General features: G+C 41.0%; 55 protein-coding genes, 1 pseudogene and 2 other annotated features. All 56 genes and pseudogenes read right to left on the bottom strand.

The window, feature by feature from the left end:
- Window positions 1-148, bottom strand: a pseudogene (locus ACQKEZ_RS19050) (type I methionyl aminopeptidase); the annotation flags it as partial.
- Window positions 145-798 carry an adenylate kinase gene (locus ACQKEZ_RS19045; protein WP_427303526.1) on the bottom strand — a complete coding sequence of 218 codons (654 nt, stop codon included), beginning with the start codon at window positions 796-798 and terminating at the stop codon, window positions 145-147. The gene ACQKEZ_RS19045 and the pseudogene ACQKEZ_RS19050, both read right to left, overlap by 4 nt.
- Window positions 799-853: 55 nt before the next feature.
- The gene (secY, locus tag ACQKEZ_RS19040; RefSeq protein WP_427303524.1) at window positions 854-2,146 is read right to left on the bottom strand and encodes a preprotein translocase subunit SecY; all 1,293 of its coding nucleotides are present in this window, start codon (window positions 2,144-2,146) and stop codon (window positions 854-856) included.
- Between the two features lies 1 nt (window position 2,147).
- Window positions 2,148-2,588 carry a 50S ribosomal protein L15 gene (rplO, locus tag ACQKEZ_RS19035; RefSeq protein ID WP_427303522.1) on the bottom strand — a complete coding sequence of 147 codons (441 nt, stop codon included), beginning with the start codon at window positions 2,586-2,588 and terminating at the stop codon, window positions 2,148-2,150.
- 30 nt (window positions 2,589-2,618) lie between these two features.
- Window positions 2,619-2,801 carry a 50S ribosomal protein L30 gene (gene rpmD, locus ACQKEZ_RS19030; RefSeq protein WP_327823280.1) on the bottom strand — a complete coding sequence of 61 codons (183 nt, stop codon included), beginning with the start codon at window positions 2,799-2,801 and terminating at the stop codon, window positions 2,619-2,621.
- 13 nt (window positions 2,802-2,814) lie between these two features.
- Window positions 2,815-3,315, bottom strand: coding sequence for a 30S ribosomal protein S5 (gene rpsE, locus ACQKEZ_RS19025; protein ID WP_427303520.1), 501 nt, complete (start codon window positions 3,313-3,315; stop codon window positions 2,815-2,817).
- A gap of 24 nt (window positions 3,316-3,339) precedes the next feature.
- Window positions 3,340-3,702, bottom strand: a complete 363-nt coding sequence (gene rplR / locus ACQKEZ_RS19020) for a 50S ribosomal protein L18 (protein ID WP_427303519.1) — start codon at window positions 3,700-3,702, stop codon at window positions 3,340-3,342.
- A 32-nt stretch (window positions 3,703-3,734) separates the two neighbouring features.
- On the bottom strand, window positions 3,735-4,271 hold the full coding sequence (gene rplF / locus ACQKEZ_RS19015) for a 50S ribosomal protein L6 (protein WP_427303517.1): 537 nt from the start codon (window positions 4,269-4,271) through the stop codon (window positions 3,735-3,737).
- Between the two features lie 31 nt (window positions 4,272-4,302).
- On the bottom strand, window positions 4,303-4,701 hold the full coding sequence (rpsH, locus tag ACQKEZ_RS19010) for a 30S ribosomal protein S8 (RefSeq protein WP_427303516.1): 399 nt from the start codon (window positions 4,699-4,701) through the stop codon (window positions 4,303-4,305).
- Window positions 4,702-4,732: 31 nt separating this feature from the next.
- Window positions 4,733-4,918, bottom strand: a complete 186-nt coding sequence (rpsN, locus tag ACQKEZ_RS19005; RefSeq protein WP_008356542.1) for a 30S ribosomal protein S14 — start codon at window positions 4,916-4,918, stop codon at window positions 4,733-4,735.
- A 22-nt stretch (window positions 4,919-4,940) separates the two neighbouring features.
- A complete protein-coding gene (gene rplE, locus ACQKEZ_RS19000) occupies window positions 4,941-5,480 on the bottom strand; it encodes a 50S ribosomal protein L5 (RefSeq protein ID WP_427303514.1) in 540 nt (179 codons plus the stop codon).
- A 25-nt stretch (window positions 5,481-5,505) separates the two neighbouring features.
- Window positions 5,506-5,817, bottom strand: coding sequence for a 50S ribosomal protein L24 (rplX, locus tag ACQKEZ_RS18995; protein ID WP_427303512.1), 312 nt, complete (start codon window positions 5,815-5,817; stop codon window positions 5,506-5,508).
- A gap of 35 nt (window positions 5,818-5,852) precedes the next feature.
- Window positions 5,853-6,221: a 50S ribosomal protein L14 gene (gene rplN / locus ACQKEZ_RS18990; RefSeq protein ID WP_427303510.1), complete on the bottom strand. Its 369-nt coding sequence runs from the start codon at window positions 6,219-6,221 to the stop codon at window positions 5,853-5,855.
- A 39-nt stretch (window positions 6,222-6,260) separates the two neighbouring features.
- Entirely contained in the window at window positions 6,261-6,524 is a 264-nt protein-coding gene (gene rpsQ, locus ACQKEZ_RS18985) for a 30S ribosomal protein S17 (RefSeq protein WP_427303508.1), read from the bottom strand.
- Window positions 6,525-6,545: 21 nt separating this feature from the next.
- Window positions 6,546-6,746: a 50S ribosomal protein L29 gene (rpmC, locus tag ACQKEZ_RS18980; protein WP_003217155.1), complete on the bottom strand. Its 201-nt coding sequence runs from the start codon at window positions 6,744-6,746 to the stop codon at window positions 6,546-6,548.
- Window positions 6,736-7,170 carry a 50S ribosomal protein L16 gene (gene rplP, locus ACQKEZ_RS18975; protein ID WP_427303507.1) on the bottom strand — a complete coding sequence of 145 codons (435 nt, stop codon included), beginning with the start codon at window positions 7,168-7,170 and terminating at the stop codon, window positions 6,736-6,738. The genes rpmC and rplP overlap by 11 nt, the downstream gene beginning before the upstream one ends.
- A gap of 1 nt (window position 7,171) precedes the next feature.
- Window positions 7,172-7,828 (bottom strand): 30S ribosomal protein S3, encoded by a 657-nt coding sequence (gene rpsC / locus ACQKEZ_RS18970; protein ID WP_427303506.1) that lies wholly within the window; start codon window positions 7,826-7,828, stop codon window positions 7,172-7,174.
- Window positions 7,829-7,831: 3 nt separating this feature from the next.
- Window positions 7,832-8,173, bottom strand: a complete 342-nt coding sequence (gene rplV, locus ACQKEZ_RS18965; protein ID WP_427303504.1) for a 50S ribosomal protein L22 — start codon at window positions 8,171-8,173, stop codon at window positions 7,832-7,834.
- 17 nt (window positions 8,174-8,190) lie between these two features.
- On the bottom strand, window positions 8,191-8,469 hold the full coding sequence (rpsS, locus tag ACQKEZ_RS18960) for a 30S ribosomal protein S19 (protein WP_427303502.1): 279 nt from the start codon (window positions 8,467-8,469) through the stop codon (window positions 8,191-8,193).
- Between the two features lie 57 nt (window positions 8,470-8,526).
- The gene (gene rplB / locus ACQKEZ_RS18955) at window positions 8,527-9,360 is read right to left on the bottom strand and encodes a 50S ribosomal protein L2 (RefSeq protein ID WP_427303500.1); all 834 of its coding nucleotides are present in this window, start codon (window positions 9,358-9,360) and stop codon (window positions 8,527-8,529) included.
- Window positions 9,361-9,388: 28 nt separating this feature from the next.
- Entirely contained in the window at window positions 9,389-9,676 is a 288-nt protein-coding gene (gene rplW / locus ACQKEZ_RS18950; RefSeq protein ID WP_427303498.1) for a 50S ribosomal protein L23, read from the bottom strand.
- Window positions 9,676-10,299: a 50S ribosomal protein L4 gene (rplD, locus tag ACQKEZ_RS18945; protein WP_427303496.1), complete on the bottom strand. Its 624-nt coding sequence runs from the start codon at window positions 10,297-10,299 to the stop codon at window positions 9,676-9,678. Before rplD ends, rplW begins: the two co-directional genes overlap by 1 nt.
- Before the next feature lie 27 nt (window positions 10,300-10,326).
- A complete protein-coding gene (gene rplC, locus ACQKEZ_RS18940) occupies window positions 10,327-10,956 on the bottom strand; it encodes a 50S ribosomal protein L3 (RefSeq protein WP_427303494.1) in 630 nt (209 codons plus the stop codon).
- Window positions 10,957-10,993: 37 nt separating this feature from the next.
- Window positions 10,994-11,302, bottom strand: a complete 309-nt coding sequence (gene rpsJ / locus ACQKEZ_RS18935; protein WP_335350607.1) for a 30S ribosomal protein S10 — start codon at window positions 11,300-11,302, stop codon at window positions 10,994-10,996.
- A 233-nt stretch (window positions 11,303-11,535) separates the two neighbouring features.
- Window positions 11,536-12,480, bottom strand: a complete 945-nt coding sequence (locus ACQKEZ_RS18930) for an alpha/beta fold hydrolase (RefSeq protein WP_427303492.1) — start codon at window positions 12,478-12,480, stop codon at window positions 11,536-11,538.
- Window positions 12,481-12,586: 106 nt separating this feature from the next.
- Window positions 12,587-13,777, bottom strand: a complete 1,191-nt coding sequence (gene tuf / locus ACQKEZ_RS18925; protein WP_427303490.1) for an elongation factor Tu — start codon at window positions 13,775-13,777, stop codon at window positions 12,587-12,589.
- A gap of 118 nt (window positions 13,778-13,895) precedes the next feature.
- Window positions 13,896-15,974, bottom strand: coding sequence for an elongation factor G (gene fusA, locus ACQKEZ_RS18920; protein WP_427303488.1), 2,079 nt, complete (start codon window positions 15,972-15,974; stop codon window positions 13,896-13,898).
- Between the two features lie 53 nt (window positions 15,975-16,027).
- The gene (rpsG, locus tag ACQKEZ_RS18915; protein ID WP_003216884.1) at window positions 16,028-16,498 is read right to left on the bottom strand and encodes a 30S ribosomal protein S7; all 471 of its coding nucleotides are present in this window, start codon (window positions 16,496-16,498) and stop codon (window positions 16,028-16,030) included.
- A gap of 120 nt (window positions 16,499-16,618) precedes the next feature.
- Window positions 16,619-17,038, bottom strand: a complete 420-nt coding sequence (gene rpsL / locus ACQKEZ_RS18910) for a 30S ribosomal protein S12 (RefSeq protein WP_008356518.1) — start codon at window positions 17,036-17,038, stop codon at window positions 16,619-16,621.
- Window positions 17,039-17,151: 113 nt separating this feature from the next.
- A complete protein-coding gene (locus ACQKEZ_RS18905) occupies window positions 17,152-17,400 on the bottom strand; it encodes a 50S ribosomal protein L7ae-like protein (RefSeq protein WP_427303486.1) in 249 nt (82 codons plus the stop codon).
- Between the two features lie 135 nt (window positions 17,401-17,535).
- A complete protein-coding gene (rpoC, locus tag ACQKEZ_RS18900) occupies window positions 17,536-21,135 on the bottom strand; it encodes a DNA-directed RNA polymerase subunit beta' (protein WP_427303484.1) in 3,600 nt (1,199 codons plus the stop codon).
- Between the two features lie 60 nt (window positions 21,136-21,195).
- The gene (gene rpoB, locus ACQKEZ_RS18895) at window positions 21,196-24,777 is read right to left on the bottom strand and encodes a DNA-directed RNA polymerase subunit beta (RefSeq protein WP_427303482.1); all 3,582 of its coding nucleotides are present in this window, start codon (window positions 24,775-24,777) and stop codon (window positions 21,196-21,198) included.
- Between the two features lie 253 nt (window positions 24,778-25,030).
- Window positions 25,031-25,636, bottom strand: coding sequence for a class I SAM-dependent methyltransferase (locus tag ACQKEZ_RS18890; protein WP_427303481.1), 606 nt, complete (start codon window positions 25,634-25,636; stop codon window positions 25,031-25,033).
- A 96-nt stretch (window positions 25,637-25,732) separates the two neighbouring features.
- Entirely contained in the window at window positions 25,733-26,098 is a 366-nt protein-coding gene (gene rplL / locus ACQKEZ_RS18885) for a 50S ribosomal protein L7/L12 (protein ID WP_427303479.1), read from the bottom strand.
- A 41-nt stretch (window positions 26,099-26,139) separates the two neighbouring features.
- Window positions 26,140-26,640: a 50S ribosomal protein L10 gene (gene rplJ / locus ACQKEZ_RS18880; RefSeq protein ID WP_427303477.1), complete on the bottom strand. Its 501-nt coding sequence runs from the start codon at window positions 26,638-26,640 to the stop codon at window positions 26,140-26,142.
- A 69-nt stretch (window positions 26,641-26,709) separates the two neighbouring features.
- Window positions 26,710-26,851: a sequence feature (ribosomal protein L10 leader region), on the bottom strand.
- 49 nt (window positions 26,852-26,900) lie between these two features.
- Window positions 26,901-27,599 carry a 50S ribosomal protein L1 gene (gene rplA, locus ACQKEZ_RS18875; protein WP_427303475.1) on the bottom strand — a complete coding sequence of 233 codons (699 nt, stop codon included), beginning with the start codon at window positions 27,597-27,599 and terminating at the stop codon, window positions 26,901-26,903.
- Window positions 27,600-27,699: 100 nt separating this feature from the next.
- Entirely contained in the window at window positions 27,700-28,125 is a 426-nt protein-coding gene (gene rplK / locus ACQKEZ_RS18870; RefSeq protein WP_003216956.1) for a 50S ribosomal protein L11, read from the bottom strand.
- 173 nt (window positions 28,126-28,298) lie between these two features.
- The gene (gene nusG, locus ACQKEZ_RS18865) at window positions 28,299-28,832 is read right to left on the bottom strand and encodes a transcription termination/antitermination protein NusG (RefSeq protein ID WP_427303535.1); all 534 of its coding nucleotides are present in this window, start codon (window positions 28,830-28,832) and stop codon (window positions 28,299-28,301) included.
- 174 nt (window positions 28,833-29,006) lie between these two features.
- Complete coding sequence (gene secE, locus ACQKEZ_RS18860) at window positions 29,007-29,183, bottom strand: preprotein translocase subunit SecE (RefSeq protein ID WP_427303473.1); 177 nt, start codon at window positions 29,181-29,183, stop codon at window positions 29,007-29,009.
- A 34-nt stretch (window positions 29,184-29,217) separates the two neighbouring features.
- Window positions 29,218-29,367, bottom strand: coding sequence for a 50S ribosomal protein L33 (rpmG, locus tag ACQKEZ_RS18855; protein ID WP_427303471.1), 150 nt, complete (start codon window positions 29,365-29,367; stop codon window positions 29,218-29,220).
- A 75-nt stretch (window positions 29,368-29,442) separates the two neighbouring features.
- Complete coding sequence (gene sigH / locus ACQKEZ_RS18850) at window positions 29,443-30,099, bottom strand: RNA polymerase sporulation sigma factor SigH (RefSeq protein ID WP_427303469.1); 657 nt, start codon at window positions 30,097-30,099, stop codon at window positions 29,443-29,445.
- Window positions 30,100-30,162: 63 nt separating this feature from the next.
- Complete coding sequence (rae1, locus tag ACQKEZ_RS18845) at window positions 30,163-30,675, bottom strand: ribosome-dependent mRNA decay endonuclease Rae1/YacP (protein ID WP_427303467.1); 513 nt, start codon at window positions 30,673-30,675, stop codon at window positions 30,163-30,165.
- Window positions 30,676-30,677: 2 nt separating this feature from the next.
- Window positions 30,678-31,427, bottom strand: coding sequence for a 23S rRNA (guanosine(2251)-2'-O)-methyltransferase RlmB (gene rlmB / locus ACQKEZ_RS18840; RefSeq protein WP_427303465.1), 750 nt, complete (start codon window positions 31,425-31,427; stop codon window positions 30,678-30,680).
- The gene (locus ACQKEZ_RS18835) at window positions 31,411-31,842 is read right to left on the bottom strand and encodes a Mini-ribonuclease 3 (protein WP_427303463.1); all 432 of its coding nucleotides are present in this window, start codon (window positions 31,840-31,842) and stop codon (window positions 31,411-31,413) included. The genes rlmB and ACQKEZ_RS18835 overlap by 17 nt, the downstream gene beginning before the upstream one ends.
- A 2-nt stretch (window positions 31,843-31,844) precedes the next feature.
- A complete protein-coding gene (cysS, locus tag ACQKEZ_RS18830) occupies window positions 31,845-33,245 on the bottom strand; it encodes a cysteine--tRNA ligase (protein ID WP_427303461.1) in 1,401 nt (466 codons plus the stop codon).
- A complete protein-coding gene (cysE, locus tag ACQKEZ_RS18825) occupies window positions 33,242-33,895 on the bottom strand; it encodes a serine O-acetyltransferase (protein ID WP_427303459.1) in 654 nt (217 codons plus the stop codon). Before cysE ends, cysS begins: the two co-directional genes overlap by 4 nt.
- Before the next feature lie 77 nt (window positions 33,896-33,972).
- Window positions 33,973-34,205 (bottom strand) — a binding site (T-box leader).
- Entirely contained in the window at window positions 34,206-35,657 is a 1,452-nt protein-coding gene (gltX, locus tag ACQKEZ_RS18820; protein WP_427303457.1) for a glutamate--tRNA ligase, read from the bottom strand.
- A gap of 94 nt (window positions 35,658-35,751) precedes the next feature.
- Complete coding sequence (gene ispF / locus ACQKEZ_RS18815; protein ID WP_427303533.1) at window positions 35,752-36,228, bottom strand: 2-C-methyl-D-erythritol 2,4-cyclodiphosphate synthase; 477 nt, start codon at window positions 36,226-36,228, stop codon at window positions 35,752-35,754.
- Between the two features lie 3 nt (window positions 36,229-36,231).
- A complete protein-coding gene (gene ispD, locus ACQKEZ_RS18810; RefSeq protein ID WP_427303455.1) occupies window positions 36,232-36,921 on the bottom strand; it encodes a 2-C-methyl-D-erythritol 4-phosphate cytidylyltransferase in 690 nt (229 codons plus the stop codon).
- Between the two features lie 13 nt (window positions 36,922-36,934).
- Complete coding sequence (locus ACQKEZ_RS18805; protein ID WP_427303453.1) at window positions 36,935-38,035, bottom strand: PIN/TRAM domain-containing protein; 1,101 nt, start codon at window positions 38,033-38,035, stop codon at window positions 36,935-36,937.
- A 158-nt stretch (window positions 38,036-38,193) separates the two neighbouring features.
- Window positions 38,194-39,273, bottom strand: a complete 1,080-nt coding sequence (gene disA, locus ACQKEZ_RS18800; protein ID WP_427303452.1) for a DNA integrity scanning diadenylate cyclase DisA — start codon at window positions 39,271-39,273, stop codon at window positions 38,194-38,196.
- Window positions 39,274-39,275: 2 nt separating this feature from the next.
- Window positions 39,276-40,655 carry a DNA repair protein RadA gene (radA, locus tag ACQKEZ_RS18795; RefSeq protein WP_427303450.1) on the bottom strand — a complete coding sequence of 460 codons (1,380 nt, stop codon included), beginning with the start codon at window positions 40,653-40,655 and terminating at the stop codon, window positions 39,276-39,278.
- A 94-nt stretch (window positions 40,656-40,749) separates the two neighbouring features.
- Window positions 40,750-43,185, bottom strand: coding sequence for an ATP-dependent protease ATP-binding subunit ClpC (gene clpC / locus ACQKEZ_RS18790; protein WP_427303448.1), 2,436 nt, complete (start codon window positions 43,183-43,185; stop codon window positions 40,750-40,752).
- Entirely contained in the window at window positions 43,182-44,273 is a 1,092-nt protein-coding gene (locus ACQKEZ_RS18785) for a protein arginine kinase (protein ID WP_427303446.1), read from the bottom strand. Before ACQKEZ_RS18785 ends, clpC begins: the two co-directional genes overlap by 4 nt.
- 4 nt (window positions 44,274-44,277) lie before the next feature.
- Window positions 44,278-44,835, bottom strand: coding sequence for a UvrB/UvrC motif-containing protein (locus ACQKEZ_RS18780; RefSeq protein WP_427303444.1), 558 nt, complete (start codon window positions 44,833-44,835; stop codon window positions 44,278-44,280).
- 14 nt (window positions 44,836-44,849) lie between these two features.
- Entirely contained in the window at window positions 44,850-45,314 is a 465-nt protein-coding gene (locus ACQKEZ_RS18775) for a CtsR family transcriptional regulator (RefSeq protein ID WP_427303442.1), read from the bottom strand.
- Window positions 45,315-45,553: the final 239 nt, after the last annotated feature.

Raw genomic sequence — 45,553 nt, 5'->3', positions numbered from 1 at the left:
AGAATAGCCCTTTTACATTCAGCTTGTTAATAAAATGTTTGAGAATACCTGGTTTTATATGTTTCTTAAGCTCTTGATGAGTCAGAGCGACAATGCGCCCAGCTTCTCTCATAATCTCAAGCTCGCGAGGAGTTTTACAGATGATCATTTATTTAATCCCCCAAGCAGATTTTTGATATAAACGTATACGTCGTTAATGTGTTTTGCACCATCGATGTTCGCTAGATACCCTTTTTCTGAGTAGAAATCAAGTAAAGGTTGTGTCTGCTTTAAGTTTACTTCAAGTCTTGTCGAAACGGTTTCTGCATTATCATCTGCACGTTGATAAAGCTCGCCTCCACACTTGTCACAAACATTCTCTTTCGCAGGTGGATTAAAAACTAAATGATACGTAGCTCCGCAATTTTTGCAAATTCTTCGGCCAGTCAGACGCTCCATCAAAGCATCTTTATCGACTTTAATATTAATGACATAATCAATCGTTCTACCGAGATCTCTTAGAATTGCTTCTAAAGCTTCAGCTTGAGCGACTGTTCGCGGAAATCCGTCCAGAAGAAAACCTTGTTCACAATCATTCTTGCCAAGTCTTTCTCTTACAATACCGATTGTGACCTCATCAGGAACAAGCTCTCCTTTATCGATAAAGGATTTTGCTTCGAGTCCAAGTTGTGTCTTCTCTTTCATAGCAGCGCGGAACATATCTCCTGTTGAGATATGGGGAATCCCATAATCATCAACAATTCGTTCAGCCTGAGTGCCTTTACCAGCACCCGGAAGCCCCATTAAGACTAAGTTCATTTCGGATTTCCCCTTCCTTACGTTAGAGAGGATGGGCAAACGCCCAACTCTCCATTTATTTCATAAATCCACGGTAGTTTCGTTTCACTAATTGGCTTTCTAGCTGCTTCATTGTTTCCAGTGCAACACCGACAACAATTAATAGGCTTGTGCCGCCAATTTGTGCAGCGGAAGGTAATCCAGCGAATTGAATGAAAAAGATAGGAAGTATTGAAATCACGGCTAAGAAAATGGCGCCCACAAACGTGAGTCGATACAAAATGCTCGTAATTCTATCTTGAGTCATTTTCCCTGGACGAACTCCCGGGATATAGCCACCTTGCTTTTGCAGATTTTCAGCCATTTGTTCAGGATTTACTTGCACAAAGGCATAAAAATATGTGAAAGCAACAATCAGTGCTACATAAATCGTCATACCGATTGGCTTTGTATAGTCAAAGTTGTTTGTTATCCAGGTTGTTACATTATTTGTTCCGAAGAACGATGCGACCGTCTGCGGAGTAATAATGAATGAAACGGCAAAGATGACCGGAATCACCCCTGCTGGATTCACTTTCAATGGAAGGTGCGTTGCTTGACTTGCAGCCATTTGTGCACGACCATTTCCTTTTGAGTATTGAATAGCAATTTTTCTAACTGCCTGTTGGATGAAGATAACACCAACGATCACTGCTAGTATCGCAATCACTAAAAGGCCAATTTTAAGGACTTGCATGAACAGCTGTCCATCACTACCTACAAATTGCTGTGCGTACACTTGTTTAATTGTTTGTGGGATACCCGCGATAATACCGGAAAAGATAATAATCGATATACCGTTACCAACGCCGTGAGCAGTAATTTGCTCACCAAGCCACATCAAAAAGGCTGTTCCTGCAGTTAATACGACCGCAATTAAGAGGTACGTCGACACTCCAGGATTTTCAATCAACATGCCCCCTGCCATATTATTAAATCCATATGACATTCCTATAGCCTGAATAAATCCTAGAACAATTGTAAAATACCTAGTGAATTGTGCTAACTTTCGGCGACCAACTTCTCCTTGCTTTGACCACTCAGTAAACTTCGGAACAACATCCATCTGCAACAGCTGGATGATAATCGAAGCGGTGATATACGGCATAATCCCCATTGCAAGAATGGAGAATTGGAAAAGTGCCCCGCCCCCAAATGTATTGAGGATACCGAAAACACTCATTTGATCCTGTGCCTGGAGAACATCAGCGTTCACATTAGGCACAGGAATGAAAGCACCTATACGAAAGACGACTAACATTAGTAGTGTAAATATAATCTTATTCCGTATATCTTTCACGCGCATAAAATTGGAGATTGTCTTAAACAAGTTAGATCACCTCGGCTGTACCGCCAGCAGCTTCAATAGCTTCTTTCGCAGAAGCAGAGAATTTATTGGCTTTTACAGTTAATTTTTTCTCTAATTTACCGTTGCCAAGAATTTTAACTCCTGCTTTTAACTTGCTTAATGTACCAGTCTCTAAAAGAAGTTCAGGAGTGACTTCCGTTCCTTCGTCAAAACTGTTTAATCTCTCTAAGTTGATAACAGCATAATCTTTACGATTAATGTTTGTAAAACCACGTTTTGGAAGGCGTTGGAATAAAGGCATTTGTCCACCTTCGAATCCTGGGCGTACACCGCCGCCAGATCGAGCGTTTTGACCTTTATGACCTTTACCAGAAGTTTTACCGTTACCTGATCCAATACCACGACCAACACGGTTACGTACTTTACGAGAACCTTCTGAAGGTTTCAATTCATGAAGTTTCATTTGGACACCTCCTTATCTAATGAAAATGTATTATTGTTCTTTAACAGAAACTAAATGAGACACTTTGTTAATCATGCCGCGGATCGCTGCGTTGTCTTCATGTACAACTGTTTGGTTTGTTTTCTTTAAACCAAGAGTACGAACAGTGACACGCTGATCTTCAGGACGTCCGATTACACTGCGTTTGAGGGTAATTTCTAATTTATTTGTCATTATTGTTCCCTCCTTATCCTAACAGGTCTTCTACAGATTTTCCACGAAGCTTCGCTACATCTTCAGCGCGTTTAAGTTCACTTAAACCTTGAAGAGTTGCACGAATCATGTTGATCGGTGTATTAGATCCTAGAGACTTAGAAAGGATATCAGCTAGACCAGCAAGCTCAAGTACTGCACGTACTGGGCCTCCAGCGATAACTCCTGTACCTTCTGAAGCAGGTTTCAATAAGACGTTCCCTGCACCGAATCGACCGATGATTTCGTGTGGAATTGTAGTTCCAACCATTGGTACTTCAATTAAATTCTTTTTCGCATCTTCAACAGCTTTACGAATCGCTTCTGGTACTTCTTGCGCTTTACCAGTTCCGAATCCAACTTTGCCGTTTTTGTCACCGACCACAACTAAAGCTGCAAAACGGAAACGACGTCCACCTTTAACAACTTTCGCTACGCGGTTAACCGTAACTAAGCGTTCTTCTAACTCTAATTTGCTTGGCTCAATACGACTCATACGGATATGTCCCTCCTTCTTTTATTAAAATTTCAGTCCAGCCTCACGAGCAGCTTCAGCTAGAGCTTTTACACGTCCATGGTATAAGTATCCTCCGCGATCAAATACAACGTTGGAAACACCTTTTTCAGCAGCACGTTTTGCAACAAGCTCGCCAATTTTAATAGCAGCAGCAGCGTCAGCACTCTTCTCGATATTCAACTCTTTATCAAGAGTAGAAGCACTTGCAAGTGTTACGCCATTTACGTCATCAATTACTTGAGCATAGATATGCTTGTTAGAACGGAAAACGTTAAGACGAGGTCTTTCAGCAGTACCTGAAAGTTTCGCGCGAACACGAGCATGTCTTTTAAGACGAGTAGCATTTTTGCTAGTTTTCGTAATCATCCGGGTCACTCCTTTCTTCACTTTAAGCGATCTTACTTAGCAGATTTTCCTTCTTTACGGCGAACAAATTCACCTTCGTAACGAATCCCTTTACCTTTGTAAGGCTCTGGAGAACGGACAGCGCGGATGTTAGCAGCAATAGCTCCTACACGCTCTTTATCAATACCTTTTACAAGGACTTTCGTTTGAGCAGGAACTTCGATTTCAATTCCAGCTTCAGGAACGATCTCTACTGGGTGAGAGTATCCAACGTTAAGAACAAGTTTGTTTCCAGACTTAGAAGCACGGTAACCGACACCGATTAATTCCAGACCTTTTTCAAAACCTTTAGATACACCTTCAACCATGTTTCCAAGCAAAGTACGAGTTGTACCATGTAATGCACGGTGTTCTTTATGTTCAGACGGACGGCTTACAGTTAAGACGTTGTCCTCAATTTTAATTTCCATATCAGGGTGAAACGTACGAGTTAATTCACCTTTTGGTCCTTTCACTGTTACTGTGTTGTCATTGTTAGTGACAGTAACACCTGAAGGGATCTCAAGTAGTTTCTTACCTACACGAGACATACCAAGCACCTCCATTCATCTTAAACTTTTTTTACCAAACGTAAGCAAGTACTTCTCCACCAGCTTGTTTTGCACGGGCTTCTTTGTCCGTTAAAACACCTTGTGATGTAGAAATAATCGCGATTCCAAGTCCGTTAAGTACACGTGGTACTTCATTTGATTTCGCATATACGCGTAAACCAGGTTTACTGATTCTTTTAAGGCCAGTAATAACGCGCTCGTTGTTTTGACCGTATTTAAGGAACAAACGGATAATTCCTTGTTTGCTGTCTTCGACGAATTCTACGTCACGGATAAAACCTTCACGCTTTAGGATTTCAGCAATTTCTCTTTTGATTTTAGAAGCTGGTACTTCAAGCTTCTCATGACGTACTGTGTTCGCATTACGAATACGAGTCAGCAAATCTGCAATCGGATCTGTCATAACCATTATTTAATAACCTCCTTCCCATTTATGGGGATTACCAGCTGGCTTTTTTAACGCCAGGAATTTGTCCTTTATATGCAAGTTCGCGGAAACAAATACGGCAAAGTTTAAATTTGCGAATAACTGAATGTGGACGACCACAACGTTCGCAGCGAGTGTATTCTTGAACTTTAAACTTTTGTTTGCGTTGTTGCTTCGCAATCATAGACTTTTTAGCCACGATTTCGCCTCCCTTTCATTGATTATTTCTGGAACGGCATACCTACTTGAGTTAATAACTCACGTGCTTCTTCATCCGTATTGGCAGTTGTAACGATAACGATATCCATACCACGGACTTTTGTTACTTTATCGTAATCAATTTCTGGGAAAATTAACTGTTCTTTAATACCTAGTGTGTAGTTTCCACGTCCGTCGAAAGACTTTTTAGAAATACCGCGGAAATCACGTACACGTGGTAGAGAAACAGAAATAAGTTTATCTAGGAAATCATACATGCGCTCTCCGCGAAGTGTTACTTTCGCACCGATCGGCATTCCTTCACGTAGACGGAATCCAGCAATAGACTTCTTCGCACGAGTAACGACAGGTTTTTGACCTGCGATAAACGATAATTCTTCAACAGCTGTATCAATTGCTTTAGCATTTTGAACAGCGTCACCAACACCCATGTTGATCACGATTTTTTCGATTTTAGGCACTTGCATTACTGATGAGTATTCAAACTTAGAAACTAATGCAGGTGTAATTTCTTTTACAAACTTTTCTTTAAGGCGGTTCATGAGAAAGACCTCCCTTCCTTATTTACTATTTATCTAGAACTTGCCCAGATTTTTTTGCTACACGGACTTTCTTTCCGTCCTCAACTTTGTATCCAACACGCGTCACTTCACCCGTTTTAGGATCAAGCGGCATAACATTTGATACGTGGATTGACGCTTCTTGTTCAGAAATTCCGCCTTGAGGGTTAGCTTGGGTTGGTTTAGAGTGTTTTTTCACAAGGTTTACGCCTTCTACTAAAACACGGTCCTTTTTAGGGAAAGCGGCAAGGATGACACCTTGCTTACCTTTATCCTTGCCAGAGATAACTACTACTTTATCGCCCTTTTTAACATGCATTTAATCGCACCTCCTTGAGTCGGGGATTGTATTCATTAAATTACTTCTGGTGCTAGTGAAACAATCTTCATAAAGTTGTTTTCACGAAGTTCACGTGCTACTGGTCCGAAGATACGAGTTCCACGTGGGCTTTTGTCGTCACGAATGATGACACATGCATTCTCATCAAAGCTGATGTAAGATCCGTCATTTCTGCGAGCGCCGCTTTTTGTACGAACGATAACTGCTTTGACAACTTCACCTTTTTTGACAACGCCTCCTGGTGTTGCTTGTTTAACCGTACAAACAATTACATCACCGATGTTAGCCGTCTTACGTCCAGAACCACCAAGAACTTTGATTGTCAACACTTCACGTGCGCCAGAGTTGTCAGCTACTTTTAAACGAGTCTCCTGTTGAATCATTAATGTTACCTCCCTTCGGAAAAAGAAATCCGAACTTTATTAGATAATAACAGCTTCTTCGACAACCTCAACTAGACGAAAGCGTTTAGTCGCAGATAATGGACGAGTTTCCATGATCTTTACGATGTCTCCGATTTTTGCTTGGTTGTTTTCATCATGTGCTTTAAGTTTTTTAGAGTATTTCACACGTTTGCCATAAAGTGAATGCGTTTTGTAAGTTTCAACAACAACAGTGATGGTTTTATCCATTTTGTCAGAAACAACACGACCTTGGTACACTTTACGTTGGTTACGTTCGCTCATGTTTTCGAGGCCTCCCCTCTATTATTTATTAGCAGCGATTTCTCTTTGACGAATCACAGTTTTCATGCGTGCGATAGATTTACGCACTTCACGAATACGAGCAGTATTTTCAAGTTGCCCAGTCGCTAATTGGAAACGAAGATTGAAAAGTTCTTCTTTAAGAGACTTTACTTTTTGTTCAATTTCAGCAGTGGTAAGGTCACGAATTTCATTAGCTTTCATTTGATTCACCACCAATTTCTTCACGTTTTACGAACTTTGTTCTAATTGGTAATTTGTGAGATGCAAGACGAAGAGCTTCACGAGCAACTTCTTCAGACACACCAGAAATCTCAAATAAAACTTTGCCCGGTTTTACAACAGCTACCCATCCTTCTGGAGCACCTTTACCGGAACCCATGCGGACCTCAAGTGGTTTTGCTGTATATGGCTTAGAAGGGAAAATTTTAATCCAAACTTTACCGCCACGTTTCATGTAACGAGTCATTGCAATACGAGCAGCTTCGATTTGACGGTTTGTGATCCATGAAGCTTCAAGAGCTTGGATACCGAACTCACCGAAATGTACTTCAGTGCCACCTTTTGCACGACCACGCATTTTTCCGCGATGTTCTCTGCGATACTTCACGCGTTTTGGCATTAACATATTATTTTCCTCCTTCCACAGATTTCTTCTTAGTCGGAAGGACTTCTCCACGATAGATCCATACTTTTACGCCAAGCTTACCATAAGTAGTGTCAGCTTCAGCAGTAGCATAGTCAATGTCAGCACGAAGTGTGTGCAATGGAACAGTACCTTCACTGTAGTATTCAGAACGAGCAATATCTGCACCGCCAAGACGACCAGAAACCATTGTTTTGATTCCTTGTGCTCCAGCACGCATTGAGCGTTGGATTGTTTGTTTTTGCGCACGACGGAATGAAATACGGTTTTCAAGTTGACGAGCGATATTTTCAGCAACTAGCTGCGCATCAAGATCTGCTCTCTTGATTTCAAGAATGTTGATGTGTACACGTTTGCCAGTAAGGTTGTTAAGAGCTTTACGAAGTGCTTCAACTTCAGATCCGCCTTTACCAATTACCATACCTGGTTTAGCTGTGTGAATTGTGATATTTACACGGTTTGCAGCACGTTCGATTTCTACTTTAGAAACAGAAGCGTCAGACAAACGTTTACTGATGAATTCACGGATTTTTAAGTCTTCATGTAGAAAGTCAGCGTAATCTTTACCAGCGAACCATTTTGATTCCCAATCACGAATAACGCCAATACGAAGACCGACTGGATTTACCTTTTGACCCACGGATTATCCCTCCTTCTTTTCTGATACAACGATTGTAATGTGGCTAGTACGTTTGTTAATTGCGCTCGCACGACCCATAGCACGTGGACGGAATCTCTTAAGTGTTGGACCTTCGTCAACGAAAGCTTGAGAAATCACTAGGTTGTTAGCGTCCAATTCGTAGTTGTGCTCTGCGTTTGCGATAGCAGATTTTAATACTTTTTCGATAATTGGTGAAGCAGCCTTAGGTGTAAGGGTTAAGATAGACACTGCTTCTCCTACTTGCTTACCTCGGATCAGGTCCATTACTAGACGAGCTTTACGAGGAGCAATACGGACTGTTCTTGCAACAGCTTTAGCTTGCATTTAAAAGCCTCCTCTCATTAGCGTCTTGTTTTTTTATCGTCACTAGCATGACCTTTGTAAGTACGAGTTGGTGCGAATTCGCCCAATTTGTGACCTACCATATCTTCAGAGATAAATACAGGTACATGTTTGCGGCCATCATAGACTGCAATTGTGTGACCGATGAATTGTGGGAAAATTGTAGAACGACGAGACCAAGTTTTGATTACTTGCTTTTTGTCAGTTTCGTTCAATTTCTCGACTTTAACCATCAAATGATCATCAACAAATGGTCCTTTTTTTAAGCTGCGAGCCATTGTGGAACCTCCCTTCGTGATTGAACTACGGTCCTAAATGAACCGTAGACAACCCCGTTACTTATTTTTGCGACGGCGAACAATGAACTTATCAGACTTGTTCGTTTTCTTACGAGTCTTGAATCCAAGAGTCGGTTTGCCCCATGGAGACATTGGTGATTTACGTCCGATTGGAGCGCGTCCTTCACCACCACCGTGTGGGTGATCGTTAGGGTTCATTACAGAACCACGAACTGTTGGACGTATACCTTTCCAACGTGAACGACCAGCTTTACCGATGTTAATTAATTCGTGTTGCTCGTTTCCAACTTGACCGATAGACGCACGGCAAGCAGAAAGAATCATACGAACTTCTCCAGAGTTCAAGCGTACAAGAACGTATTTACCTTCTTTACCAAGAACTTGTGCAGAAGTACCAGCAGAACGAACTAATTGTCCACCTTTACCTGGTTTCAATTCAATGTTATGCACAACTGTACCAACTGGGATGTTGATAAGTGGAAGAGCATTACCTGGTTTGATATCAGAATCAGGACCAGAAGTAATTTCTGTACCAACTTGGATTCCTTTCGGAGCAAGAATGTAGCGTTTCTCACCATCTGCATAGTTTACAAGTGCGATGTTAGCTGAACGGTTTGGATCATACTCGATTGTAGCAACGCGTCCAGGTATACCATCTTTATCACGTTTGAAGTCGATAATACGGTATTGACGTTTATGACCGCCACCTTGATGACGAACAGTCAATCTACCTTGGTTGTTACGTCCGCCTTTTTTGTGAAGCGGTGCTAGCAAGGATTTTTCTGGTTTGTCAGTCGTGATCTCAGCAAAATCTGAAGTAGTCATACCACGACGACCATTAGTGGTTGGTTTATACTTTTTAATCGCCATTTTGAATTTCCCTCCTTCTTTTTAAGATTTAAGCTTCAAAAATTTCGATTTCTTTGCTGTCAGCAGTTAATTTAACGATCGCTTTTCTGCGACGGCTAGTTGTACCAGTGTAGCGTCCAACGCGTTTTGATTTACCTTTGTAGTTTTGAACGTTGACTTTTTCAACTTTCACTCCAAAGATCTCTTCAACAGCGTCTTTCACTTCTGTTTTATTAGCTCTGATATCAACTTCGAAAGTATATTTCTTCTCAGTCATTAGATCAGCAGAGCGTTCAGTAATGATAGGGCGCTTTAGAACATCACGAGGATCTTTCATTATGCAAGTCCCTCCTCTACTTTTTCAACCGCTGCTTTAGTGATCAGAAGTTTGTCGTGGTTTACAACGTCAAGCACGTTGATACCCTTCGCTTCAACAACAGTTACTCCAGGGATGTTACGAGCAGATAAAGTAACTGTTTCGTTTGCATCCGCAGTGACAATCAACGCTTTTCTCTCAACAGATAATCCTTTAAGGATACCCGCGAACTCTTTCGTTTTCACTGCATCAAGAGTAAGATCTTCAAGAACGATGATATCGTTGTCGATTACTTTAGAAGACAATACTGACTTGATAGCCAAGCGGCGAACTTTTTTAGGTAATTTATAAGAATAACTACGTGGTGATGGACCGAATACGATACCGCCTCCGCGCCATTGTGGTGAACGGATAGAACCTTGACGAGCACGACCTGTACCCTTCTGTCTCCAAGGCTTACGACCTCCGCCACGTACTTCAGAACGAGTTTTTACTTTGTGAGTTCCTTGACGTAAGGAAGCTCTTTGCATAAGAATAGCATCGAATACCACACTCTCATTTGGCTCAATTCCAAATACAGAAGCGTTTAATTCGATTTCACCGTTAGTAGAACCGTTTTGGTTAAATAATGCTACTTTTGGCATGACTTGTTTCCTCCTTTCCTAAGAGAGTTATTTAGATTTAACTGCACTCTTTACAGTAACTAGAGATTTTTTAGCGCCTGGTACGTTTCCTTTGATCAAAAGAAGGTTGCGTTCTGCATCAACTTTTACGATCTCAAGGTTTTGGACAGTAATTTGCTCTCCGCCCATACGACCTGGAAGAAGTTTACCTTTGAATACACGGTTTGGATCAACAGGTCCCATTGAACCAGGACGACGGTGATAGCGAGAACCGTGAGTCATTGGTCCGCGTGATTGTCCGTGGCGTTTGATAGCACCTTGGAACCCTTTACCTTTTGATGTACCTGTTACATCTACGATATCTCCATTTGCGAAAATATCAACTTTGACTTCCTGACCAACTTCATACGCATCTAACTCCGCACCGCGTAATTCTTTTACGAAGCGCTTAGGAGCAGTTTCCGCTTTAGCTACGTGGCCTTTTTCCGGTTTGTTAGAAAGCTTTTCACGTTTGTCATCAAAACCGATTTGGACTGCTTCATAGCCATCCGTATCAACAGTTTTCTTTTGAAGAACAACGTTTGCAGCAGCCTCAACAACAGTTACAGGGATAAGATCACCGTTTTCTGCGAATACTTGCGTCATACCAATTTTTCTACCTAAGATTCCTTTGGTCATTCGTCACACCTCCTATAATATGTGTTTTCTATTTGAATTAAAGTTTGATTTCGATATCTACACCAGATGGTAAATCTAATCGCATAAGAGCATCAACTGTTTGTGGAGTTGGATTCACGATGTCGATTAGACGTTTGTGAGTACGCATCTCAAATTGCTCACGAGAATCTTTGTACTTATGCACCGCACGAAGAATCGTGTAAATTGATTTCTCAGTTGGAAGCGGAATCGGACCAGATACACTAGCACCTGAACGTTTAGCCGTTTCAACAATCTTTTCAGCAGATTGATCAAGAATTCTGTGATCATATGCTTTTAAACGAATACGAATTTTTTGTTTTGCCATTATTTTCCCTCCTTTTCGCCTACTTACGTTAGACAGTTCTCCGTGAGAAAAACCTGATCACCTTGCCATGGCAAAGCGGCCGGGTGTGTCAGCAACCTCTCACTTCATCGCAGTCAAAGACCAACATGCACTATTGTAACAAATTGATCTGCGTGTTGCAATAATAAATCCAATAAATTTATGATTTGCACACTTTTCATATTATACAGGGGAATTGTCTATAAATCAAGCTTTCACTTAAGATGGTAAGTTGCCGTCTTACGGAGAATGCTCATGTATTTTTGTGGCTCCTCTATGTGTGGAGAATGTGCTGATTTTTCAAATGTGAACCATTCTTTTATAGGAGCTGTCAATTGCTGAAAATATGGTTTTGAAATAGCTTGTGGTGTAATAAGGTCGTGTTTACCAATTAAAAAGTAACACGGTATTAATATAGAAGAAACTCGGTTTTGAATACTTTCTTGCATGAGTTCTTTCCATAACGCACGCTGGCTGAATTTCTGTCCTTTTAAAAATTTTAACTTGTCCTTCCACCCATAATGTGTGCTACATATAAAACCACTAATCAATTGAACAAACGGCTTCCATTTATGAGTAAGCCCTACATTGGCAAATTCCTTGAACATATAGAAAAGTGCATGTGAATACGTGCGTTTCCATGGAGGTGGGGTGAGCATTCGCATACAAGCTGTAAATAGCCTTTTTGTTTTTATCCGATCAAGCAGAAGTTCGTACGATATAACATCCTCTTGTTGCACATTGACAACTTGGCTTATACCATAATAGGCATAGTACAAATCAGGTCTCCTTTTTACGGCTTGAATTCCTAAAAGTGATCCCCAAGAATAGCCTACGAGATACAGCTTCGATTGACCATAAAAAGCGAGTAACTTTTCTGAGAGCTCAATGGTATCCTCAATAAATTGATTGATGTTCATTGATGTAAGAGGAATATCCTCGTGATAAGAAAGTCCAGCACCTCGTTGATCCCAGTTGACCATAGTAAAATATTTGTCCAATTCTTGATGAAACAGATCAATATAGCTGATTTGTGCTGTACCAGGGCCACCGTGCAGAAACAATAGAATTGGCTTTTCGTAATGTGTTTGATTTTTATTGATCATGATCCATTGATCGATCCCACCAATGTTCCACTTTTTAAAGATTGGCTTCTCCATTCGAATGATCCTCTCGGTTCCATATAGATTCTATAGATTATAGTAGCGGTTCTTCTATGAAAAAGCAAAAAGAGACTCCTCATAAAAGGAGTCTCTTTATTATTAATTACTCAACGATAGTTGAAACTACGCCAGATCCTACAGTACGTCCACCCTCACGGATAGAGAAACGAGTACCTTCTTCGATCGCGATAGTAGAGATAAGTTCAACAACCATCTCAGTGTTATCACCAGGCATTACCATTTCAACGCCTTCTGGAAGATGAACGATACCAGTTACGTCAGTTGTACGGAAGTAGAACTGCGGACGGTAGTTAGTGAAGAATGGAGTATGACGTCCACCTTCATCTTTAGAAAGAACATAAACTTCAGCTTTGAATTTGCTGTGTGGAGTAATTGTACCTGGTTTAGCAAGTACTTGACCACGTTGGATGTCTTCACGAGATACACCACGAAGTAGTGCACCAATGTTGTCACCAGCTTCAGCATAGTCAAGAAGTTTACGGAACATTTCAACACCTGTAACAATTGTTTTCTTGTTCTCTTCTTGAAGACCGATAACTTCTACTTCGTCACCGACTTTAACTTGTCCACGCTCAACACGTCCAGTAGCAACTGTTCCACGACCAGTGATTGAGAATACGTCCTCAACTGGCATCATGAATGGTTTCTCAGTGTCACGCTCTGGAGTTGGGATGTATTCATCAACCGCATCCATTAGTTCAAAGATTTTTGCTTCGTAATCAGCATCTCCTTCAAGAGCTTTAAGAGCAGAACCTTTGATAACTGGAACATCGTCACCAGGGAAGTCATAGTCAGAAAGAAGGTCACGAACTTCCATTTCAACAAGTTCAAGTAACTCTTCATCGTCAACCATGTCGCATTTGTTAAGGAATACAACGATGTAAGGTACACCTACGTTACGAGAAAGTAGGATGTGCTCACGTGTTTGTGGCATTGGACCATCAGCAGCAGATACTACTAAGATCGCGCCGTCCATTTGAGCAGCACCAGTGATCATGTTTTTAACGTAGTCTGCGTGTCCTGGGCAGTCTACGTGTGCATAGTGACGAGTATCAGTTTCATACTCGACGTGTGAAGTTGAGATTGTGATTCCACGCTCGCGCTCTTCTGGAGCACCATCGATTTGGTCATATCCCATAGCTGATCCTTTACCAGACTTCTTATGAAGAACTGTTGAGATAGCAGCAGTTAAAGTTGTTTTACCATGGTCAACGTGTCCAATTGTACCAATGTTAGCATGCGATTTGGAACGGTCGAATTTTTCTTTAGCCATTCTAAAAATCCTCCTTAAAGGTTCATTGTATTTGATATAGAGTGATAGAAAGTGAAGAGTTAACTCTCACTTTCTGATCTTCAATAGTAGTTATACTTTAGTTTAAAGGCAAAATCAATTATTCACCTTTATTTTTTTTGATGATTTCTTCACTGATGCTCTTAGGCACTTCTTCGTAGTGATCCATGTACATAGTGAAAGTACCACGTCCTTGTGTGTTAGAACGGAGTGCAGTTGCATATCCGAACATTTCAGAAAGTGGAACCATAGCGCGAACAACTTGAGCGTTACCGCGAGCTTCCATACCTTCTACACGTCCACGACGTGATGTGATATCTCCCATGATGTCTCCCATGTATTCTTCAGGGATAACGACTTCTACCTTCATCATTGGTTCAAGAAGGACTGGGTTACATTTGCTGACAGCATTTTTCAAAGCCATAGATGCAGCAATTTTGAACGCCATTTCGTTAGAGTCAACATCGTGGTAAGATCCATCAAATAGTTTTGCTTTGATGTCGATTAATGGGAATCCAGCTAATACACCATTGTCAAGAGAATCTTCAAGACCTGCTTGAACAGCTGGGATGTATTCACGTGGAACAACCCCACCGACGATTGCATTTTCGAATTCGAAGCCTGCGCCTTCTTCGTTTGGTTCAAACTCGATCCAAACGTGTCCGAACTGACCGCGTCCACCAGACTGACGTACGAATTTACCTTCAACTTTTGCACCAGAACGGAATGTTTCACGGTACGCAACTTGAGGAGCCCCTACGTTAGCTTCAACCTTGAACTCACGTCTCATACGGTCAACAATGATATCAAGGTGAAGTTCACCCATACCAGAAATGATCGTTTGACCAGTTTCAGGGTTTGTTTGTGTACGGAATGTTGGATCCTCTTCAGCTAGTTTAGCTAAAGCGATACCCATTTTATCTTGGTCAGCCTTAGATTTAGGTTCGATTGCAACATCGATAACTGGCTCTGGGAATTCCATAGACTCAAGAATAACGAGGCCCTTCTCGTCACAAAGAGTATCACCAGTTGAAGTATCTTTAAGACCTACAGCGGCAGCGATATCCCCTGCATAAACAGTTGAGATCTCTTCACGGCTGTTAGCGTGCATTTGTAGGATACGTCCAACACGTTCACGCTTGCCTTTAGATGAGTTTCTCACGTATGATCCAGAATCAAGGCTTCCAGAGTATACGCGGAAGAAAGTTAATTTTCCAACATAAGGGTCAGTCATAACTTTAAATGCAAGTGCAGAGAACGGAGCTTCATCAGAAGACTCACGAACTACCTCTTCATTGGTATCAGGAGTGATACCTTTGATTGCAGCAACATCAGTTGGTGCAGGTAGGTAGTCAAGCACAGCATCAAGCACAAGTTGAACACCTTTGTTTTTGAAAGCAGAACCAACAAGAACTGGATAGAATTCAACATTCAAAGTTCCTTTACGGATTCCAGCTTTCAATTCAGGAATTGTGATTTCTTCACCCTCAAGGTATTTTTCCATAAGCCCTTCATCAAGCTCAGCTACAGCTTCAATTAGGCTGTTGCGTAGCTCTTCAGCTTTGTCCTTATACTCAGCAGGGATTTCTTTTGCATCAGAACGAGTTCCAAGGTCATCTTCGTAGAAATATGCTACGTTTTCTACAAGGTCGATGATTCCTTCAAATTGGTCTTCAGCACCGATCGGCAATTGAATTGCGTGAGCGTTTGCTTGAAGACGATCTTTTAGCGTACCTACAGAGTAAAGGAAGTCCGCACCGGTTTTATCCATTTTGTTAACGAATACGATACGAGGTACTCCGTAAGTTGTTGCTTGACGCCAAACTGTTTCAGTTTGTGGCTCTACACCTGATTGTGCATCAAGAACAGCAACAGCACCATCAAGTACACGTAATGAACGTTCAACTTCAACAGTGAAGTCTACGTGTCCAGGTGTATCAATGATGTTTACACGGTAACCTTTCCATTGTGCTGTAGTAGCAGCAGATGTAATTGTGATACCACGTTCTTGCTCCTGTTCCATCCAGTCCATTTGTGAAGCTCCTTCATGAGTTTCACCAATTTTATGGATACGACCAGTGTAGTACAAGATACGTTCAGTCGTTGTCGTCTTACCGGCATCGATGTGAGCCATGATACCAATATTACGAGTTTTGTCTAAGGAGAACTCTCTTGCCATTGGGTAATTTCTCCTTCCTTATTAGGAAATAGTTTTTTAGTTTGGTGTAAATCCTACCAGCGGTAGTGAGCGAATGCTTTGTTCGCTTCTGCCATTTTGTGTGTGTCTTCACGCTTCTTAACAGCAGCACCAGTGTTGTTAGCTGCGTCAAGGATTTCGTTAGCAAGACGCTCTTCCATCGTTTTTTCTCCACGAAGACGAGCATAGTTAACTAACCAACGAAGACCTAAAGTCGTACGACGGTCTGGGCGAACTTCTACAGGTACTTGGTAGTTAGCTCCACCTACACGACGTGCTTTAACTTCTAGTACAGGCATGATGTTTTTCAAGGCTTGTTCGAAAACCTCCATCGCTTCATTACCAGTACGTTCTTTGATGATGTCAAATGACTTGTACAGGATTGTTTGTGACTTCCCTCTTTTTCCGTCGATCATCATTTTGTTGATCAAACGAGATACAAGTTTAGAATTGTAAATTGGATCTGGCAAAACGTCTCTTTTTGCAACAGGACCTTTACGTGGCATCTGAATAGCCTCCCTTCTCTTTTGAAAGGATTTCTATCTGTCTTGATTTCAGTTTCATTGTCAGTGCATTGACTCAACTGATCTCGTAATGACTTCTAAAAACCCTTATGTTTGTTTATATTATTTGCTTTGTTTAGGGCGTTTTGTTCCGTACTTAGAACGTCCTTGCATACGGCCGTCAACTCCGGCAGTATCAAGTGCACCACGAACGATGTGGTAACGTACCCCCGGTAAATCTTTTACACGTCCGCCACGGATTAATACTACACTGTGCTCTTGTAGGTTATGTCCGATACCAGGAATGTAAGCTGTCACTTCAATCAGGTTAGACAAACGTACACGAGCATATTTACGTAGTGCTGAGTTTGGTTTTTTCGGTGTCATCGTGCCGACACGAGTACAAACCCCGCGTTTTTGTGGAGATGTTACGTTAGTGTGCTCTTTTTTGAAACTATTGTATCCTTTGTTAAGTGCAGGAGACTTTGAGTTTTCAACTTTACTCACGCGTCCTTTGCGTACTAGCTGATTAATTGTAGGCATGTTGATATTCCTCCCTTCATTACTTTTTTTATAACCCACATACCCAGGTGGTTCATCAAAAGGCAAAAAACAATGTTTTCGCAATTTTGAGCATGCAAAAACAAATGAGTACGTTATAACATAATGGCAACAGCTGCTGCCCCAACTTCAATTCCGCAGGCCTTGCCGAGCTTTTTCATGGAATCTACCATTAAAATGTCTACACCTTTCTCTTCTGCTAGTTTCATTACACTAGTCGTTAGAGCAGGATCAGCATCTTTTGCTACGACGATTTCCTTTACCGAATCTCGTTTCAGAGCTTTTACTGTTTGCTTCGTACCAATAATAATGGATTGAGCCTGTGATACTTTATCATAAGACATTGAATATCCTCCAAAGTAACAGGTTTTATTTAGAGCACCTTGGTTATATTATCATCATGGCAGAAGGATGTCAATATCGTAAGAGATATTATCTTGACATCCTTCACCATTTTTTGATGTTCTTTTAAAAAAATTCTATTCCACAGGCACCATATCATCAGTCGGTTGAACTTGAGAAATCGGCTTTACTTTGCGGTAATTCGGCATTCCCGTTCCAGCAGGAACAAGTTTACCGATAATGACATTTTCTTTCAAGCCGAGTAATTCATCGCGTTTCCCTTTAATCGCTGCGTCTGTCAAGACACGAGTTGTTTCTTGGAATGATGCAGCTGATAAGAAGGAATCTGTTTCAAGTGATGCTTTTGTGATACCAAGAAGGACTGGACGACCTGTAGCAGGGCGTTTGCCTTCGAACAATACTTTCTTGTTCGCTTCAGTGAATTGATGTACATCAAGAAGCGTACCTGGTAATACATCTGTATCCCCAGCATCAGCGACACGAACTTTGCGAAGCATTTGGCGAACCATAACTTCAACGTGTTTATCACCGATTTCTACACCTTGCATACGATATACTTTTTGTACTTCATGAAGTAGGTATTCTTGAACAGCTGTCATGTCTGTTATTTTGAGTAATTCTTTCGGATCGATAGAACCCTCAGTCAGTACTTCACCGCGTGCAACTTTGTCTCCCACAACCACTTTCAAACGAGAGTTGTAAGGAGCTGTATATGAACGGGTTTCAACCTCGCCTTGAACCACGATTTCCTGTTGTTTATCACGCACTTCGTTGATTTCAGCGACAACACCATCGATTTCAGAAATGGTTGCTTGCCCTTTTGGATTACGCGCTTCAAAAAGCTCTTGGATACGAGGTAAACCTTGAGTGATATCGTCTCCTGCAACCCCACCTGTGTGGAACGTACGCATTGTAAGCTGCGTTCCAGGCTCACCGATAGATTGTGCAGCAATGATTCCAACTGCTTCACCGACTTCAACGTCAGTTCCAGTTGCAAGGTTTCGACCATAGCATCGTTTACATACACCGTGAGGCGTGTTACATGTAAACGCAGAGCGAATCCATACTTCTTCGATGCCAGATTCCACTACTTCAAGTGCCTTATCTTCATCGATTAGTTCATTTTCTTTTACAATCACTTCACCTGTTTTCGGGTGAACAATTGGTTTTCTTGCAAAACGTCCAATAAGACGTTCTTCAAGTTTTTCAATCACTTCATTGCCTTCTTTGATTGATTTTGCCAAGATTCCACGGTCAGTTCCGCAATCTGTTTCACGGATGATAACATCCTGTGCAACATCTACGAGACGACGAGTCAGATAACCTGAGTCAGCTGTTTTAAGGGCTGTATCGGCAAGACCTTTACGCGCTCCGTGAGTGGAGATAAAGTATTCTAATACCGTCAGACCTTCACGGAAACTTGATTTAATCGGAAGTTCAATGATACGACCAGCCGGGTTGGCCATCAGACCACGCATACCCGCAAGCTGAGTGAAGTTAGATGCGTTACCACGCGCTCCTGAGTCACTCATCATGTAAATTGGGTTGACTTCATCAAGGGACTTCATCAGTTTACCTTGGATGACATCTTTAGAAGCACTCCAGATAGAGATAACTCTTTCATAGCGCTCTTCTTCTGTGATGAGACCACGTCTGAATTGCTTCATTACGTTGTCCACTTTCACTTGTGCCTCTTCAAGGATTAGTTGTTTGTCATCTAATACGACGATATCAGATACACCAACGGTAATACCCGCTTTTGTCGAATATTTGAAACCAAGATTTTTCATGCGGTCAAGCATTTTAGACGTCTCAGTAATGTGGAATCTCTTAAAGATTTCCGCAATGATTTTCCCTAAGATGCCTTTCTTAAATGGCGCATTAATCTCTTGTTTCTCAATCGCAGCTTTGACATCATCACCTTTTTCAAGGAAGAAGCGGTCAGGCGTTTTCTCTTCAATATTGCTCTTTGTCGGTTCATTCATATATGGGAATGATTCCGGTAAAATTTCGTTAAAGATCAGCTTACCAACTGTTGTCATCAACAGTTTAGAACGCTGCTCATCAGTGAAAGTGACATTCTTCAATGAGCTGGCAGCAACTGCTACACGCGTATGAAGATGCACATATCCATTTTGGTAAGCAATAAGCGCTTCGCTTGTATCTTTAAAGATCATACCTTCGCCGATTGCACCTTTGCGCTCAAGCGTTAAGTAATAGTTACCAAGAACCATATCCTGAGATGGTGTAACAACTGGTTTACCATCTTTCGGGTTCAAAATGTTTTGCGCAGCAAGCATTAAGATACGTGCTTCAGCTTGTGCTTCAGCAGATAATGGAACGTGAACCGCCATTTGGTCACCATCAAAGTCAGCGTTGTAGGCTGTACATACAAGTGGGTGAAGACGAATTGCGCGTCCTTCCACAAGTGTAGGTTCAAACGCTTGAATGCCAAGTCTGTGAAGTGTCGGTGCACGGTTCAATAGCACAGGGTGCTCGCGAATCACTGATTCTAAGACATCCCATACTTCCGGTTGTACACGTTCAATTTTACGTTTCGCACTCTTAATGTTATGTGCCAAGCCTTTTTCAACGAGTTCTTTCATGACGAACGGCTTGAATAGTTCAAGAGCCATTTCTTTTGGAAGTCCACATTGATACATTTTTAAATGCGGTCCTACGACGATAACGGAACGACCAGAATAGTCAACACGTTTACCGAGTAAGTTTTGGCGGAAACGTCCTTGTTTCCCTTTCAACATGTGAGAAAGAGATTTTAAAGGTCTGTTTCCAGGCCCAGTAACAGGGCGACCTCTACGTCCGTTATCGATCAAGGCATCGACAGCTTCTTGAAGCATACGCTTCTCATTCTGTACGATGATGCTCGGTGCACCAAGATCTAATAGACGCTTCAGACGGTTGTTACGGTTAATGACACGGCGATATAGATCGTTCAAGTCAGATGTCGCAAAGCGTCCACCATCTAGCTGAACCATTGGTCTTAGCTCTGGCGGAATAACCGGAAGAACGTCAAGGATCATCCAAGATGGTTTGTTGCCTGAATTACGGAAAGCTTCAAGCACTTCAAGGCGTTTGATCGCACGAGTACGTCTTTGACCTTGAGCTGTTTTCAGCTCTTCCTTCAGTGCTTCTACCTCTTTTACAAGATCGATATCTTGAAGAAGTTTGTTAATTGCTTCAGCACCCATTGCTGCTTGGAAAGTATTGCCGTACTTATCTAAATATGCACGGTACTCTTTTTCAGAAAGAAGTTGTTTCTTTTCAAGCGGTGTGTTGCCTGGATCTGTCACAACATAAGAAGCAAAGTAAATCACTTCTTCTAAAGCTCGTGGAGACATGTCAAGAACAAGACCCATACGGCTTGGGATACCTTTGAAATACCAAATGTGGGAAACTGGGGCAGCCAGTTCAATATGCCCCATTCTCTCACGTCGGACTTTCGCCCGTGTTACTTCTACACCACAACGGTCACATACAACACCCTTGTAACGAACGCGCTTATATTTACCACAATGACATTCCCAGTCTTTCTGTGGTCCGAAGATACGTTCACAAAAGAGACCATCTTTTTCTGGTTTTAGTGTACGATAGTTAATCGTTTCAGGCTTTTTCACTTCACCAAAAGACCAAGACCGGATTTTATCAGGTGATGCGAGACCGATGTTCATATACTCAAAATTGTTCACATCTAGCAAGGGGCCTACCTCCCTTTTAATCTTCGGGTTATACCCTAGTCACTTGCTCAATCGTTTCTGCTATTCTTTTGTGACAACGTCACGCTCAAGATCAACAGGAGCGAATTCTGCAGCTTCATCGTCATTAGATAACGCTAATCCGTCTGCTTTCTTCGTTTCCTCATCGTCTTCTAAATCTCTCATTTCTATCTCTTCTTCATCACCAGATAGGATTTTCACATCCATACCTAAACTTTGAAGCTCTTTGATTAATACTTTAAATGATTCAGGGACACCAGGTTCAGGAACATTATCCCCTTTAACGATTGCTTCGTATGTTTTCACACGACCAACAACGTCATCTGATTTCACTGTTAAGATTTCTTGAAGTGTGTATGCAGCACCATATGCTTCAAGTGCCCATACCTCCATCTCTCCGAAACGCTGTCCACCAAACTGCGCTTTACCTCCAAGAGGCTGTTGCGTAACAAGTGAGTATGGTCCAGTTGAACGAGCATGAAGCTTATCATCTACCATGTGAGCCAGTTTAATCATGTACATGATTCCGACTGATACACGGTTATCAAATGGTTCACCAGTACGACCATCATAAAGCACTGTCTTCGCATCTCTAGACATGCCTGCTTCTTCAAGCGTTTCCCAAACATCTTCCTCATTCGCACCATCAAATACTGGAGATGCAATGTGAATGCCAAGGTAACGTGCAGCCATACCCATATGAAGCTCAAGTACCTGACCGATGTTCATACGAGAAGGTACTCCTAGTGGGTTTAGCATGATATCAATTGGTGTTCCGTCTGGAAGATACGGCATATCTTCTTCAGGAAGGATCTTAGAGATAACCCCTTTGTTACCATGTCGTCCGGCCATTTTGTCACCTTCAGAAATCTTACGCTTCTGAACGATGTACACACGAACTAGTTGGTTAACACCTGGAGGTAACTCATCCCCATCTTCACGATTAAAGACTTTCACATCATGAATGATACCACCGCCGCCATGAGGAACACGTAGAGATGTATCTCGAACTTCACGTGCTTTCTCACCAAAGATAGCGTGTAATAGACGTTCTTCAGCTGTTAGTTCAGTTACACCTTTTGGCGTCACTTTACCAACGAGAAGGTCACCATCTTTGACTTCAGCACCGATTCGGATAATGCCTCGTTCATCAAGGTTACGTAGTGCATCTTCACCGACGTTAGGAATATCTCGAGTAATTTCTTCTGGTCCGAGTTTTGTATCACGAGCTTCTGATTCATATTCTTCAATATGAATAGAAGTATAGACATCATCTTTTACAAGGCGCTCACTCATAATGATCGCATCCTCGTAGTTATAACCGTCCCAAGTCATGAAGCCGACCATGACGTTACGCCCTAAAGCAAGCTCACCTTTTTCCATTGATGGACCATCTGCAAGAATTTCACCTTTTACTACTTCATCCCCAACACTCACAATCGGGCGTTGGTTGTAGCAAGTCCCTTGGTTAGAACGGACAAACTTCAGCAAGCTGTATTTGTCTAGGTTTCCTTTCACTTGTTGGCCATCAACATCCTCATATCGGCGAACCCAAATGTTCTTCGCTTCAACACGCTCTACCAAACCTGGGTGGCGACAGATAACGGCTGCACCAGAGTCTTTACCTGATACATACTCCATACCTGTACCGACAATTGGCGATTCTGGCTGCATTAAAGGAACAGCCTGACGTTGCATGTTCGCTCCCATTAGTGCACGGTTCGAGTCATCATTTTCTAAGAATGGGATACAAGCTGTCGCTGCTGATACAACTTGCTTCGGTGATACATCCATATAGTCAACGCGGTTTCGAGGTACAACCGTGTTTTCCCCTCTGAAACGAGCGATGATGTTGTCTTCAACAAACGAACCATCTTCAGTTAACAGAACGTTCGCTTGAGCAACTACATAGTTATCCTCTTCATCAGCTGTTAGGTAATCAATTCTCGGTGTAACTTTACCAGTCTCAGGATCAACACGACGGTAAGGTGTCTCAATAAATCCGAAACGATTCACTTTTGCGAAAGATGAAAGAGAGTTGATCAAACCAATGTTTGGTCCCTCTGGTGTTTCAATCGGACACATACGACCATAGTGAGAATAGTGAACGTCACGAACTTCCATTCCTGCACGCTCACGTGTCAGACCACCAGGTCCAAGTGCTGATAGACGACGTTTATGTGTCAATTCAGCAAGCGGGTTTGTTTGGTCCATGAACTGAGATAGCTGAGAGCTACCAAAGAACTCTTTAATAGAAGCGATCACAGGACGGATGTTGATTAACTGCTGAGGTGTAATTGTATTCGTGTCTTGAATAGACATTCTTTCACGAACCACACGCTCCATTCTACTTAGACCAATACGGAATTGGTTTTGCAGAAGCTCACCTACAGAGCGTAAACGACGGTTACCAAGATGATCAATGTCATCCGTGTCTCCTACACCATGTAATAGATTAAAGAAGTAACTGATAGATGCAATGATGTCTGAAGGCGTGATGTTTTTCACAGCTTCTTCAACATACGCATTACCAATCACATTAATCACTTGTTCGCCTTCTTGATCAGTTGGCGCATATATCTTAATGGATTGAAGCTCTACTTCATCTTCTACTACCCCACCGTTCGGATATAGCTTTCTAAATCCGATGCCGTTTTCTAGGTATGGAAGAACTTTATCAAGAACTCTTCTATCTAAAATTTGACCTTTTTCCGCAAGAATTTCACCTGTTTCAGGATCAATTAGCGTTTCAGCCAATTTTTGGTTGAATAGTCGATTCTTAATATGAAGCTTTTTATTAATCTTGTAGCGACCAACGTTTGCCAAATCATATCTTTTAGGATCAAAGAAGCGTGAATCTATCAAGCTTTTTGCATTTTCAACAGTTGGTGGCTCTCCTGGGCGAAGACGCTCGTAGATTTCAAGAAGCGCTTTATCAGCGTTCTCTGTGTTGTCTTTTTCTAGAGTATTGCGTAAGTATTCATTCTCGCCAATGAGATCGAGAATCTCTTGATCAGAGCCGAAGCCGAGAGCACGCAAAAGAACCGTAACCGGCAACTTACGTGTGCGATCGATGCGTACATATACTACATCTTTCGCATCAGTTTCGTATTCTAACCATGCGCCACGGTTTGGAATGACAGTCGCAGTAAAACCTTTTTTACCGTTTTTGTCTACTTTACCACTGAAATATACACTTGGAGAACGCACTAATTGAGAAACGATTACACGTTCCGCACCATTAATGATAAAAGTACCTGTGTCTGTCATAATAGGGAAATCACCCATGAAGACATCTTGGTCTTTTACTTCTCCAGTTTCTTTGTTAATTAAACGTACCTTTACTCTTAGTGGAGCAGAGTAAGTCACGTCACGTTCTTTTGATTCTGCTACAGGATACTTTGGATCCCCTAGGCTGTAATCAATGAATTCAAGAGAAAGGTTACCAGTAAAATCCTCAATTGGGGATATATCTTGAAACATCTCTCTAAGACCCTCATCAAGAAACCACTGATAAGAAGAGGTTTGAATTTCAATGAGATTTGGTAATTCTAACACTTCGCTTATGCGTGCGTAGCTTCTGCGCTGGCGGTGTCGTCCATACTGAACTAGTTGACCTGTCAACTGATTCACCCCTCAAATCATGCGTATTATATGTGTAAAAAGTATTTCATCCTTTTGAATGACAGAAAAGAAACACTTTTACAAGACAAAAGAAAAAAGGGTTTCTAATAAGAAAACCACATCCAAAAACAAATACCGATTTTATTAGCTTTCCCAAGTATGTATAATTTATACAAAATAGTTATTTTTTTATCCTATCAAGCAAAATATACACATTGGCATTTTATAATGTTAACACAGCTCGGAAACTGAGTCAAACTTTTTTAGCTTTGATAATATAGTAGCCCTTTTTTTTCAAGACAACCGATACTTCTTCAAAGAGCTGTTCTAACTTTTCAATCGCAGATGGCCCTCCCTGTTTCTTCTGAATAACCACCCACAATTCACCTTCTGGTAATAAGCGTTCAGCACTTTTTTCAAAGATCGCATGTACAACTTTCTTCCCTGCCCGTATTGGGGGATTGGTCAGTATAGAGGCAAAAGCAGCTGATGAATGAACATTCGTGAACAAATCACTTTGATAAATGCGAACATTGTCAATGTGATTTTTTTCAGCGTTTTCTTTTGAAAGTTCGACTGCTCTTTCGTTCACATCAATCATATGAATGGTTCGACTTGTCATGTCACTTGCTACTGATAAGCCGATCGGTCCATAACCGCAACCGACATCTAAGAGGTCGCCATCCAATTCAGGTTCTTCGAAAGCTTCAATTAAAAGCCTTGAACCAAAGTCGACTTCTTTCTTAGAAAACACTCCACTGTCACTTGCAAAAGTAAAGGTACGGTTTCTCAAAGTGAAGTCCCATGTCTGTTTATCACTTTTCACTGATGGCTTTTCCGAATAATAGTGGTCACTCATGATGAATAGACCTCCTCTGGATTCAATCGTTTCGGGAGATTAGAAAAGAAAAAGCCCGCCAGTAAAAGCGAGCTTTCTCAAGAGATTAGGCGAAGATTACTTAACTTCTACAGAAGCGCCAACTTCTTCAAGCTTAGCTTTAAGTTCTTCAGCTTCTTCTTTAGCAATACCTTCTTTAAGTGGTTTCGGAGTGTTGTCAACAAGTTCTTTAGCTTCTTTCAAGCCAAGACCAGTGATTTCACGAACCGCTTTGATAACTTTGATTTTTTGATCTCCTGCACCAGCAAGAACTAGATCGAATTCAGTTTTCTCTTCAGCAGCGCCACCAGCAGCAGCAGCTACAGCTACAGGAGCAGCAGCAGTTACGCCAAATTCTTCTTCGATTGCTTTTACTAAGTCGTTTAACTCAAGTACAGTTGCTTCTTTAACTGAAGCAATGATTTCTTCGATATTTAAAGCCATTTGTAATTCCTCCATTTTAAGTTTTTTAGATTACGTACGCATTAAGCGCCTTGTTCTTCTTTTTGATCTGCAACTGCTTTAGTAGCAAGAGCAAGATTACGAACTGGAGCTTGAAGAACGCTAAGCAACATAGAAAGCAAGCCTTCGCGAGACGGAAGTTCCGCAAGAGCCTTTACTTCTTCTACAGTCGCTACGTTTCCTTCGATGACACCAGCTTTAATTTCTAAAGCCTCGTGGCTTTTCGCAAATTCGTTGATGATTTTCGCAGGTGCGATAACATCTTCAGAACTGAATGCGATTGCGTTTGGACCAGTTAAGAAGTCGTTCAAACCAGACAATTCAACTTGCTCAACCGCACGACGAGTCAAAGTATTTTTGTAAACTTTGAATTCTACGCCAGCATCACGAAGTTGTTTACGAAGTTCAGTTACTTCAGAAACTGAAAGACCGCGGTAATCAACAATAATTGTTGATTTACTGTCTTTAAATTTAGAAGTAATCTCATCAACGACTACTTTTTTTGTTTCGATTGCGTTGCTCATGGTTACACCTCCTGTAAATTCTTTGTGTAACACTTATACCGATCAGGCCATCACGTTCCAAACGAACGGTTCTCCATATAAAAAGCCCCCATCTAGACATGGAGGCTGTATATACAAGCATACGTTAACGTAAGAGCTGTGACATATACACCTCGGCGGGTTGTTTAAGCCAATAGGCCCCTGCTGTCTACGGTATAAATGGACATTATTCTATTTTACAACATTTTGATAATATCAAAATGCTTGTGATATGTCAAGATTTATTTCGCAGAGAAAGAAGATGGATCCACTTTCACGCCAGGGCCCATTGTAGATGTAACAGAAACGTTTTTCACGTATACACCTTTAGACGCTGCAGGTTTTGCTTTAAGGACTGTTTCATAGATTGTTGCAAAGTTTTCAACAAGCTTTTCGTCCTCGAAAGAAACCTTTCCGATTGGCGCGTGGATGTTACCAGCTTTATCAACGCGGTATTCAACTTTACCAGCTTTGATTTCGTTAATCGCTTTTTCTACTTCGAATGTAACAGTTCCTGTTTTAGGGTTTGGCATAAGACCTTTTGGTCCAAGAACACGACCAATCTTACCAACTTCACCCATCATGTCAGGTGTTGCAACGATTACATCAAAGTCGAACCAACCTTGTTGAATTTTCGTGATGTAATCAGAATCTCCAACGTAGTCTGCTCCAGCAGCTTCTGCTTCTTTTGCTTTTTCGCCTTTAGCGAAAACAAGAACGCGTTGAGTTTTACCTGTTCCATTAGGAAGAACAACTGCACCGCGGATTTGTTGATCGTTTTTACGAGGGTCTACGCCCAAACGAAAAGCAACTTCTACAGTTGCATCAAATTTCGCTGTATTTGTTTTCTTTGTAAGCGCAACAGCTTCAGCTACATCATACGCTTTTGTGCGGTCGATCAGCTTAACAGCTTCTGCATACTTTTTACCTTTTTTAGCCATTATAAAAAATCCTCCTTATGTGGTTTTAGCGGAATAACCTCCCACGAATAAGGGTTGCGAACTTGTCAAAACCAAACTCGCAACCCAACAAGACAAAAAATTAATCTTCGATGACAATACCCATACTGCGTGCAGTACCTTCAACCATGCGCATAGCTGATTCAACGCTTGCTGCGTTTAAATCAGGCATTTTTGTTTCCGCGATTTCGCGTACTTTATCACGCTTTACAGTTGCAACTTTATTACGGTTCGGTTCACCAGAACCAGACTCAATACCAGCTGCTTTTTTAAGTAAAACTGCAGCAGGTGGAGTTTTTGTAATAAATGTAAATGAACGGTCTTCAAAAACCGAAATTTCAACAGGAATGATAAGACCAGCTTGGTCAGCTGTACGAGCATTAAACTCCTTACAGAATCCCATGATATTAACACCGGCTTGACCTAGTGCAGGTCCAACTGGTGGAGCTGGGTTAGCTTTTCCAGCAGGAATTTGCAATTTAACAACTTTTACTACTTTTTTAGCCACGAGACACACCTCCTTAAAGTCCGTGATGTGGTAATAGGGGAATCCCCCTCCCACTCAACAAGCTTTCATTCTTTATATGAATGACGAAATAACTAGCTAGCGATCTTGAGATAACCCAAGACGTACCTTTGCTATATTACCACTTCTATACACTCATTTCAAGCTCTTTTAAATTACAATTTATCGATCTGTGTAAACTCAAGTTCAACAGGTGTTTCTCTACCGAACATATTAACGAACACTTTGACTTTACTTTTATCATAATCAATCTCTTCGATAGATCCTGTGAAGTTTGCAAATGGTCCGTCGATTACTTTCACAGTTTCTTTTAATTCAAAGTCGATTTCTGTCTTACGCTCTTCAAGACCCATTCTCTTCAGGATCATTTCAGCTTCACCTGGCAACAGTGCGGTCGGTTTCGATCCTGATCCTGCTGATCCAACAAACCCAGTGACTCCTGGTGTATTACGAACGACGTACCAAGAGTCATCCGTCATGACAATCTCAACAAGTACATAACCTGGGAATACTTTCTTTTTCACTACTTTTTTCTTACCATTTTTAAAATCAGTTTCTTCTTCTTCTGGTACCACTACGCGGAAAATCTTGTCCTGCATGCCCATTGATTCAACACGTTTTTCCAAGTTAGCTTTTACCTTATTCTCGTAGCCAGAGTACGTATGCACAACATACCAATTCTTTTCCATTGTTTGTTCAGGACTATTTAGTCCTTCCCTCCCCACATCAATTAGTGTCTATTTAACGAATCTCAAGTAACGGTGGATATTTTTTAAAGCAATTGAAAAAACCCGTAAAACGGGTTTTTTGGCAAGTCATATTATGATCTATTATAGCACGTTCAGCAGACCATTATTCAAGTATTAATGAATTAATTCGATTAATTGTGAGATTCCTATATCAAGAAGAGAGAAAAAGATCGCAAAGAAGACAACTGTTAAAATAACTGTCACCGTATAGCGGACCATTTCATTTTTCTTTGGCCAGCTTACCTTTTTCATTTCTTTCCCGACGCTTTTTAAGAAACGGATAATACGCATGTAAAAGACCTCCACAGATTAAAAAACGCAAATCTTACTTAGTTTCTAAATGTGCTTTATGTGAATTGCAAGTCTTGCAGTATTTCTTAACTTCTAATCTTTCAGCTGCTGAAGCAGTACTTTTCATTGTCGTATAGTTACGGCTCCCGCAATCTTTACAGGCTAGTGTGATTTTTTTCCTCATATTAACACCTTTTCCTCGACATCATTTCTTTAGTACCTTATCACAGTGTCGAAAAAGCTGTCAATATAGGTTTCATTAGAGACTGATTTCGCGGAGTTCTAAATATTTTTCCAGTTTTCTCTTTACTCTTTGAAGCGCATTATCAATTGATTTGACATGACGATTCAAGTCTTCTGAAATTTCCTGATACGATCTACCATCAAGATAGAGTACAAGGACCTTTCTTTCCAGCTCACTTAAGAGTTCTCCCATCTTCATTTCGATATCATCGAATTCTTCTTTGCTAATGATTAAATCCTCTGGGTTAAGCGCTTTAGCACCGGAAATCACGTCCAATAACGTTCTATCTGACTCTTCATCGTATATTGGCTTGTCTAATGATACATAGGAATTTAACGGGATATGTTTTTGGCGAGTAGCTGTTTTAATAGCGGTGATAATTTGGCGGGTAATACATAATTCTGCAAAAGCCTTAAACGAAGTAAGCTTGTCCTCTCGAAAATCACGGATCGACTTATAAAGTCCTATCATCCCCTCTTGAACGATATCCTCTCTATCCGCTCCAATCAGAAAATATGACCGTGCTTTTGCTCTTACAAAGTTGCGGTATTTCGTAATTAAATAATCTAGCGCATCACTATCTCCGACATGAACCCTTTCAATGACTTGTTCATCTTCCAACTGGCAAAACTGCTCTCTGATGGGTTTACCCTTGTTGTTATTTAGATTCACTTCGATCCCCCCGACCGCACCTAGATAGAAATATTATACAATAATGGTTGAAATATCGTCAAGTTATTCCAAATTTCCCCGCCGCCATTTTTCAAACGTTTTCAATACATCTTCTGACAATTTTATTTTCGATGATGGTTTGTCAGAAGTGATCTCCTTGATTCTTGTCTCAATCTTTCTTTCGATCACTTCGATCTCTCTCAATAGCTCTCGCGCTGATTTACGAAGGGCACCCTGTCCAAAAATTGCCCATTGTTCCGTATAATCTGATGTCGCTACGTGAATTTGTGTCCGAATGTTGTTTAAGTCTTGGGCCAGTTTCTCTATCCGTTCATCTGCCGTTTCATTCTCTTTTGTGAATATGACTTCAACACGATGGTTTGTCCGCTTCTTTTCTATCCCTTTTACAAGGTGGGCATCGAATACGACGATAACTCGATACCCTGTGTACGCTTGGTATTCTGCTAAATGTTGAATCAGTACATCTCTGGCTTCCTCAAAGCTATTTTCTTTCAAATGCTGTAGGCTTGGCCAAGCACCAATCATGTTGTACCCATCTACTAAGAGGATATCCATTGTTATTCCCCTAGTGGTTGACGTTTCCGATAGACTTCATACATCAACAGACTGGCTGCAACGGATGCATTAAGTGAAGTGACCTTTCCAGCCATTGGTAGTTTAATAAGAAAATCACATTTCTCCTTAATGAGACGACCAATTCCTTTCCCTTCACTACCAATCACAAGTGCCAATGGCATCGCTCCATCAAACTGCCTGTAATCCTGTTTAGCAGCTGCATCAGTACCTGCGATCCAAATTCCTCTTTCCTTCATCTCCTCGAGTGTTCTGGACAAATTCGTCACCTTAGCTACCGGAATATGTTCAATCGCTCCTGTCGACGCCTTAGCGACCGTTGTAGTTAAACCGACCGCTCTTCGTTTTGGAATGACAATACCGTGAGCGCCGACAGCATCTGCCGTTCGCATAATAGAGCCTAGGTTGTGAGGGTCTTCTATTTCATCAAGCACTAAGAAAAAAGGCTGCTCATTCCGCTGTTCAGCTAGTTGATACAAATCCTCCATCTCTGCATATTCGTATGCAGCAACTTGTGCAACAACTCCTTGATGCTGACCAGAAACCATTTGATCAAGCTTTTTTCTCGGAACATACTGGATCGTAATATTTTGTTGTTTGGCGAGTTCAATGACCTGCTGGGCTTGTCCTTTTACAGTGTTTTCTGCCATCCAAAGCTTGTAAAGCTCTCGATCCGATTTTAATGTTTCGATCACTGCATTTTTCCCAATCACATAATCATGTTGCTGACTCATTTTTCTTCCTCCCTGACGTTCCAATTTCTAAAGCCTGCTCTATTAGTTCCTCTAGCCGTTCTTCCTGTTTCTCAACAAACAGATAACCGATCACAGCTTCAAATGCTGTACTATAACGATACATTTGAACGTCTGTGTTTTTAGGCACTGTGCCCGATTTAGCATTTCTTCCTCTTTTCAGCACCGCTTCTTCCGCTTCTGTGAAAAAGGAGCGCTGTTGCAACTCAAATAAAATGGCTGCTTGGGATTTAGCGGATACAATCTTGCTTGCTCGCTTGTGAAGTTCATTTGGTTTGGTAGCCCCCGCTTGCAGGAGGTGATGCCTCACGTATACTTCAAAAATAGCATCACCCATATAAGCAAGTGCAAGACCGTTCAACTGTTTCCCATCTTTCAACTTTTCAAAATTCAACATGCCTATTCTCCTCTTTTCCAACGAGTACCTTGAGGAGTATCCTCTAACACAATATTCATGCTCTTCAACTGATCACGAATTTGATCAGATAGCGCAAAATCACGATTTCTTCTTGCTTCGTTACGTTTCTCTATCAACGCTTCTACTTCTTCATCAAGTGTGTGTTTTTCTTCTAATGAAAAACCTAGTACAGAGGTGATTTCTTTGAATAGCTGAATGAATGCTTGAATGACTTCCTCTGACGTATGATCGTTCTCCATATAATAATTTGCCTGCTTCGCTAATTCAAATAAAACAGAAACGGCATTTGCTGTATTGAAGTCATCGTTCATCTCTGTAATAAAAGCCGCACGTTGCTCTTCAACTTTTGCTAACCATTCTGATGCATCCTCAGTCAAATTTGTACTACTTTCCAAGCGATGATGCAAATTGGCAAAAGCCGTTTTCAGCCTGCTAAAAGCGCTTTTTGTGTTTTCCAACAGATCCATTGAATAATTGATTGGGTGACGATAGTGAACAGATAGAATGAAGAACCTAAGTACATCTGGGTCTTGCTCTTTCACAATGTCATGCACCAATACGAAGTTTCCAAGTGATTTTGACATTTTCTCATTATCAATATTGATATATCCATTATGCATCCAGTATTTCGCGAAAGTTTTTCCTGTTAGTGCCTCAGATTGTGCGATTTCATTTTCATGATGAGGGAAAGTTAAGTCTTGCCCACCCGCATGAATATCAATCGTATCCCCTAAATACTTCTTCACCATAGCTGAGCATTCAATGTGCCAGCCTGGTCGTCCTTGCCCCCAAGGGCTATCCCAAGCAATTTCATTTTCTTTTGCCGCTTTCCATAAAGCAAAGTCTAGTGCATCTTTTTTCTTCTCACCTACACGGATGCGGGCACCTGTTTTTAGTTCATCAATGGACTGGTGGGAAAGCTTCCCGTATCCATCAAATGAGCGAGTGCTGTAGTAGACATCTCCATCAGCTTCATAAGCAAACCCTTTTTCAACCAGCGTTTCAATAAAAGTAATAATGTCATCCATGTTTTCGGTGACACGAGGATGCAAATCAGCTTTTTTGCAGCCGAGTGCTCCCACATCTTTAAAATAAGCTTTTATGAATCGGTCAGCAATGGTTGGGACATCCTCCCCTAATTCATTAGCCGCTTTAATCAGTTTGTCATCTACATCTGTAAAGTTAGATACAAAATGAACATCATATCCGCTATATTCCAAGTATTTACGAACTGTGTCGTATACAATGGCAGGTCTTGCATTTCCAATATGAATATAGTTGTAGACGGTTGGTCCGCACACATACATCTTGACCTTCCCTGGTTCAATTGGAACAAATTCCTCTTTCTGTCGCGTCATTGTATTATAAATTTTGATTGTCATGATTGTTCTTCCTTTCTGCTCAATGAAGCCAGTTCGCTTTTTAGCTTTTCCATTTCTCTTTCCAGTTCTTTAAAACGGTCGGAAACTGGATCTGGCAAATCCTGATGGTTGAGATCACGCTTGATTTTCTTTCCATTTTGAACCACCACTCGCCCAGGTATACCTACAACTGTTGAATGATCTGGAACATCCTTTAATACGACTGAACCCGCTCCAATTTTTGATCCTTTTCCAACAGTGATCGAACCGAGCACCTTGGCACCTGTTGCAATGAGGGCATCATCCAAAATGGTCGGATGTCGTTTCCCTTTCTCTTTCCCTGTTCCCCCTAACGTCACCCCTTGAAAAACGGTGACGTTGTCTCCGATTTCACATGTTTCTCCGATCACGACACCCATTCCATGATCAATGAAGAATCGTCTGCCAATTGTGGCAGCTGGATGAATTTCAATCCCCGTAAAGAACCGACTAAGCTGAGAAATCCCACGCGCGATAAAATACAGTTTGCGTTTGTAAAAAGCATGCGCAATACGGTGAGCCCAAATCGCATGAAGTCCTGAATAGGTCAATACCACTTCAAAATAGCTTCTGGCAGCAGGATCTTGATCAAACACAGTATCAATATCTTCTTTCAGCATCTTGAAAAACACAAGTTACCCCCCGTTCTTCCAATCAATCTCTCAGGCTTGCTCTCTTTTTTTGACAAACAAAAAACGCCTCTGCATCTGACAGAGACGTTTAGAAAACGCGGTTCCACTCTGTTTAGAAAACTTCATACTGCAAGCTTTCTCAACTTCAATCCCATAACGGCGGCGACCGCCCTTGAATACTGACTTACGTGTTCCTCAAGGGTCTTGAGGGTGCATTTCTAAAGCCTGCCCATAAGTCTCTTTCAGCCGATGAAGACTCTTTCTGTGATGGGCGCTTAAACTTTATACTTTTCCCTCGCAACGATTTCACTTATATTTGTGTAATTCGGTTTAGTACCGTTTCTTTTCCTAATAGTTCAATACTTTGTGGAAGCTCTGGTCCATGAGTCTGCCCTGTTACTGCGACACGAATTGGCATAAATAGCTTCTTCCCTTTATGTCCTGTTTCTTTTTGAACAGCTTTAATAGCCGCTTTGATTGCTTCAGGTGTGAACTCTTCAAGTCCTTTAAGCTGATCAGCAAAAGATTTCATGACTTCAGATACTTGTTCTTCTGCAAGAACTTCCTTTGCTTCTTGATTATACTCAATTTGCTCCTTAAAGAACAACTCTGTTAACTCAACAATTTCTGCTCCATAGCTTAATTGCTCTTGATAAAGAGAAATCAACTTCCGAACCCAGCCTTTTTCCTCTTCAGAAAGCTGTTCGCCGACTTTGCCTGCTTTTTGTAGATGCGGCAATGTGAGTGCAATTACTTGATCAAGATCAAGTGCTTTCACATATTGGTTATTCACCCATTTCAGCTTATGCATATCAAATAGCGCTGGTGACTTTGAAAGTCGATTTACATCGAAAATCTCAATGAATTGCTCTTTCGTAAATAACTCATCTTCGCCGACTGGAGACCAACCGAGTAAGCCAATAAAATTAAACAACGCTTCTGGTAAATAACCTAAGTCTTTATATTGCTCAATAAATTGGATGATCGATTCATCACGCTTACTTAATTTCTTGCGGCTTTCGTTTACGATAAGCGTCATATGACCAAAAACAGGAACGTCCCAACCAAAAGCGTTGAACACCATGATTTGCTTTGGTGTGTTAGAAATATGATCCTCTCCGCGAAGAACATGCGTCATTTCCATTAGATGATCATCGACAGCAACTGCAAAGTTGTATGTCGGTATACCGTCTTTTTTCACGATCACAAAGTCACCAATACCATCTGTTTCAAAAGAAATTTCGCCTTTTACGATGTCATCAAATTTGATGATCTCTCCTGCTGGGACGCGGAAGCGAATACTAGGCTCTCTTCCTTCAGCGATGAGTTTGTCCTCTTCTTCTTTTGATAAATGGCTACATTTACCAGAATATCTCGGCATCTCACTACGGGCAATTTGTTCCTCACGCTCTTGCTCTAATTCCTCAGCCGTACAATAACACTTGTAAGCAAGACCTTTTTCTAACAGCTCATCATAATATTTTTTGTAAATATCATTACGTTCTGATTGGCGATAGGGACCATATCCTCCATCTTTGTCGATGCTTTCATCCCAATCAATACCAAGCCATTTTAGATGACGAAGTTGACTTTCCTCTCCACCTTCTACATTTCTCTTTTGATCCGTATCTTCAATTCGAATGACGAACTTACCGCCTTGGCTGCGCGCAAATAAATAATTGAATAGAGCCGTTCTAGCATTCCCAATATGTAAATGACCAGTTGGACTCGGTGCATAACGAACACGCACTTCATTTCCCATGAGTTTAACTTCCTTTCATCTGCATCATGTTGCCTGATACCAATTTTATATAAAGGTATTTTATCATCAAATACCACTTGCTTCAAAATTGATTTTATTTTTTCTGTAGAAGCACAGTTACCTGTGAAGCGATTCCTTCTCCTCTTCCAGTAAACCCAAGTTTTTCAGTTGTCGTTGCTTTGACATTAACTTGTGAGACATCCGCTTCTAAACCTTCTGCTATTCTTTTTCTCATTTGCTCGATGTAAGGTGCCATTTTCGGCTTTTCGGCAATAATGGTGCAATCAATATTTCCCAATGTATAGCCTTTTTCTTTCACAAGTGCCCACACATGCTGTAGCAACTTAAATGAATCTGCATCTTTAAATTCAGGGTCTGTATCTGGAAAGTGACGCCCAATATCTCCTTCTCCAATAGCCCCAAGACACGCATCAGCCACAGTGTGTAACAATACATCCGCATCTGAATGACCAATTAGTCCCTTTTCGTATGGGATGGTAATACCGCCAAGAATGAGCGGTCTTCCTTCTGTTAACTGGTGTACATCAAAACCTTGTCCGATTCTAAACATCATCTAGTTCCCTCTTTCCGCATCCATAATTGCCTTTGCTACTAATAAATCGTCTGGTGTCGTGAGTTTAATATTGGTGTAATCTCCTTGAACAATATAAACACTTTCACCCTGTAATTGCTCAACAAGACTTGCATCGTCTGTTCCAAGAAAACCAGTACGTTCCGCATGTTCATGCGCCTCTTTTAAAATAGAATGACGAAAAGCTTGTGGGGTCTGTACTGCCCACAAGCTCTGACGTTCAATGGTTTGTTCAACTTTACCTTCTTGAACGCGCTTGATTGTGTCTTTCACCGGTACCGCTACCACTGCGGAGCCTTTCTCAATAGCCGCTTTGACGAGATGATCAATCTGCGTATGCTTAATAAAAGGCCTTGCTCCATCATGAACTAGCACGATATTAGCATCTTTTACAGCCTTTAATCCTTCATACACACTTTGCTGGCGTTCTTCACCGCCAGTTACTAATGAAATAGGTGTTTGAAAAGCGTGTACCTTCAGTAGCCGTTCAAAGTCACTACGCTCTTCTTCGTTAATCGCAAGGATCATGCGCTTGCATAGTGAATGGGCGTCAAACACTTTCAGTGTGTGAATGATGACCGGCATTCTTTTTAGTTCGATAAAAAGTTTGTTTCGCCCGGCCTTCATTCGCTTTCCCTGCCCCGCAGCTGGAATGACTACTTCATAATACATGTTCGTTCTCCCTTTAGAGCGCCTTCTCCAGAAGTTTTGGCTTCGCAAAAATCATTCTTCCAGCAGCAGTCTGCAACACGCTTGTCACGAGAACATCAATATCTTTTCCAATATAATTGCGTCCTTCTTCTACGACAATCATCGTACCGTCATCCAAATACGCAACGCCCTGATTATGTTCTTTGCCATCTTTAATGACTTGAACATTCATTTCTTCCCCAGGCAATACAACCGGTTTGACAGCATTGGCTAAATCATTGATGTTTAATACTGCTACTTTTTGAAGTTCGCATACTTTATTTAAGTTAAAATCATTCGTCACAACAACACCAGAAGTCAATTTAGCGAGCTTGACAAGCTTGCTATCAACCTCTTGGATGTCCTCGAAGTCGCCTTCATATATTTCGACTTTAATATCCAATTCTCTTTGAATACGATTTAAAATATCAAGACCTCTGCGGCCTCTGTTTCTCTTTAAAACATCAGATGAGTCTGCAATATGCTGAAGCTCTTCTAACACAAATTGCGGAATCACAATAATTCCTTCTAAAAAGCCCGTCTGACAAATATCTGCAATTCTCCCATCAATAATAACACTTGTGTCTAAAATTTTCAGCTTTTTATCTTCTACTTCAAGCTCATCATCATTTGCGCCTTTTTTCTTGCTAGTTTTACCTGTTCTTGAAAACAGGTTCATCATTTCATCTTTCTTCTTAAACCCTACTTGGAATCCAAGGTATCCTAAAAAGAAAGCCAGGAAAATCGGAATGATCGTTCCGAAAATATGGTATGGGATATTGTTTAGTGGGATCACGTTTACAATAAGATATGCTAGAATAAGTCCAAAAACTAAACCGAAACTTCCTGATATTAGGTCAGGAAGAGGGGCCTTTAACAGAGAATCCTCGATCCATTTTACCCAATTCACAACAAATCCTGTGCACCATCTGCCGATTACAAAAAATAACGCGGCTCCTATGAGTGCTGATGAATAAGCATTTGTAATTAAAGGTATGTCCTTTGCATTTAACAGCAGAAATAATTCTGGAATGATAAAAATCCCCACAACTGCACCAAAAATGATAAAAAACGCCTGAACGATTCTTTTTAACATACCTTCACCTCCTTTATTTTCCATATTACACTCCACCTTAATCTTTCATTCATATTTATGTTTAAGTTTCCCCAACACAAATAGCGGAAAAACAAAAAGCATCATTAATATACCCATATTCAGCCATTTTTAATCGTATAATAGAAAAATTTCTCATGTTATAGCTGACGGTCAATATAATGTTTTTCTTGTAATCTTTTTAATCCTTTTTTTATCTTTTTCGCCCTTACTTCTCCAATTCCTTCTACTTCATCCAAATCTTGTACATCAGCTTCCATAATTCTATCAAGAACACCGAATGTTTCAACGACATTTTCTACAATTGGCATTGGCAATCTCGGAATCTTATGAAGCAAGCGGTAGCCCCTTGTATACACATATTCATCCATATTTGTAGAAGTAGGATATCCAAGTAACTTGTACAGGATCGAATCGTCCAGCAGTTCAAAGCTCGACATATCTTGAAGCTGTTTTAATAATACATACGGATCTTTAATTTTTTCTTTTACATAATCTTTAATAAATAGAGCCGCTTCCTGTTCCATATCTGTAATAAGCTCATTCACTTGCAGGCGGATCAGGTGTCCTTCTGTGCCCAGTTCCTTAATGTACATATTGATTTCATTTTTAATTCTAAGTACCATTTCATAGCGGTGCAGAACAGAAAGCACATCACCAAAGGTCACCAGTTCCTCAAACTCAAGTGCACTTAATGTTGAAATTGCATGATCCAAAATGGTCTTGTATTTCTCAAGGGTCTGAATCGCCTGATTGGCTTTTGTTAAAATAAAGCCGATATCCTTCAATGTATATCGGCGATTCCCTTGATATAAGGTAATTACATTTCTACGTTCAGAAATTGCAATAATTAAACAACCTGTCTGTTTTGCTACTCGTTCAGCAGTACGATGCCGCATCCCAGTTTCCGATGAATGAATGGTTGCATCTGGCATCAGTTGTGTATTCGCATAAAGAATTTTTTGTCCAGAATCACTTAATATAATAGCGCCATCCATTTTTGCCAATTCATATAAATGTGCTGGGGAGAAGGCAGAATTGATGTGAAACCCTCCATCTACCACTTCTTTAACCTTATCGTTATAACCAACGACAATGAGACCCCCAGTATTTGCTCTAAGGACATTTTCGATACCTACTCGAAGAGGTGTCCCTGGTGCAACAAACTGGACAATATCCAGAAGATCTGCTTCTCTCGCTCCTTTTTTTTCTTTTTCCATTTCTATGCTCCCCCTAGTGAAATACGAAGTGCCTCCGCTACATTTTCTACACCTACTAATTCAATCCCTCTTGGCTTTTTCCATCCATCTATATTTGCCTTAGGAATAAACATCCGCTTAAACCCTAATTTCGCTGCTTCCTGCACACGTTGTTCGATTCTTGATACTCTTCTGACTTCGCCTGTTAGTCCTACCTCACCAATAAAACAATCGGCTTGATGTGGCGCTGCATCTTTAAAGCTTGAAGCAATACTTACAGCGACTGCCAGATCAATTGCTGGCTCATCTAACTTTACACCGCCCGCTACTTTTAAATATGCATCCTGGTTTTGTAAAAGTAGACCTACTCGCTTCTCTAATACAGCCATTAACAAAGAAACACGATTATGATCAAGTCCTGTTGCCATACGTCTTGGATTCCCAAAGCTCGTCGGCGAAATTAATGCCTGTATTTCAACTAAAACAGGTCTAGTTCCTTCCATTGAGGCAACAACACACGAACCTGAGACGCCGGCTGATCGCTCTTCTAGGAAAATTTCTGAAGGGTTTAGTACTTCTGTTAAACCTTCTTCTCGCATTTCAAAAATACCTAATTCATTCGTTGAGCCAAAACGGTTCTTCACAGCTCTTAATATTCGAAATGTATGGTGTCGCTCTCCTTCGAAATATAGAACTGTATCTACCATATGCTCTAAGAGACGTGGTCCAGCAATAGACCCTTCCTTGGTTACATGTCCAACGATAAAGATGGGAATGCCGTTAGTCTTGGCAATTTTCATCAATTGTGCCGTACATTCTCTCACCTGCGATACAGACCCAGGTGCTGATGTAATATCGCTTTGATAGACGGTTTGAATGGAATCCACCACAACAAAGGCTGGTTTCATCTCTTGTATAGCAGACGTTATAAATTCCATATCGGTTTCAGCCAATACATGTAAAGACGCACTTTGTATTCCAAGTCTATCTGCCCTAAGCTTCGTCTGTTTAATTGACTCTTCTCCAGATATGTATAAAACGGTCTTATTTTCATCTGAAAGCTGTGCAGATACTTGTAATAAAAGAGTGGATTTACCGATTCCAGGATCTCCGCCAATGAGAACGAGAGAGCCTTTGACTATACCGCTTCCTAATACACGGTTAAATTCTTCTAAATTTGTTTTAATTCGGGGTTCATCTGATGTTTCAATTGCAGATATAGGTGAAGGTTTTTGAACGGTTTGTACAGAATGGTTAAAAGCACTTCTTCGATTTGCCGCCTCTTTTCGAACGACCTCTTCTGTCATACTGTTCCACGTGCCACAGCCTGGACATTTACCCATCCATTTGGCTGATTCATAACCACAAGATTGGCATATAAATTTCGATTTTGTTTTAGCCATAGATTGAAGAATCCAACTCCCTTGCATTTGTCAAAAATAAGTAAAGGGAGGCATACGCGTTTTTCGGTATGCCTCACTCTCACTTCTTAACATATTAATTCGTAGCAGCAGTTGCTTTTACGACAATTTCTCCATTTTCTACATCTAAAACAATATGTTGCCCTTTTTGAATATTGCCTCTCAGTAATTCTTCTGACAGACGATCCTCTACATGCTTTTGAATGGCTCTTCTTAATGGTCGAGCACCATATTCAAGGTCAACGCCTTCGTCCACAATTTTCGCTTTTGTGGCCTCTGTTAATTCAATGGAGAGATCTTGTTCTTTTAATCGTTTTGTTAATTGATCAGACATAAGTGAAACAATCTCTTTAAGATGCTTCTTCTCAAGTGAATGGAAGACGATAATTTCATCAATACGGTTGATGAATTCTGGTCTAAATGCACGCTTCAATTCTCCCATCACTTTCCCTTTCATGTCTTTATAGTTCTGATTTTCGTCTTGCACGTTAAAGCCTACAAATTTATTTCGTTTCAGCTCACTTGCGCCAACATTCGATGTCATAATCAGAATTGTGTTTCTAAAGTCGACTGTACGTCCTTTAGAGTCTGTCAGACGTCCATCTTCGAGTACCTGAAGAAGAATGTTAAACACATCAGGATGTGCTTTTTCAATTTCATCTAAAAGCACCACAGAGTATGGTTTTCTTCTCACCTTCTCTGTCAATTGACCTCCTTCATCATATCCCACATATCCAGGAGGTGATCCAACTAATCTTGAAGTCGAATGTTTCTCCATATACTCTGACATATCAATACGAATCATTGCCTCTTCATCGCCGAAAATTGACTCCGCTAGCGCTCTCGCTAGTTCAGTTTTTCCGACACCCGTAGGGCCTAAGAAAATAAATGAACCAATCGGGCGCTTGGGATCTTTTAAACCTGCTCGTGCACGTCTCACTGCCTTTGCAACAGCGACAACGGCCTCATCCTGTCCAATGACACGAGAGTGAAGCAACTGTTCCATGTTAAGGAGCTTATCAGTTTCAGTTTGCGCAATCTTTGAAACAGGGACTCCAGTCCAGCTGGATACGACCATGGCAATATCATCAACAGATACTTCTGAATTCTCTTGCCCTTGTTTTTCTTTCCATGTTTTCTTTGTGACTTCTACTTTTTCACGCAAACGCTGTTCTGTGTCACGAAGAGAAGCGGCTTTCTCAAACTCCTGACTTTGAACGGCTGCATCCTTTTCTTTTCTTACTTCATCCAGCTTTTGCTCTAATTCTTTTAAGTTTGGTGGTGTTGTAAAAGAACGCAAGCGAACCTTTGAACCCGCCTCATCAATTAGATCAATGGCTTTATCTGGAAGGAAACGGTCAGAAATATAGCGATCAGATAATTTCACTGCAGCTTCAATCGCTTCATCCGTTATGGAAACACGATGATGTGCTTCATAACGGTCTCTTAGACCTCTTAAAATTTGAATGCTCTCGTCAACAGATGGCTGATCCACTTGAATCGGCTGGAAACGACGCTCAAGCGCAGCATCCTTTTCAATATATTTACGATACTCATCTAACGTTGTCGCTCCAATACACTGAAGCTCTCCCCGTGCCAATGATGGCTTCAGGATATTAGAGGCATCAATTGCTCCTTCTGCTCCCCCTGCACCAATTAGAGTATGAAGCTCATCAATGAAAAGAATGATATTGCCTGCTTGACGGATCTCATCCATTACTTTTTTCAAGCGATCCTCAAATTCACCACGATATTTTGTACCAGCAACAACAGTCCCCATGTCAAGTGTCATCACACGCTTGTCACGTAAAATTTCTGGTACTTCATTATGAATAATTTGCTGAGCAAGACCTTCAGCAATTGCTGTTTTACCAACACCCGGTTCACCAATTAAGACAGGATTGTTTTTTGTTCTTCTGCTTAGCACTTCGATAACACGCTGAATTTCTTTACTGCGCCCAATTACAGGGTCTAAGCTATCTTCTTTCGCAATAGCAGTTAAATCACGCGCTAGACTATCTAAAGTAGGTGTGTTGGCATTGCTGTTTGTCCCCGCAGAGGATGAACCCGTTTCGTTGCTTCCGAGAAGCTGTAATACCTGCTGTCTCGCTTTATTTAAGCTAACCCCAAGGTTATTTAACACTCGTGCTGCTACACCTTCACCTTCGCGGATGAGCCCTAAAAGAATATGCTCTGTTCCCACATAGGAATGCCCTAGCTTTCTCGCTTCGTCCATAGAAAGCTCAGTGACCTTTTTTGCTCTCGGTGTATAATGAGGAATCGCTTGAGACACCTCTTGCCCTCTGCCAATCAGGCTTTCGACCTCTTTTTGGATTTTATCTGGAACTAGCCCTAACGCTTCTAACGCTTTTGCTGCAATTCCTTCACCTTCACGTACAAGGCCTAATAAAATATGCTCTGTTCCAATATTTTTATGCCCTAGGCGAATTGCTTCTTCTTGTGCAAGTGCCAATACTTTTTGAGCTCTTTCAGTGAATCTTCCAAACATCATATCGTTTCATCCTCCTGTCTATTCCTATGCATTTCTAAACGCAGCCGTTCTCTAATAATAGCTGCCCGTTTGACATCTCTTTCATTAGGCTGTAAAGCTCCTCCCGAATACTGCTGAAGGAAACCAGGCTGTGTTAAAATCATGAGTTCATTAAGTATATTACTTGAAAGCCCCTTAATGATACCTAAATCGATGCCCAACCTCACATCGGAAAGACATTTTGCTGTTTCCTTGGATTCAATCATGCGACAGTTCGCTAAGATGCCTAAGGAACGATACACTCTGTCTTCAAGTTCAATTTTAGAAGTTTGATATAATGCCTTTCGTGCAGAGCGCTCTTGTTCAATGAGTTGTGCTGCAACACTATTAAGGTCATTAACAATATCCTCTTCTGATTGACCAAGTGTGATTTGGTTTGAGATTTGAAAGATGTTTCCTATTGCTTCGCTACCCTCACCATAAATTCCTCTGACAACAAGACCCAGTTGATTAATAGCGGGAATAATTCGATTAATTTGTCTTGTTAACACGAGTGCTGGTAAATGCATCATGACAGATGCCCTAATTCCTGTTCCCACATTGGTCGGGCAACTTGTTAAGTATCCTCTTTTTTCTGAAAAGGCATAATCCACCTGTTCCTCAATCCAATCATCTACCTGATTGGCAGCTCTTAATGCATTCGCAAGCTGAAATCCTGGAAATAAACATTGAATTCGAATATGGTCTTCTTCATTTAACATGATACTAACCTCTTCATTTTCAGAAAGCAGACAGCCGCCAAAACGGGATTCTGCTAAATTCGGACTAATTAAGTGTTTTTCTACAAGTACCCTTTTCTCTAAAGACTGTGCTTCATTCATACGAATAAGAACGAAATTTCCAATATCTTTTACTTCTTGACTCGCAAACTTTTGCTCAAATTGCTGAAGGACAGCGTCGGCTTCTTCTTGAGAAAATTGAGTCGGGAAACGAACATGCTCTAAATTTCGAGCAAGCCGTATGCGGCTACTTAGAACAATGTCACTTTCAGGCCCTTTTTGCTTCATCCATTGGCTTAATGCGTCTTGAATAAAATGCTGGAGCGACATTCCGTTAATCTCCCTCCCTCTGCTCAGATTGTTCATGCTCTAATGCACGAATTTGGTCTCTTACTTCTGCTGCTTTTTCAAACTCTTCTTGCTCAATCAGCTGTTTTAATTCTTTTTGCATCATTTCAAGTTTTCGGCGAACATGTAGGCTACCAGCAATCCGTTTCGGAATTTTTCCACTGTGAACTGTATTACCGCTGTGAACCTTCCTTAACACAGGATTTAAAAACTGATCGAACGTTCGATAACATTCCGCACAACCAAAACGTCCTGTTTTTCTAAATTGTTGAAACGTCAATTCACACTTCGGACATTGATCAATTTCTCTTGCTTCTTGAAAAATAGTTGATCCTTTTTTCGTGTTATCAGCAAAGCCTGGATCAATATTTAATAACCCTGATAACAAGTTGTGTATTGAGAAACCCTGGTTTCCACTAATAGCATATGAGTCACTATTTTCTTTTGCACATTGTTCACATATGTGCATTTCTTGTTTTTCTCCATTTATGACTTTCGTAAAGTGAAAAGTAGCCGGTCTCTCATTGCATTCTTGACAAATCAATCTTTTCACCCGCTTTATTGTAATTTCAAGGCATTCAGCATCGCTTTCATCATTCGAGCTCTCAGCTCATCACGTTCTGGTAAGTCAATATGCAGAACTGAACGATCCATAACACTTATCATCATCTTTGCTTCTCTTTCAGACAAAATATTATTTTCAACAAGACGCATAATGATATGGTCAGATGCAGCCTGTGGTAAACGGTTATATATTTGAGAAATAATGTTGTTCAATAAATCGACTTCATCATTCATTTTTACTTTAATAATGCGAATATAACCACCGCCACCGCGTTTACTTTCAACGATATAGCCTCTTTCACTTGTAAAACGCGTATTAATGACATAGTTAATTTGTGAAGGTACGCATTGAAATTTATCAGCAATTTCATTGCGTTTAATTTCTAATATTTCTCGACCGTTCTGATCCAAGACTTCCTTCAAATACTGTTCGATGATATCAGAAATATTTTGTGCCACTCAGCCCCCTCCTCCATTGACTTTGACTATATTTGACTTTAATCTTACTATAAAATTTTTCGCTCAACTTTTCAAGATAATCGCTCAACTAAGAATATTATTTCCACATTCGTCACGGGTCAAACCTCAACGATGTTAGAAAAAGGTACACAAAAAAGATCAGTTCCGACTGGAACTGATCTAAACAAGCATGGCGGCGTCCTACTCTCACAGGGGGAGACCCCCAACTACCATCGGCG

This window comes from Bacillus sp. NPDC077027, assembly GCF_050269555.1.
Lineage (GTDB): Bacteria > Bacillota > Bacilli > Bacillales > Bacillaceae > Bacillus.
Note: the sequence above shows the minus strand (reverse complement) of the source record. Positions and strands in the feature narration are given on the sequence as shown.

Bases quoted from the DNA above. Each gene is read 5' to 3' on its own strand.
- gltX (WP_427303457.1), bottom strand. From the start codon at position 35,657: ATGGGAAATGAAGTGCGTGTTCGTTATGCACCGAGTCCAACTGGTCAT.
- radA (WP_427303450.1), bottom strand. From the start codon at position 40,655: ATGGCTAAAACAAAATCGAAATTTATATGCCAATCTTGTGGTTATGAA.
- rplB (WP_427303500.1), bottom strand. From the start codon at position 9,360: ATGGCGATTAAAAAGTATAAACCAACCACTAATGGTCGTCGTGGTATG.
- ispF (WP_427303533.1), bottom strand. From the start codon at position 36,228: ATGTTTAGAATCGGACAAGGTTTTGATGTACACCAGTTAACAGAAGGA.
- ACQKEZ_RS19045 (WP_427303526.1), bottom strand. From the start codon at position 798: ATGAACTTAGTCTTAATGGGGCTTCCGGGTGCTGGTAAAGGCACTCAG.
- tuf (WP_427303490.1), bottom strand. From the start codon at position 13,777: ATGGCTAAAGAAAAATTCGACCGTTCCAAATCGCATGCTAACATTGGT.
- rpsQ (WP_427303508.1), bottom strand. From the start codon at position 6,524: ATGAGCGAACGTAACCAACGTAAAGTGTACCAAGGTCGTGTTGTTTCT.
- rplO (WP_427303522.1), bottom strand. From the start codon at position 2,588: ATGAAACTTCATGAATTGAAACCTTCAGAAGGTTCTCGTAAAGTACGT.
- rpsH (WP_427303516.1), bottom strand. From the start codon at position 4,701: ATGGTTATGACAGATCCGATTGCAGATTTGCTGACTCGTATTCGTAAT.
- ACQKEZ_RS18905 (WP_427303486.1), bottom strand. From the start codon at position 17,400: ATGTCTTATGATAAAGTATCACAGGCTCAATCCATTATTATTGGTACG.
- nusG (WP_427303535.1), bottom strand. From the start codon at position 28,832: ATGGAAAAGAATTGGTATGTTGTGCATACGTACTCTGGCTACGAGAAT.
- ispD (WP_427303455.1), bottom strand. From the start codon at position 36,921: ATGTATTATGAAGTAGTCATTCCAGCTGCGGGGCAGGGAAAGCGAATG.
- rplA (WP_427303475.1), bottom strand. From the start codon at position 27,599: ATGGCTAAAAAAGGTAAAAAGTATGCAGAAGCTGTTAAGCTGATCGAC.
- rplN (WP_427303510.1), bottom strand. From the start codon at position 6,221: ATGATTCAACAGGAGACTCGTTTAAAAGTAGCTGACAACTCTGGCGCA.
- cysS (WP_427303461.1), bottom strand. From the start codon at position 33,245: ATGACAATCAAAATTTATAATACAATGACGCGACAGAAAGAGGAATTT.
- rplE (WP_427303514.1), bottom strand. From the start codon at position 5,480: ATGAACCGCCTTAAAGAAAAGTTTGTAAAAGAAATTACACCTGCATTA.
- rplW (WP_427303498.1), bottom strand. From the start codon at position 9,676: ATGAAAGATCCTCGTGATGTTCTAAAGCGCCCTATCATTACTGAACGC.
- fusA (WP_427303488.1), bottom strand. From the start codon at position 15,974: ATGGCAAGAGAGTTCTCCTTAGACAAAACTCGTAATATTGGTATCATG.
- rplR (WP_427303519.1), bottom strand. From the start codon at position 3,702: ATGATTACGAAAACTAGCAAAAATGCTACTCGTCTTAAAAGACATGCT.
- secE (WP_427303473.1), bottom strand. From the start codon at position 29,183: ATGCGTATTATCCGTTTCTTAAAAAGCGTCGGGAAAGAAATGAAAAAG.
- rplJ (WP_427303477.1), bottom strand. From the start codon at position 26,640: ATGAGCAACGCAATCGAAACAAAAAAAGTAGTCGTTGATGAGATTACT.
- ACQKEZ_RS18930 (WP_427303492.1), bottom strand. From the start codon at position 12,480: ATGGAGAAGCCAATCTTTAAAAAGTGGAACATTGGTGGGATCGATCAA.
- rpsJ (WP_335350607.1), bottom strand. From the start codon at position 11,302: ATGGCAAAACAAAAAATTCGTATTCGTTTAAAAGCATATGATCACAGA.
- rpsG (WP_003216884.1), bottom strand. From the start codon at position 16,498: ATGCCACGTAAAGGTCCTGTTGCAAAAAGAGACGTTTTGCCAGATCCA.
- rplL (WP_427303479.1), bottom strand. From the start codon at position 26,098: ATGGCTTTAAATATCGAAGAAATCATTGCTTCAGTTAAAGAAGCAACT.
- rplX (WP_427303512.1), bottom strand. From the start codon at position 5,817: ATGCATGTTAAAAAGGGCGATAAAGTAGTAGTTATCTCTGGCAAGGAT.
- ACQKEZ_RS18785 (WP_427303446.1), bottom strand. From the start codon at position 44,273: ATGTCGCTCCAGCATTTTATTCAAGACGCATTAAGCCAATGGATGAAG.
- rplC (WP_427303494.1), bottom strand. From the start codon at position 10,956: ATGACCAAAGGAATCTTAGGTAGAAAAATTGGTATGACGCAAGTATTC.
- disA (WP_427303452.1), bottom strand. From the start codon at position 39,273: ATGGAAAAAGAAAAAAAAGGAGCGAGAGAAGCAGATCTTCTGGATATT.
- rpmC (WP_003217155.1), bottom strand. From the start codon at position 6,746: ATGAAAGCTAATGAAATTCGTGACCTTACCACTGCTGAAATTGAACAA.
- ACQKEZ_RS18890 (WP_427303481.1), bottom strand. From the start codon at position 25,636: ATGAGTGACCACTATTATTCGGAAAAGCCATCAGTGAAAAGTGATAAA.
- rpsE (WP_427303520.1), bottom strand. From the start codon at position 3,315: ATGAGTCGTATTGAGCCAAGCAAATTAGAGTTAGAAGAACGCTTAGTT.
- rplP (WP_427303507.1), bottom strand. From the start codon at position 7,170: ATGTTAATGCCAAAACGCGTGAAGTATCGCAGAGAACATCGCGGAAAA.
- rpsS (WP_427303502.1), bottom strand. From the start codon at position 8,469: ATGGCTCGCAGCTTAAAAAAAGGACCATTTGTTGATGATCATTTGATG.
- rplF (WP_427303517.1), bottom strand. From the start codon at position 4,271: ATGTCTCGTGTAGGTAAGAAACTACTTGAGATCCCTTCAGGTGTTACT.
- clpC (WP_427303448.1), bottom strand. From the start codon at position 43,185: ATGATGTTTGGAAGATTCACTGAAAGAGCTCAAAAAGTATTGGCACTT.
- rae1 (WP_427303467.1), bottom strand. From the start codon at position 30,675: ATGGATATCCTCTTAGTAGATGGGTACAACATGATTGGTGCTTGGCCA.
- rpmG (WP_427303471.1), bottom strand. From the start codon at position 29,367: ATGAGGAAAAAAATCACACTAGCCTGTAAAGATTGCGGGAGCCGTAAC.
- rplD (WP_427303496.1), bottom strand. From the start codon at position 10,299: ATGCCAAAAGTAGCATTATTTAACCAAAACGGTTCTACTAACGGTGAA.
- rpmD (WP_327823280.1), bottom strand. From the start codon at position 2,801: ATGACAAATAAATTAGAAATTACCCTCAAACGCAGTGTAATCGGACGT.
- rlmB (WP_427303465.1), bottom strand. From the start codon at position 31,427: ATGAGTCAGCAACATGATTATGTGATTGGGAAAAATGCAGTGATCGAA.
- ACQKEZ_RS18805 (WP_427303453.1), bottom strand. From the start codon at position 38,035: ATGTTAAAAAGAATCGTTCAGGCGTTTTTTATCATTTTTGGTGCAGTT.
- rpsL (WP_008356518.1), bottom strand. From the start codon at position 17,038: ATGCCTACAATTAATCAGCTAGTACGCAAAGGACGCGTGAGTAAAGTT.
- ACQKEZ_RS18835 (WP_427303463.1), bottom strand. From the start codon at position 31,842: ATGTTGAATTTTGAAAAGTTGAAAGATGGGAAACAGTTGAACGGTCTT.
- rplV (WP_427303504.1), bottom strand. From the start codon at position 8,173: ATGCAAGCTAAAGCTGTTGCAAGAACAGTCCGTATTGCTCCTCGTAAA.